At 62.3% G+C, this 56525-nt stretch carries 51 protein-coding genes (2 of these 51 running past the window's edge); 19 read left to right on the top strand and 32 right to left on the bottom strand.

Annotated elements, in window-relative coordinates; all coding sequences use genetic code 11:
- The 3 genes in view from IGS55_RS25055 to IGS55_RS25045 are tightly spaced (at most 45 nt apart) and all read right to left on the bottom strand, a layout consistent with a single transcriptional unit that may run on beyond the window.
- On the bottom strand, positions 1 to 546 hold the 5' portion of the coding sequence (locus tag IGS55_RS25055; protein WP_230518323.1) for a response regulator. It extends 261 nt beyond the left edge of the window; only the first 546 of its 807 coding nucleotides appear in the window; it begins with the start codon at positions 544 to 546; its stop codon lies beyond the left edge, outside the window.
- A gap of 28 nt (positions 547 to 574) precedes the next feature.
- Positions 575 to 2479 carry a PAS domain-containing hybrid sensor histidine kinase/response regulator gene (locus IGS55_RS25050; RefSeq protein WP_230518324.1) on the bottom strand — a complete coding sequence of 635 codons (1905 nt, stop codon included), beginning with the start codon at positions 2477 to 2479 and terminating at the stop codon, positions 575 to 577.
- Positions 2480 to 2524: 45 nt separating this feature from the next.
- Positions 2525 to 3265, bottom strand: a complete 741-nt coding sequence (locus IGS55_RS25045) for a Crp/Fnr family transcriptional regulator (protein WP_230518325.1) — start codon at positions 3263 to 3265, stop codon at positions 2525 to 2527.
- A 238-nt stretch (positions 3266 to 3503) separates the two neighbouring features.
- Here IGS55_RS25045 and IGS55_RS25040 point away from each other — a divergent pair, with 238 nt between their 5' ends.
- Positions 3504 to 5600, top strand: coding sequence for a putative bifunctional diguanylate cyclase/phosphodiesterase (locus IGS55_RS25040; protein WP_230518326.1), 2097 nt, complete (start codon positions 3504 to 3506; stop codon positions 5598 to 5600).
- 7 nt (positions 5601 to 5607) lie between these two features.
- Here IGS55_RS25040 and IGS55_RS25035 read toward each other — a convergent pair whose 3' ends face one another.
- On the bottom strand, positions 5608 to 6660 hold the full coding sequence (locus IGS55_RS25035; protein ID WP_230518327.1) for a porin: 1053 nt from the start codon (positions 6658 to 6660) through the stop codon (positions 5608 to 5610).
- A 491-nt stretch (positions 6661 to 7151) separates the two neighbouring features.
- On the opposite strand from IGS55_RS25035, the gene IGS55_RS25030 reads away from it, so the two are divergent.
- The 4 genes from IGS55_RS25030 to IGS55_RS25015 all read left to right on the top strand — a co-directional run bounded on the left by IGS55_RS25030 (position 7152) and on the right by IGS55_RS25015 (position 13742).
- The gene (locus IGS55_RS25030; RefSeq protein WP_230518328.1) at positions 7152 to 9959 is read left to right on the top strand and encodes a valine--tRNA ligase; all 2808 of its coding nucleotides are present in this window, start codon (positions 7152 to 7154) and stop codon (positions 9957 to 9959) included.
- 112 nt (positions 9960 to 10071) lie between these two features.
- On the top strand, positions 10072 to 10539 hold the full coding sequence (locus IGS55_RS25025) for a DUF2147 domain-containing protein (RefSeq protein WP_230518329.1): 468 nt from the start codon (positions 10072 to 10074) through the stop codon (positions 10537 to 10539).
- A gap of 274 nt (positions 10540 to 10813) precedes the next feature.
- Positions 10814 to 12589: an ice-binding family protein gene (locus IGS55_RS25020; protein WP_230518330.1), complete on the top strand. Its 1776-nt coding sequence runs from the start codon at positions 10814 to 10816 to the stop codon at positions 12587 to 12589.
- A 13-nt stretch (positions 12590 to 12602) separates the two neighbouring features.
- A complete protein-coding gene (locus IGS55_RS25015; RefSeq protein WP_230518331.1) occupies positions 12603 to 13742 on the top strand; it encodes an OmpA family protein in 1140 nt (379 codons plus the stop codon).
- A 52-nt stretch (positions 13743 to 13794) separates the two neighbouring features.
- Here the strand turns inward: IGS55_RS25015 and IGS55_RS25010 are convergent, their stop codons facing one another.
- The 11 genes from IGS55_RS25010 to tyrS form a co-directional block, all read right to left on the bottom strand.
- Positions 13795 to 14262, bottom strand: a complete 468-nt coding sequence (locus IGS55_RS25010; RefSeq protein WP_071079569.1) for a YaiI/YqxD family protein — start codon at positions 14260 to 14262, stop codon at positions 13795 to 13797.
- 23 nt (positions 14263 to 14285) lie between these two features.
- Complete coding sequence (gene ruvB, locus IGS55_RS25005; protein WP_046683444.1) at positions 14286 to 15341, bottom strand: Holliday junction branch migration DNA helicase RuvB; 1056 nt, start codon at positions 15339 to 15341, stop codon at positions 14286 to 14288.
- A 6-nt stretch (positions 15342 to 15347) separates the two neighbouring features.
- Positions 15348 to 15926 (bottom strand): Holliday junction branch migration protein RuvA, encoded by a 579-nt coding sequence (gene ruvA / locus IGS55_RS25000; RefSeq protein WP_070222695.1) that lies wholly within the window; start codon positions 15924 to 15926, stop codon positions 15348 to 15350.
- Between the two features lie 35 nt (positions 15927 to 15961).
- Positions 15962 to 16501, bottom strand: a complete 540-nt coding sequence (ruvC, locus tag IGS55_RS24995; RefSeq protein ID WP_230518332.1) for a crossover junction endodeoxyribonuclease RuvC — start codon at positions 16499 to 16501, stop codon at positions 15962 to 15964.
- A 184-nt stretch (positions 16502 to 16685) separates the two neighbouring features.
- Positions 16686 to 18272 (bottom strand): bifunctional phosphoribosylaminoimidazolecarboxamide formyltransferase/IMP cyclohydrolase, encoded by a 1587-nt coding sequence (gene purH / locus IGS55_RS24990; protein WP_139091735.1) that lies wholly within the window; start codon positions 18270 to 18272, stop codon positions 16686 to 16688.
- Between the two features lie 105 nt (positions 18273 to 18377).
- Entirely contained in the window at positions 18378 to 18611 is a 234-nt protein-coding gene (locus IGS55_RS24985) for a helix-turn-helix domain-containing protein (RefSeq protein WP_008445162.1), read from the bottom strand.
- Positions 18612 to 18802: 191 nt separating this feature from the next.
- Positions 18803 to 19843, bottom strand: a complete 1041-nt coding sequence (gene dusB, locus IGS55_RS24980) for a tRNA dihydrouridine synthase DusB (protein WP_230518333.1) — start codon at positions 19841 to 19843, stop codon at positions 18803 to 18805.
- A 106-nt stretch (positions 19844 to 19949) separates the two neighbouring features.
- Positions 19950 to 20594 carry a histidine phosphatase family protein gene (locus tag IGS55_RS24975; protein ID WP_230518334.1) on the bottom strand — a complete coding sequence of 215 codons (645 nt, stop codon included), beginning with the start codon at positions 20592 to 20594 and terminating at the stop codon, positions 19950 to 19952.
- 3 nt (positions 20595 to 20597) lie between these two features.
- Positions 20598 to 21230: a YbhB/YbcL family Raf kinase inhibitor-like protein gene (locus IGS55_RS24970; protein WP_230518335.1), complete on the bottom strand. Its 633-nt coding sequence runs from the start codon at positions 21228 to 21230 to the stop codon at positions 20598 to 20600.
- A gap of 33 nt (positions 21231 to 21263) precedes the next feature.
- On the bottom strand, positions 21264 to 21710 hold the full coding sequence (gene dtd / locus IGS55_RS24965) for a D-aminoacyl-tRNA deacylase (RefSeq protein WP_230518336.1): 447 nt from the start codon (positions 21708 to 21710) through the stop codon (positions 21264 to 21266).
- Positions 21707 to 22972: a tyrosine--tRNA ligase gene (tyrS, locus tag IGS55_RS24960; protein ID WP_034749219.1), complete on the bottom strand. Its 1266-nt coding sequence runs from the start codon at positions 22970 to 22972 to the stop codon at positions 21707 to 21709. Before tyrS ends, dtd begins: the two co-directional genes overlap by 4 nt.
- A gap of 154 nt (positions 22973 to 23126) precedes the next feature.
- Here tyrS and IGS55_RS24955 point away from each other — a divergent pair, with 154 nt between their 5' ends.
- Both IGS55_RS24955 and IGS55_RS24950 read left to right on the top strand, forming a co-directional pair.
- On the top strand, positions 23127 to 24494 hold the full coding sequence (locus IGS55_RS24955; protein ID WP_034749221.1) for a M23 family metallopeptidase: 1368 nt from the start codon (positions 23127 to 23129) through the stop codon (positions 24492 to 24494).
- A 137-nt stretch (positions 24495 to 24631) separates the two neighbouring features.
- Complete coding sequence (locus IGS55_RS24950; protein ID WP_230518337.1) at positions 24632 to 25726, top strand: anhydro-N-acetylmuramic acid kinase; 1095 nt, start codon at positions 24632 to 24634, stop codon at positions 25724 to 25726.
- Between the two features lie 177 nt (positions 25727 to 25903).
- Here IGS55_RS24950 and erpA read toward each other — a convergent pair whose 3' ends face one another.
- The 5 genes from erpA to rplM all read right to left on the bottom strand — a co-directional run bounded on the left by erpA (position 25904) and on the right by rplM (position 28882).
- Entirely contained in the window at positions 25904 to 26266 is a 363-nt protein-coding gene (gene erpA, locus IGS55_RS24945) for an iron-sulfur cluster insertion protein ErpA (RefSeq protein WP_029496047.1), read from the bottom strand.
- A gap of 98 nt (positions 26267 to 26364) precedes the next feature.
- Positions 26365 to 26754, bottom strand: a complete 390-nt coding sequence (locus IGS55_RS24940; RefSeq protein ID WP_070290243.1) for a bactofilin family protein — start codon at positions 26752 to 26754, stop codon at positions 26365 to 26367.
- Positions 26755 to 26844: 90 nt separating this feature from the next.
- Positions 26845 to 27882 carry an N-acetyl-gamma-glutamyl-phosphate reductase gene (gene argC / locus IGS55_RS24935; protein WP_230518338.1) on the bottom strand — a complete coding sequence of 346 codons (1038 nt, stop codon included), beginning with the start codon at positions 27880 to 27882 and terminating at the stop codon, positions 26845 to 26847.
- Positions 27883 to 28051: 169 nt separating this feature from the next.
- The gene (rpsI, locus tag IGS55_RS24930) at positions 28052 to 28444 is read right to left on the bottom strand and encodes a 30S ribosomal protein S9 (RefSeq protein ID WP_010393285.1); all 393 of its coding nucleotides are present in this window, start codon (positions 28442 to 28444) and stop codon (positions 28052 to 28054) included.
- A gap of 9 nt (positions 28445 to 28453) precedes the next feature.
- Positions 28454 to 28882, bottom strand: coding sequence for a 50S ribosomal protein L13 (gene rplM / locus IGS55_RS24925; protein ID WP_010393282.1), 429 nt, complete (start codon positions 28880 to 28882; stop codon positions 28454 to 28456).
- Between the two features lie 225 nt (positions 28883 to 29107).
- Here rplM and IGS55_RS24920 point away from each other — a divergent pair, with 225 nt between their 5' ends.
- Complete coding sequence (locus IGS55_RS24920; protein ID WP_071079492.1) at positions 29108 to 29530, top strand: OsmC family protein; 423 nt, start codon at positions 29108 to 29110, stop codon at positions 29528 to 29530.
- Between the two features lie 136 nt (positions 29531 to 29666).
- On the opposite strand, the gene coq7 is transcribed toward IGS55_RS24920, so the two are convergent.
- Together coq7 and IGS55_RS24910 are read right to left on the bottom strand one after the other, a co-directional pair.
- Entirely contained in the window at positions 29667 to 30311 is a 645-nt protein-coding gene (gene coq7, locus IGS55_RS24915) for a 2-polyprenyl-3-methyl-6-methoxy-1,4-benzoquinone monooxygenase (RefSeq protein WP_046683453.1), read from the bottom strand.
- An 85-nt stretch (positions 30312 to 30396) separates the two neighbouring features.
- Positions 30397 to 30828 carry a hypothetical protein gene (locus tag IGS55_RS24910; RefSeq protein WP_230518339.1) on the bottom strand — a complete coding sequence of 144 codons (432 nt, stop codon included), beginning with the start codon at positions 30826 to 30828 and terminating at the stop codon, positions 30397 to 30399.
- Positions 30829 to 30975: 147 nt separating this feature from the next.
- Between IGS55_RS24910 and IGS55_RS24905 the strand changes: the two genes are divergently transcribed.
- The 4 genes from IGS55_RS24905 to IGS55_RS24890 all read left to right on the top strand — a co-directional run bounded on the left by IGS55_RS24905 (position 30976) and on the right by IGS55_RS24890 (position 37608).
- Positions 30976 to 31755 (top strand): ABC transporter ATP-binding protein, encoded by a 780-nt coding sequence (locus IGS55_RS24905; protein WP_230518340.1) that lies wholly within the window; start codon positions 30976 to 30978, stop codon positions 31753 to 31755.
- A gap of 3 nt (positions 31756 to 31758) precedes the next feature.
- On the top strand, positions 31759 to 32955 hold the full coding sequence (locus tag IGS55_RS24900) for an ABC transporter permease (protein WP_230518341.1): 1197 nt from the start codon (positions 31759 to 31761) through the stop codon (positions 32953 to 32955).
- A gap of 170 nt (positions 32956 to 33125) precedes the next feature.
- Positions 33126 to 34019, top strand: coding sequence for an ABC transporter ATP-binding protein (locus tag IGS55_RS24895; protein ID WP_046683456.1), 894 nt, complete (start codon positions 33126 to 33128; stop codon positions 34017 to 34019).
- Positions 34020 to 34029: 10 nt separating this feature from the next.
- Positions 34030 to 37608: an ABC transporter permease/M1 family aminopeptidase gene (locus tag IGS55_RS24890; RefSeq protein WP_230518342.1), complete on the top strand. Its 3579-nt coding sequence runs from the start codon at positions 34030 to 34032 to the stop codon at positions 37606 to 37608.
- A 53-nt stretch (positions 37609 to 37661) separates the two neighbouring features.
- On the opposite strand, the gene IGS55_RS24885 is transcribed toward IGS55_RS24890, so the two are convergent.
- From IGS55_RS24885 to IGS55_RS24865, 5 genes are all read right to left on the bottom strand, one after another.
- Complete coding sequence (locus tag IGS55_RS24885; RefSeq protein ID WP_128141263.1) at positions 37662 to 38045, bottom strand: hypothetical protein; 384 nt, start codon at positions 38043 to 38045, stop codon at positions 37662 to 37664.
- A 151-nt stretch (positions 38046 to 38196) separates the two neighbouring features.
- Entirely contained in the window at positions 38197 to 39660 is a 1464-nt protein-coding gene (locus IGS55_RS24880; protein ID WP_230518343.1) for a catalase, read from the bottom strand.
- A gap of 93 nt (positions 39661 to 39753) precedes the next feature.
- Complete coding sequence (locus IGS55_RS24875) at positions 39754 to 40410, bottom strand: DsbA family protein (RefSeq protein ID WP_230518344.1); 657 nt, start codon at positions 40408 to 40410, stop codon at positions 39754 to 39756.
- Between the two features lie 136 nt (positions 40411 to 40546).
- Positions 40547 to 41416 (bottom strand): MBL fold metallo-hydrolase, encoded by an 870-nt coding sequence (locus IGS55_RS24870; protein WP_230518345.1) that lies wholly within the window; start codon positions 41414 to 41416, stop codon positions 40547 to 40549.
- A gap of 88 nt (positions 41417 to 41504) precedes the next feature.
- The gene (locus IGS55_RS24865; RefSeq protein ID WP_230518346.1) at positions 41505 to 42422 is read right to left on the bottom strand and encodes a LysR family transcriptional regulator; all 918 of its coding nucleotides are present in this window, start codon (positions 42420 to 42422) and stop codon (positions 41505 to 41507) included.
- A 99-nt stretch (positions 42423 to 42521) separates the two neighbouring features.
- On the opposite strand from IGS55_RS24865, the gene IGS55_RS24860 reads away from it, so the two are divergent.
- The 4 genes from IGS55_RS24860 to IGS55_RS24845 all read left to right on the top strand — a co-directional run bounded on the left by IGS55_RS24860 (position 42522) and on the right by IGS55_RS24845 (position 47012).
- Entirely contained in the window at positions 42522 to 43211 is a 690-nt protein-coding gene (locus IGS55_RS24860) for a hypothetical protein (RefSeq protein ID WP_230518347.1), read from the top strand.
- Positions 43212 to 43324: 113 nt separating this feature from the next.
- Positions 43325 to 44776: an alkaline phosphatase gene (locus IGS55_RS24855; RefSeq protein ID WP_442908210.1), complete on the top strand. Its 1452-nt coding sequence runs from the start codon at positions 43325 to 43327 to the stop codon at positions 44774 to 44776.
- A 29-nt stretch (positions 44777 to 44805) separates the two neighbouring features.
- On the top strand, positions 44806 to 46218 hold the full coding sequence (locus IGS55_RS24850) for an alkaline phosphatase (RefSeq protein WP_230518348.1): 1413 nt from the start codon (positions 44806 to 44808) through the stop codon (positions 46216 to 46218).
- 74 nt (positions 46219 to 46292) lie between these two features.
- On the top strand, positions 46293 to 47012 hold the full coding sequence (locus IGS55_RS24845) for a hypothetical protein (protein WP_230518349.1): 720 nt from the start codon (positions 46293 to 46295) through the stop codon (positions 47010 to 47012).
- A gap of 77 nt (positions 47013 to 47089) precedes the next feature.
- On the opposite strand, the gene IGS55_RS24840 is transcribed toward IGS55_RS24845, so the two are convergent.
- The 3 genes from IGS55_RS24840 to dprA all read right to left on the bottom strand — a co-directional run bounded on the left by IGS55_RS24840 (position 47090) and on the right by dprA (position 51702).
- A complete protein-coding gene (locus IGS55_RS24840; RefSeq protein WP_034749282.1) occupies positions 47090 to 49756 on the bottom strand; it encodes a DNA topoisomerase III in 2667 nt (888 codons plus the stop codon).
- Positions 49757 to 50039: 283 nt separating this feature from the next.
- Positions 50040 to 50504, bottom strand: a complete 465-nt coding sequence (locus IGS55_RS24835; protein WP_230518350.1) for a DUF494 family protein — start codon at positions 50502 to 50504, stop codon at positions 50040 to 50042.
- Positions 50505 to 50598: 94 nt separating this feature from the next.
- On the bottom strand, positions 50599 to 51702 hold the full coding sequence (dprA, locus tag IGS55_RS24830) for a DNA-processing protein DprA (protein WP_230518351.1): 1104 nt from the start codon (positions 51700 to 51702) through the stop codon (positions 50599 to 50601).
- 307 nt (positions 51703 to 52009) lie between these two features.
- Between dprA and def the strand changes: the two genes are divergently transcribed.
- From def to IGS55_RS24815, 3 genes are all read left to right on the top strand, one after another.
- The gene (def, locus tag IGS55_RS24825) at positions 52010 to 52552 is read left to right on the top strand and encodes a peptide deformylase (RefSeq protein WP_034749294.1); all 543 of its coding nucleotides are present in this window, start codon (positions 52010 to 52012) and stop codon (positions 52550 to 52552) included.
- Positions 52553 to 52648: 96 nt separating this feature from the next.
- The gene (gene fmt / locus IGS55_RS24820; protein ID WP_230518352.1) at positions 52649 to 53605 is read left to right on the top strand and encodes a methionyl-tRNA formyltransferase; all 957 of its coding nucleotides are present in this window, start codon (positions 52649 to 52651) and stop codon (positions 53603 to 53605) included.
- A gap of 30 nt (positions 53606 to 53635) precedes the next feature.
- A complete protein-coding gene (locus tag IGS55_RS24815; protein ID WP_230518353.1) occupies positions 53636 to 54538 on the top strand; it encodes a LysR family transcriptional regulator in 903 nt (300 codons plus the stop codon).
- Here IGS55_RS24815 and IGS55_RS24810 read toward each other — a convergent pair whose 3' ends face one another.
- Both IGS55_RS24810 and IGS55_RS24805 read right to left on the bottom strand, forming a co-directional pair.
- Positions 54539 to 54946, bottom strand: a complete 408-nt coding sequence (locus IGS55_RS24810; protein WP_230518354.1) for a tautomerase family protein — start codon at positions 54944 to 54946, stop codon at positions 54539 to 54541.
- A gap of 159 nt (positions 54947 to 55105) precedes the next feature.
- Positions 55106 to 56525, bottom strand: partial view of an IPT/TIG domain-containing protein gene (locus IGS55_RS24805; RefSeq protein WP_230518355.1) — the 3' portion only. It continues 1058 nt past the right edge of the window; the window shows 1420 of its 2478 coding nt (coding positions 1059-2478); its start codon lies off the right edge, out of view; the stop codon is at positions 55106 to 55108.

The following is a 56525-nucleotide window of genomic DNA, read 5'->3' as shown; positions in this document are numbered from 1 at the left end:
GCGCGTCAGGTTGCCCTGCGCATCCTGTTCCCAGTACCAGTCGGACGACAGTTCCGTGAAACGCTGGAAGCGCGCTTCGCTTTCGCGCAATTCCGCCGTGCGGTCTTCCACCATCTGTTCCAGCGACTTGTTGTATTCGGCCAGCTTCTGGTACAGCAGGCGCACTTCCAGCATGTTGTGGATGCGCGTCTTGACTTCCACCAGGTCGAACGGTTTGCTGACAAAATCCTTGGCGCCCGCCTGCAGCGCGCGCAGCTTGTGGCCGGGCTGGGCCGTGATCACCAGCACGGGCAGATAGCTGCCCGCCTCGATGTCGCGCAAGCCTTCCATGACTTCGAATCCATCCATTTCCGGCATCTGCAAGTCGAGCAGGATCAGGTCGTAGCGGTGCTGCTGGTGCAGCGCACGCACGGCTTGCGGGTCCATGGTGGACGTGATGCGCGTATAGCCGGCATTGCGCAGCACCTGTTCCAGCAGCATGACGTTCGCCTCCTGGTCATCGACGATGAGGATGCTGGCGTTCAGAATCTCGGTGGCTTGAAGCATGGCGGTATTCCTAAAAATAAATGCTGAATTAGCGTACTGCGTGAATGTCGTCGGCCAGGCCGTGCGCGGCCGCATGGTGCAGGGCCACATCGAGCGCATCCATGAATTCGACGACCTTGATCGGCTTGGTCAGGTAGCGGAAGAAGCCCGCTTCCAGGCCCTTCTCGATGTCGCGCGGCACGGCGTTGGCCGACAGGGCCATCACGGGAATATGTTTCGTGAGCGGGTCGTCATGCAGGATGTGCAGGGCGCCAAAGCCGCTGATGCCGGGCAGGTTGATGTCCATCAAGATCACGTCCGGCTGATACGTGCGCGCCAGGTCGATGCCCAGGTGCGCATCGATGGCCGTGAGCAATTTCAAATCGCTGCGGCGGGCGATCAATTGCTCGACCAGCGCCAGGTTGGCGGGATTGTCTTCCACGTACAGCAAGGTGCGCTGGCTTTCCTGCGGCTCCTGCACCTGCGGCAGCGCGTCGCCGTCGCCCAGCACCAGTGCCGGCGCGCTGCTGGCGGCCAGCTCAAACCAGAACGTGGTGCCCACGCCGACCGTGCTGTCGACGCCGATGGTGCCGCCCATCAATTCGACCAATTGCTTGGTGACGACGAGGCCGATACCCGTGCCCTCTTCCGTGCTGTTTTCCTGTCCCAGGCGATTAAATGGCTGGAACAGCTGGGCTACCTGGCCCGCATCGAGTCCGGCGCCGCTGTCGCGCACGCTCACGCGCACACGTTCGCCATGCCGGCTGCATTCGACGCTGACGGCGCCGCCGCCCTGGTTGTACTTGATGGCGTTCGACAGCAGGTTGACCATCACCTGTTTCACGCGCGTGCGGTCCGCATGCACATAGAATGCCTGGCCGCAGCGGGGGAAATGCATGCGGATGCCGCGCTTTTCCGCCTGCGGCGCGATCATCGCCTGGCAATCCTGCAACACGTCAAGCAGCGACATGGCTTCCTGCGACAAGGTGACCTTGCCCGATTCGATCATGGCCAGGTCGAGGATTTCATTGATCAGGCGCAGCAGATACCAGCCACCCTTGAGAATTTGCTCGATCGAGCGCTGCTGCGGCGGGCTCGGCGGCGGCACGTCGGAGGCCATCAGCTGCGCAAAGCCCAGCACGGCATTCAGCGGCGTGCGCAATTCGTGGCTCATGCTCGACAGGAATTCGGACTTGGCGCGGTTGGCCTTTTCCGCCACCTGGCGCGCCTTTTTCAACTCCGCATTGTTGGTCTCGACCAGCGAGCGCGTATACGCCTGCTGCTCCTGCAGGCGCTGGTCCAGCAAGGCCTGTTCCGCTTCGACCTGCTTGCGCGCCGTGTTGTCCGTGCCGATCAGCAGGTAGCCGATGACCTTGCTTTGCGCATCGCGCAAGGCCGTCACGGAGACGATGGCGGGGAAGCGGCTGCCATCCTTGCGGATGTAGGTCAGTTCATAGATGTCTTCGATGCCGCGCGTGGCCTTGAACACGAGCGCTTCCACGCCGGGCGTGATGACGGTATCGAGTTCGGCACTGAGGGCGGCGGCGCGCGCGACGATTTCTTGCGCGTCGGAAATACCGGCCGGCGTCAGTTTGTCGACCACGTCGCTCGCCGCATAACCGAGCATGCGTTCGGCGCCCACGTTGAAAATCTGGATCACGCCCTGCGCATCGGTGGCGATGCACGAGAAATTGGCACTGTTGAAGATCGCATCCTGCAAGGCGCCCGCCTTGAGCAGCTGGCGCGGCAGGCTGGCCGCCAGGGTGCGCCGGTACAGCGCCACGAGCAGCATCAGCAGCAAGAAGACCAGCGCGTCGATGACGCAGGCCGTCTCGAACGGCGCGCGCCAGGCCAGCAGGCCGATGGCCAGCAGCACGATGGCGCTGAACGAAAACGCCAGCGCCATGGGCCAGCGCGACGGTGCGCGCGGGGGAGTGTTTTCAACAGATTGCATGGGGTAGCCCGGGCTGTGACAACGATAAGAGAGAGGATGCGGTGTTCAAAGCGCCTGGCGCTGGCGCACGTCCGACAGCAGGCGCGTGAATTCCTTCTTCACCACGCCATAGCATTCGCACACATGGCCTTCGAGGCCGGCGCGGTCGAGCACGGAGATATGGCCGCGCCGGTAGCTGATGAAGCCCCGCGTCTGCAAACGCCCGGCCGCTTCCGTCACGCCTTCGCGGCGCACGCCCAGCATGTTGGCAATCAACTCCTGTGTCATGGTCAGCTCGCGGTTCGGCAGGCGGTCCATGGTCAGCAGCAGCCAGCGGCACAGCTGCTGTTCCACAGTATGGTGGCGGTTGCACACGGCCGTTTGCGACATCTGCGTGATCAGCGCTTGCGTATAGCGCAGCAGCAAACGCATGACGGGGCCGGCGCGGTCGAACTCCTCCATCAGCAGGTGGGCCTTGAGCCGGTAGCCGACGCCGCCTGTCTGCACGACGGCGCGGCTCGGTGTCGAGTTGCCGCCCATGAACAGCGACACGCCCACGATGCCCTCGTTGCCGACGCCGGCGATCTCGGACGAGCCGCCGTTTTCCAGCAGGTAATGGATGGAAACGATGGCCGTGGTGGGGAAATACACATGCTGCAGCTTGTCACCCGAGTCGTAGATCACGTCGCCCAGCAGCATGGAGACTTGCTCCAGATGGGGAGCCAGGCGCGCGAAATCGGCGTCGAGCATGGCGGAGAGCAGATGGTTTTGATTCGGGTTGTGCAGCTGGGCATGCGGACTCGACATGGGCAGTTTTCCTGGTTTCCAGTCGTCAGCTAGGGAGATAGGTGAAAGACGTCCGAACGAGGGGCGCCATATGCAGCAGCGTAACACAGCGCCTGCACAGTGACCCGAGTATATTTCTTACAGGCATGCTTGTCCGTTCGGTAGCGAACGGACCCCGCAGCGCTTGCCGCCCTACAGTCAGTCACTGCCAGGGCTGCCGGATCATGGATCGGCGCCGGCGCTGCTACCGGACGCCATCATGCAATCATTCTTCAAGCGCATTTCCATTTCCGTTTCCACCTCGGCCCTGATCACCCTGGCGGTCGGGCTGTGCCTGACCGCCCTGTGCTACGCCTCGGCGCGTCAGATCGAAGCGGAAAGCGCTCGGCTGCTGCTGCAGTACCACGCCAGCGGCCACACCTTGGGCGCGGCCATGCTGCCGGCCAAAGGCATGGGCCTGGACGCCAGCCATCGCGGTTCGCTGTATGTGCTGCTGGGCGGACTGCTGTCGAGCCTGCTGGCAACGGCGTATGTATACCAGCTGGTGTCGCGCAATTCCGTGATTGCCCGCATCACGGGCGAACGCACGGCGGCGCTGCAGTTTGCCAATTTGCGCCTGTCCGAGGACATCGCGGCGCGCATGCGCAATGAAAAGTCGCTGCGCTTGCGCGAACGCATCATCGAAGTGTCGGCCAATGCCATCATCCTGTGCAGCGCCGACGCGCCCGGCTACCTGATCGAATACGTCAACCCCGCCTTCGAGCGCATCACCGGCTATGCGGCCGGCGAAGTCATCGGCCAGCGCCTGGAAGACTTGCAGGGGCCCGAGCATGCGCGCCAGGACATGCATGCCATCAGCGCGGCCTTGAGCGAACAGCGCGAAGGCAAGGCCATCGTGCGCAATTTCCGCAAGGACGGCAGCAGCTACTGGAGCGAGCTGTTCGTCGCCCCCGTGCGCGACGATGGCGATGGTCCCGTCAGCCACTTTGTCGTGGCGCAATACGACATCAGCACCGTCATGCGCTTCGAGCAGGAACTGGAATTCCAGTCGCGCCACGATATCCTCACGGGCCTGGCCAACCGTTTATTGCTGCGCGAACGGCTGGAACAGGCGATGGCCGCAGCGCGCCGCAGCACCTTGCCCCTGTGGGTGGTCTTCATCGACCTCGACCGCTTCAAGTTCGTCAACGACACCCTGGGCCACGATGCGGGCGATACGCTGCTGAAACTGATCGCCGACCGCCTGCGCGCCGCCACGCGCGAAGTCGATACCGTGGCGCGCCTGGGCGGCGACGAATTCGTCCTGCTGCTGCCGCAACACACCAACAGCGACCCGGGCCAGCTCATCCTGCAGCGCGTGCTGGACGCCGTGGCCCAGCCGCTGCTGGTGGGCGGCCATGAATTCTTCCTCACATGCAGCATGGGCGTGGCCACGTATCCCGAAGATGGCGACAGCGCGGAAACCCTGATCAAGCATGCCGACATCGCCATGTACCGCGCCAAGGAGCAGGGCCGCAACCACTGGCAAAGCTATGCGCCGGCCATGAATGCCAGCATGCTGGCCCGGCTGAATCTGGAAAGCGAGTTGCGCCATGCGCTCGAGCGTGGCCAGTTCCACCTCGTGTACCAGCCGCAGGTGGAGCTCGACAGCGGCAAGGTGGTGGGCATGGAAGCGCTGCTGCGCTGGCGCCACCCCACCCTGGGCGCCGTCGCGCCCGCCGAATTCATCCACCTGGCCGAGGAAATGGGCTTGATCGTACCCATCGGCGCCTGGGTGCTGCACACGGCGTGCGCGCAAGCGAAGGCCTGGCAACGCGAGGGACTGGGCGGTTTGCGCCTGGCCGTCAATTTATCTGCACGGCAATTCCGGCAAAGCGGCTTGCTGCAATCGGTGCGGGAAATATTGGCCGTGACGGGCCTGGAAGCGCGTTTCCTCGAGCTGGAATTGACGGAAAGCATGATGATGCAGGATGTGGAACAGGCGATCGCCACCATGGGCAAGCTCAAGGCGCTGGGTTTGCAGCTGTCGATCGACGACTTCGGCACCGGCTATTCCAGCCTGGCGCACCTGCGCCGCTTCCCCATCGACGTACTGAAGATCGACAAGTCCTTCGTCAGCGACCTTACACACAGCGACGACGACGCGGCCATCGTGCAAGCCATCATCGCGCTGGCGCACAGCCTGCGCCTGGACGTCATCGCCGAAGGCGTGGAAACGGTCCAGCAGCTGGCCTTTCTACGCCAGCACGGCTGCAACCAGATGCAGGGCTATCTGTTCAGCCGTCCGCTGGCCGCACCCGCCTTTGAAGAATTATTACGCCAAGGCAGCATGCTGCCTGCCCTGGCGATGGTTTGAGCAGGCGTTAAAACGCGTGGCGCAGGCCGACGTTGAAGGCGCGGTTGCCCGTGCCCACTTCCGTGGCATTGCCCACCATGTAGGCGGCGTCGTTGCGGTTGCGGATATGCGCGTAGGCAAGATACACCTTGCTGCGCTTGGACAAGGCATACGTGGCGCCGATGGCCAGTTGCCGCGCATCGCGGTTGGCGCTATCGCGGTCATCCTTGTGGACGTACGAGGCCAGCAAGGTCGTCGCACCCAGCGGCACGGAGACGCCGACGATGGCGTCGCGGCTGTCCGTGGACTGGGCCGGCGCCTGCGCCGCGCCATACGGGTTTTCCGCAAAGAACATGGTGCTGCCGTCGCCCGTGTTGCGGCCATAGCCGGCAAACGCCGTGGCCACGCCGAAATTGTAGTTGCCGGCCAAAATCGTGTTGTTCACATCGGCCTTGCCCGGTTCGCCGGCACGGCTCTGGCGCGCCAGGCGCAGGGTCAAGGGGCCGTTGACATAGCCGAGGGCCAGGCCCAGCGAGCGCTGGTCGGCCGCCACACCCGTATGTTCGCCAAAGCCGTACATGACGGTGGCCGTGACGCCGCGCATTTCAGGCGAGGTGTAGCGCACGGTATTGTCGATGCGCGTGGCCGAATAGCCGGCCAGGTTGGTCGCCGCGCCGGCAAAGCCGCCTTCGAACGGGTCGGCAACATCCGTCAGCGCCTGGCTTTGCAGGTTGTACTGGCGCCCCACGGTCAGCATGCCCAGCGGGCTGTCGATGCCGACAAAAGCCTGGCGGCCGAACAATTGCCCCGCCTGGTCGGAGCGCCCCGTATCGCTCTGCACGCCCGCTTCCAGGGTGAACACGGCTTGCCAGCCATTGCCCAGCGATTCCGTGCCGCGCAAACCCAGGCGCGAGCCGGCCGATATGCCGCTGGTGAGCTTGCTGACGCCGCCTTCCTGCACCAGGCCGGCGTCCATCAAGCCATACATGGTGACTGAAGACGGATCAACTGACGACTGGGCGTGGGCGGCAGGCAAGGCGCCCAGGGTGGCGAGTGCCATCGTGATCGAGATTTTTTTCATGCTGGTTTCCTTGTAAAAGCAAAACCGGGAAAGCGCGCGGCCATGGCGCGGCCACAGGCGCAAAGGCGCGCTGCGGGAGTGCCGTATCGAAAGACGACGGGCCAGATAACAACATTCCTGGCTAAACTGTGGCGGCGCGGCCGGCAAACGGTGGCGCGCGGTATTCCGCCGTGAATGGTGCACCGCTGGCGGTGCGCGTGGCTCAGGCGCCCAGCCCGCAGGGGACGCTCTGAAAGTGGCTGGCATCGCAGATGCGCTGGCCGTGTGACGCGGACGAGAGTTGGATAAAACTGCGTCTGCTGGCGCCGTCCGCAAAGATAGGGCAGGAGGCGCCGAGGCCGGCATTATAACATCGGCAGCCCTTTCATCCCCGTTCTGTTGCGGGAAAACGGCCCGCAAAGCCGCCAAAACACTGAAAAAGGCGGGTTGCCACGCTGCAGGCGATGCCGTGTCATCTATAATGGTTCCTTTTGCCAATCACACGCCAAATCATGGAATTAGCCAAGTCTTTCGAGCCCGCCGACATTGAACAATTCTGGCGCACCGAGTGGGAACAGCGCGGTTACTTTACCGCCACCCTCGATGCCGGAAAACCTTCCTTCAGCATCCAGTTGCCGCCGCCGAACGTCACCGGCACCCTGCACATGGGCCATGCGTTCAACCAGACCATCATGGATGGCCTGACCCGCTACCACCGCATGCTGGGCCACAACACGGCCTGGATTCCCGGCACCGACCACGCGGGCATCGCCACGCAAATCGTCGTGCAGCGCCAGCTGGACGCGCAAAAGATTTCGCGCCATGACCTGGGCCGCGAGAAATTCGTGGAAAAAGTGTGGGAATGGAAAGAAAAATCGGGTTCCATCATCACCGGCCAGATGCGCCGCCTGGGCGCCTCGGCCGACTGGCAGCGCGAATACTTCACGATGGACGAACCGCGCTCGAAAGTCGTCACCGACGTCTTCGTGCGCCTGTTCGAGCAAGGCCTGATCTACCGCGGCAAGCGCCTCGTCAACTGGGACCCCGTGCTGGGCACGGCGGTGTCCGACCTGGAAGTGGTGTCCGAGGAAGAAGATGGCTCCATGTGGTACATCAAGTACCCGCTGGCCGATGGCAGCGGCTTCCTGACGGTGGCCACCACCCGTCCTGAAACCATGCTGGGCGACGTGGCCGTGGCCGTCGATCCGACGGACGAGCGCTACCTGCCGCTGGTAGGCAAGATGCTCAAACTGCCATTGACCGAGCGCGAGATCCCCGTCATCGCCGACGAATACGTCGACAAGGAATTCGGCACGGGCTGCGTCAAGATCACCCCTGCGCACGACATGAACGATTACGCCGTGGGCCAGCGCCACAAACTGGCGCAGATCGTCATTTTGACCCTGGACGCGAAGATCACGGACGACGCGCCGGAAGCCTACCGCGGCATGGACCGCTTTGCCGCGCGCAAGCAGATCGTCGCCGACCTCGACGCGCAAGGCTTGCTCGAGCAAGTCAAGCCGCACAAACTGATGGTGCCGCGCGGCGACCGCACGGGCGTCGTCATCGAACCGATGCTGACGGACCAGTGGTTTGTCGCCATGAGCAAGCCGGCCCCGGAAGGCACCTTCTTCCCGGGCAAATCGATCGCCGAGACGGCGCTGGACAAGGTCGCCAATGGCGAAATCAAGTTCGTGCCGGAAAACTGGAGCACCACCTACAACCAGTGGCTCAACAACATCCAGGACTGGTGCATCTCGCGCCAGCTGTGGTGGGGCCATCAAATCCCGGCATGGTACGACGACAAGGGCAATATCTTCGTTGCCAAGACGGAAGCGGAGGCACAAGCCAAGGCGCAGGCGGCCGGCAGCACGGGCCCTTTGAAGCGCGATGACGATGTGCTCGACACGTGGTTCTCGTCCGCCCTGGTGCCGTTCTCGACCATGGGTTGGCCGGAAGAAACGCCGGACATGAAGGCCTTCCTGCCATCGTCCGTGCTGGTGACCGGTTTCGACATCATCTTCTTCTGGGTCGCGCGCATGGTCATGATGACGGCGCACTTCACGGGCAAGGTGCCGTTTGAAACCGTCTACGTGCATGGCCTCGTGCGCGATTCGACGGGGCAGAAAATGTCCAAGTCGAAAGGCAACACGCTGGACCCGATCGACCTGATCGACGGCATCGACCTGGAAGGCTTGATCGTCAAGCGCACGACGGGCCTGATGAACCCGCGCGACGCGGAAAAGATCACCAAGGCCACGCGCAAGGAATTCCCGGAAGGCATTTCGGCCTACGGCACGGACGCCGTGCGCTTTACCATGGCCAGCTATGCCTCGCTGGGCCGCAACATCAACTTCGACCTGGGCCGCTGCGAAGGCTACCGCAACTTCTGCAACAAGATGTGGAACGCCACCCGTTTCGTCATGATGAATACGGAAGGCAAGGACTGCACGCCTAACGACGCCGACCTGTCGCAAGCGGACAAGTGGATCATCTCGCTGCTGCAAAAGGCGGAACTGGACGTGGCCAAGGGCTTTGAAGACTTCCGTTTCGACAATATCGCCGCCACCATCTACAAATTCGTTTGGGATGAGTATTGCGACTGGTACCTGGAAGTCGCGAAAGTCCAAGTGCAACAGGGCACGGAAGGCCAGCAGCGCGCCACCCGCCACACCCTGCTGCGCGTGCTGGAAGTGGTGCTGCGTCTGGCCCATCCGATCATTCCGTTCGTCACGGAAGCGCTGTGGCAGACGGTGGCGCCTTTGGCTGGCAAAACGCTCAAAGCTGAAGGTGATTCCATCATGATGCAGCCGTATCCGATCGCTAACACCGACAAGATCGACGAATCGGCCGAAGCGTGGATGCAGCAGCTGAAAGCCTTGACGGATGCGACGCGCAACCTGCGCGGCGAAATGCAGATCTCGCCTTCCGTGCGCGTGCCGCTGATCGTCGAAGCGGGCAATGCCAGCGAGAAAGAAGCGCTGGCATCGTATGCGCCATACATCCAGTCGCTGGGCAAGCTGGCCGACGTGCAGATCGTCGATGCGCTGCCGGACTCGCCTGCGGCCGTCGCCATCGTCGGCACCACCAAGCTGATGCTGAAAGTGGAAATCGACGTGGCTGCCGAACGCGAGCGCCTGGGCAAGGAAATCGCCCGCATCGAAGCGGAAATCGCCAAAGTCAACAGCAAATTGGGCAATGAAAGCTTCGTCGCGCGTGCCCCGGCCGCCATCGTTGCACAAGAAAACGAGCGCTTGCTCAGTTTTTCGGCGACAATTGAAAAACTGCGCGAACAGTTTGCTAAACTAGCCAGCGCATAAGGCAAGTTTGGAAGGATTGCGCGGCGTCATCCGTGACGCCGCGCAGCACTGCTGGTCTTGCCTTGGTATATAACTGTTCGTGACACGATCAAAAAACCAATGGAGACTAGCGATGCATAAAGTATTCACAGCAAGCATTCAAGCAAGCGTACTGGTGGCCGCCCTGGCCATCGCCGGCAGCGCCACGGCGCGCGACGGCAACTTTACCCCCGTCGGCACATGGAAAACCATCGACGACGCCAGCGGCAAGCCGAAATCCCTCGTCGTCATCACGGAAAACAATGGCGTCTTGCAAGGCAAGATCGAAAAACTGTTCCGTGCCCCGAATGAAGATCAAAATCCCAAGTGCGACAAGTGCACGGGCGCCAACAAGGACCAGCCCATCGTCGGCCTGGTGATCCTGTCCGGCCTGAAATATGACGGCAAGGAATGGACGGGCGGCGAAATCATGGACCCGGCCAATGGCAAGACCTACAAGAGCAAGGCCGAACTGATTGAAGGCGGCACCAAGCTGCAAGTGCGCGGCTATGTCGGCGTGCCGATGTTTGGCCGCTCGCAGACGTGGGTGCGTGAAGAGTAAAGTCCCCCTGCCCTGATGAAGCCGGCCTTGGCGCCGGCTTTTTTTGCGTCTATTTTCCGCACACGGCCGTTGTTTTCCAGGCCGAATTGCGTTTTTTTTGACCCTGTCTCCGAACGCCAGGGGCCTATGCGCGCCACCGAACATACTTGAAGTTTCCTAAATGAAATAGTGCATGCCTGTGACGCCATCGCCCTGTAGCGAAAGGCGGCATGGCTCTGCCGGATGACCTCATCCGCGGATGACCGGCAATGACTGCCATGCACAAAGGAATTATATGAATCTCTTCAAGCGATATCTGAACCCGCTGATCGTCTCGGCAGGTCTACTGGCCATGGCCGCCTTGGCTGGCTGCGGCGGCGGCGACCAGGGACGCGATCCCATCCTCGGCTTGCCTGCCGCCACCTTGTCCAGCCTGGCGGTCACGCCAGCCACGGCCACGGTCGCCATCGGTGCGGGCCAGCAATTCACGGCCATCGCCACGTATAGCGATGGCTCCTCGCAAGACGTCAGCGCCAAGTCGGCCTGGACGTCGGCCACACCGGCCAGCGCGACAGTCAATGCCGCCACAGGCTTGAGCACCGGCATCGCTGCCGGCAGCAGCAGCATCAGCGCCGCGTTTGGCGGCAAGAGCGCAGCGGCACAGTTGACCGTCTCGCCCGCCACCTTGAATGCGATCGCCATCACGCCGCTCACGCCATCGATCGCCATCGGCGCAACGCAGCAATTCACGGTGACAGGCAGCTTCAGCGACGGCACCACGCGCGACGTCACGGCCGTATCGGCCTTTGCTTCGGCCAGCCCTACCACGGCCAGCATCGCCGCTGGTGGCTTGGCGCTGGGCAAGGTTGCCGGCACGACGCAGATCACGGCCACCACGGGCGCGCTCACGGCCAGCACCGTGCTGACCGTCACGCCAGCGACCTTGCTGGCTATCGCCGTCACGCCGCAAAATCCCATCGTGCCCGTCGCCGCGACGCGCCAGCTGGCCGTCCTTGCCACGTATTCGGATGGCAGCAGCGTTGACGTCACGTCCGGCAGCGGCTTCGTTTCCGCCACGCCAGCCTCGGCCACCGTCGCCAACGGCGGCCTCGTCACCGGCGTTGCCTTTGGCACCAGCGTCATGAACGCCAGCTTCAACGGCAAGACGGCCAGCACCACCGTCACCGTACCTGCCATTACCCTGGTCAGCATCGCCGTCACGCCGGCCACCGCCAGCATCGTTGTCGGTGGCACGCAGCAATTCATTGCCACCGCAACGTATTCGGACAGCTCGAACGCCATCATCACCAACAGCGCCGCCTGGACATCGGGCACCGTAGCCAACGCGAGCGTGCTGAACACGGGTGTCGCCACCGGCATCGCCGCCGGCACCAGCAGCATCACGGCCACGGCCGGCGGCCAGTCGGGCAGCGCGCTGCTGACCGTCACGACCGTTGCCATCCCGCCCGTCCTCAACCCGATCATCCTGGGCCGCGCCGCATCGTTCGGCGTGCTGGCCGGCACCTCGATCACGAATAATTCGGGCGGCACGACCCTGATCACGGGCGATGTCGGTTCGCCTTCGCAAACGGTCGACCCGACCCAGGCGGCAGGTTTTACCAACTACAAGTCGGGTGCCATCCTGGACGGCGCGATGACGGATTTGCAAGCGGCCATCACGGACGGCAACAGCCGCAGCTGCGACGTCAGCTTTGCCGGCGGCATCGACCTCGGCGGCCAGACCTTCGGCCCCGGCGTGTATTGCTATGCGGGCGCCATCAGCATCACGGGTACCCTGACACTGAACGGTCCTGGCGTGTACATCTTCCGCACGGCGCTGACCTTGAACTCGACCGTCAACTCGGTAGTTGCCCTGAACAATGGCGCCACGGCCGACAACGTCACCTGGTTGCCCGTCGGCCCGACCACCCTGGCCGCGAACAGCGTCTTCAAGGGCAATATCCTGGGCCAGTCGGCCGCCATCACGGTGGGCGACAATACGACCCTGCTCAACGGCCGCGTGCTGACGGCCGCCGCCGTTACCCTGCGCAACAACCAGATCACCAAATAACCGGGACATGACCATGACTATCGCACACACACTGGGCGCCCTGAGCGTCATGACCGGGGCTTTGCTGGCGGCGCAAGCGGCGCAGGCGCAGGACAACACCTTCATCAACCCGGACTGGGCCAACAGCGCCTGGTACATCGGCGCGGGCGTGGGCCAGTCGCGCGCCACCATCGACGAGCCGCGCTTGCGCGCCAGCCTGGCCGCCAACGGCGAAACCGTCACCGGTTTTACCAAGGACCAGCGCGACACCGGCTATAAATTGTTTGTCGGCCGCCAGCTGAACCAGTATTTCGCCGTGGAAGGCGGTTACTTTGACCTGGGCAAGTTCGATTTCCGGTCCACCACCAGCGGCAACGGCGTACTGAACGGACAAGCGGCCTTTCGCGGCGTGAACCTGGACTTGCTGGGCCAGCTGCCGCTGTCGCAGCGCCTGTTCTTGCTGGGCCGTGTCGGCATGCATTACACCAAGACCAACACGGAATTCAGCGGCAACCGCCTGCTGGGTTCGACCAATACCCATGCCAGCGAGCGCAAGCTCAACGCCAAGGTGGGTCTGGGCCTCGAATACAAGTTCAGCGAAGCGCTGGCCCTGCGCGGCGAAGTCGAACGCTATCGCTTGAACGACGCCGTCGGCAACCGCGGCGATGCGGACCTGTATTCCGTCAGCCTCGTGTATAAACTGGGCCGCCCGGCCAGCGCCACGCCTGCTTACCAGCCGGCGCCAGAAGTCGCCCCTGTCGTCGCGATGCCGGCACCCGTCATCGTGGCCCCACCGGCGCCAGCACCTGTGTCGGAAAAAGTGTCGTTTGCCTCCGAAGCGCTGTTTGATTTCGATCAATCGGCGCTCAAGCCACAAGGCAAGGCCGCGCTGGACCAGCTGCTCGGTCAATTGACGGGCATGGACCTGGAAGTGATCGTCACGGTCGGCCATACGGATGCCGTCGGCCCTGACACCTACAACCAGAAGCTCTCCTTGCGCCGCGCCGAAGCCGTCAAGGCTTACCTGGTGGCGCAAGGCGTGGAAACGAGCCGCGTCTACACGGAAGGCAAGGGAGAAACGCAGCCCGTGGCCGACAACACCAGTGCCGCCGGCCGCGCCAAGAACCGCCGCGTGACGGTGGAAGTGGTGGGTACGAAAAAAGTCATGCGTTAAGTTTCACACGCACAAAAAAACCGGCTTGCGCCGGTTTTTTTTCGTCCGCGAATTACTGCGCCGGGGCCGGCTTGCGGTGATGCTTGCTCAAATGCCTGTCCAGGCTATTGGCGAACTGCTGCCGGTCGGACTGGCTGAAGGCGGCCGGGCCGCCCGTGTCCACGCCGCCGCTGCGCAATTCCTCCATGAAGGCGCGCATCGTCAGTTGCTGGGCGATATTGTCCTTCGTGTAGAACTCGCCGCGCGGGTTCAGCGCGAAACCGCCCTTGGCCAAGACGTCGGCCGCCAGCGGGATGTCGCCCGTGATGACGAGGTCGCCGGGATTCAACAGCCGCACGATTTCCTGGTCGGCCACGTCGGCGCCGGACGGCACTTGCACGGTGCGGATGAAACGCGACGGCGGCACGCGCAAGCCCTGGTTGGCGACCAGGGTGAGCGGCAACTCCAGGCGGTCGGCCACGCGGTACAAAATTTCCTTGATGACGACGGGACAGGCGTCGGCGTCGATCCAGATCTGCATGCCCGGCATACCGGCTTCCGCCATCACAGTTCCCACGCTTCGCCGCCCGGGCCCATGCGCGGCGCGCTGACGCCGAAGTGCAAATAGGCGGCCGGCGTGGCGACACGGCCACGGGGCGTGCGCTGCAGGAAACCTTGCTGTATCAGATACGGCTCCAGCACGTCTTCGATGGTATCGGCCGCTTCGCCGATGGCCGCCGCCAGGTTGCCGATGCCGACGGGGCCGCCGCCGAACTTGAACAGCACGGCTTCGAGCAGCTTGCGGTCCATCACGTCGAAGCCGGCGGAATCGACGTCCAGCATGGCCAGCGCGCGGTCGGCCACCACCTTGGTGATTTCGCCATTGCTTTTGACTTCCGCGAAATCGCGCACGCGGCGCAGCAAGCGGTTGGCGATGCGGGGCGTGCCGCGGGCGCGCTGGGCGATTTCAATTGCGCCTTCCGGGTCGATCGGGGCTTTCAGCAAGGCGGCGCTGCGCGTGACGATCTTCGTCAATTCGCCCGTGTTGTAGAACTCGAGGCGCGCGACGATGCCGAAGCGGTCCCGCAGCGGATTCGTCAGCATGCCGGCGCGCGTGGTGGCGCCGACCAGGGTAAACGGTTGCAGATCGAGTTTCACGGAACGGGCGGCCGGGCCTTCGCCGATCATGATATCGATTTGATAATCCTCAAGCGCCGGATATAAAATTTCCTCGACGACCGGCGACAGGCGGTGGATTTCATCGATGAACAGGACATCGTTCGCTTCCAGGTTCGTCAAAATCGCCGCCAGGTCGCCCGGGCGCTCGAGCACGGGGCCCGAGGTCTGGCGCAGATTGACGCCCATTTCGCGCGCGATGATGTGCGCCAGGGTCGTCTTGCCCAGGCCCGGCGGGCCGAACAGCAAGGTATGGTCAAGCGCTTCCTTGCGCTGGCGCGCGGCCGTGATGAAGATTTCCAGCTGGTCGCGGATCTTTTCCTGCCCGACATACTCGTCGAGCTGCTTGGGGCGCAAGGCCCGTTCGATCGCCTCCTCGTTGTGCGAGATGGGCGCCGCGTCGATGATGCGCTGTTCCGTGAAGCTGTCGGTCTGGATACTCATGCCCTATCAGCCTTTCGACAGCGCTTTCAGCGCCAGTTTGATGCCGTCCGACACGCCGCTGCCGGCCGGCACGTTCTTCACGGCGGCCAGCGCTTCCTTGTCCGAATAACCGAGCGCGACCAGGGCATTCAAAATGTCCGATTGCGCGTCCGGCGCCGCATGCGCGCCGCCGGCGCCGATATCGGCTCCCAGCTTGCCCTTCAATTCCAGCAACAGGCGCTCGGCCGTCTTCTTGCCGATGCCCGGCACTTTCACGAGGCGGCCGGAATCCTGCAGGGTAATGGCCTGGGCCAGATCGGCAATCGTCATGCCAGAAAGAATCGACAGCGCCATGCGCGCGCCCACGCCCGTGATCTTGATCAACTGGCGGAACACGGCCCGCTCGGCCGCATTGCCGAAGCCAAACAGCAAATGCGCATCTTCGCGGATGGCCTGGTGCGTGAACAGCACGACTTTTTCGCCCACGTGGGGCAAGTTGTAAAAGGTGCTCATCGGCACGTCGACTTCATAGCCGACGCCCTGGCAATCGACCAGCAATTGTGGCGGATTCTTTTCAAGCAAAATACCGGAGAGACGGCCTATCATCGCGTGTTCCTAATGTTAAATTTCAGAGTGATGCTTTATCCGACGAGGCGGCCGCGCTTCATGCGCAAGCCCTGCAGTTGTGGCGCCAGCGCGCCTATCATGGCCAGCGCGTCGATGCTGTTGGCGTGGCAAATGGCCACGCCCAGCGCGTCGGCCGCATCCGTGCCCGGCAAGCCGGGCAGTGACAGCAGCCGCGACACCATTTCCTGCACCTGCTCCTTGGCCGCCTTGCCGTGGCCCGTGACAGCCTGTTTCACTTGCAGCGCCGTGTATTCGGCCACCGACAAGTCCGCATGCACGAGCGCGCAAATGGCCGCGCCGCGCGCCTGGCCCAGCAGCAAGGTCGATTGGGGATTGACGTTGACAAACACTTTTTCGATGGCCGCGCAATCGGGCCGGTAAGTGCCGACGATTTCGCCCACGCCCTGCAGGATGACCTTTAGGCGCGGCGGCAATTCCCCTTCGGACCCCGTCTTGACGGTCCCCGACGCGATATAGCGCAGCTTGTTGCCGTGTTTTTCAATGACCCCAAAGCCGGTCGTGCGCAGGCCAGGATCGATGCCAAGAATAATCATCGCCAGATTCTATAATGAATACGGCAGGCACCGGTGAATAACCGGTGCCTGCCGCTGAGTACTTTATCGAGTAGCTGTAGGTCGGATTAGCGGGGCCGAAGGCCGCGCGTAATCCAACAAACGCGGCTGGCGACGCATGTCGGATTACGCGTACCGCTAATCCGACCTACTCTCTCTATCGATATCAATGACGGAAGTGACGCGTGCCCGTGTACAGCATGACCACGCCGCGCTCGTCCGCCGCATCGATCACTTCCTGGTCGCGCATCGAGCCGCCCGGGTGGATGACGCAGGTCGCGCCCGCATCGACGACGACGTCGAGGCCGTCGCGGAACGGGAAGAAGGCGTCCGACGCCACGACGGAACCGGTCAGCGACAGGCCGGCGTTTTGCGCCTTGATCGAGGCGATGCGGGCCGAATCGATACGGCTCATCTGGCCAGCCCCCACGCCCAGGGTCATGTTATTGCCGCAGAAGACGATGGCGTTCGACTTGACGAATTTCGCCACTTTCCAGGCGAACATCAGGTCGGCCAGTTGCTGCGGCGTTGGCTGCAGTTTGCTGACCACGCGCAAGTCGCCGATACCGACGTTTTTCGCATCCGGCGATTGCACCAGCAGACCGCCACCGACGCGCTTGAAGTCCATGGCGTGCACGCCGCTGCCCAGCGGGATTTCCAGCATGCGCACGTTTTGCTTGCTCGACAGAATCTGTTTCGCTTCGGCGGAGAACGACGGGGCGATCAGCACTTCCACGAACAGCTTGGCGATCTCGCCGGCGGTGGCGCCGTCGAGTTCCGTGTTGAAGGCGATGATGCCGCCAAATGCCGAGGTCGGGTCCGTCTGCAGGGCACGCGCGTATGCTTCCGCCGCATTCTTGCCCAAGGCCACGCCGCATGGGTTCGCATGCTTGACGATGACGCAGGCGGCACTTTGCTCGAAGCCGCCCATGCTCTTCACGCATTCCCAAGCCGCATCGGCATCGGCGATGTTGTTGTACGACAATTCCTTGCCTTGCAGCTGGCGATAATTGGCCAGCGCGCCATCGGTGGTGACGAGGTCGCGGTAAAAGGCGGCGCTCTGGTGCGGGTTTTCACCGTAGCGCATGTCTTGCACTTTTTCAAAGGCCACGTTCAGGATTTGCGGATAGGCGCCGCGCTCGGCGTGCACTTTCGTCGGGCCCAGGCTCGTCAGGTAGTTGGTGATGGCGCCATCGTATTGCGCCGTGTGCGCAAAGACTTTTTTCGCCAGCATGAACTTGGTGTCGTAGCTGACGTCGCCTGCCTTGCCATCGGCCGCACGCATTTCCGCCAGCACCACGTCGTAGTCGGTCGGATCGCAGATGACAACCACGTCCTTGTGGTTCTTGGCCGCCGAACGCAGCATGGTCGGGCCGCCGATATCGATGTTTTCGATCGCGTCTTCCAGCGTGCAATCGGCCTTGGCGACCGTGCCCTGGAACGGGTACAGGTTGACCACCACCATGTCGATGGTCGGCATGTCGTGCTCGACCAGTTTCGACATGTGCTCAGGGAAATCGCGGCGCGCCAGGATACCGCCGTGCACTTTCGGGTGCAGGGTTTTCACACGGCCATCGAGCATCTCCGGGAAACCCGTGTAATCGGCCACTTCCGTGACAGGAACACCGTTGTCTGCCAGCAATTTGGCGGTGCCGCCCGTGGACAGGAGGTTGACGCCGAGGGCGGACAGGGCGCGGGCGAATTCGAGAACGCCGGTCTTGTCGGAAACGGAGAGGAGAGCTTGTTTGATCATGGCTGTGGCTAGGTGGTTAAGTGTTCTTGGCGAATGGCACAGTTCAGTCTTCAGGCGAAGACTGCTGCGGCGGATTCAAATCTTGGCGTCACTTGCATGCCGGCATTACAGCAAACCGTGCTCCTGCAATTTCTTGCGCAGGGTATTGCGGTTGATGCCCAGCATCTGCGCGGCGTGCGACTGGTTGCCATCGGCGCGTGTCATCACGACTTCCAGGATGGGCTTTTCCACGGTCAACACGACCATGTCGTAGATATTCGATGCTTGCTGTTCGCCCAGGTCATTGAAGTAATCTTCTAGACTTTTCTGTACGACTTCCTGAATGCTTTCTTTGCTCATTTGTATGCTTCAACCGGCTGAACACCTGGCCATCCGGTGCCGCGTCGCTCATGCGGTCCGCGTGCTGCCCTCTTGCCTTGATGTTGTAATTAATATTGCATGACGCTCTGTATAGGCGCTCGCCCTTGTACTTCTTATCACTCGTACTGATCACTATTACTTATAACTTATATAACTGCCTTGCTATCTGTTCATGCTGCCGTGGCCGCTTCTATCAAGCCACTTTCACTGGATTCGGCGAGGCGGTATTGTAACCGTTCGCCAAATTTCCATTGCGACTCAAAAAATTGATCGACGGCCAGCAATTGCGCATCCGTCGACTCCAGCAAGTTCATTTGCTGGCGGAACGCTTCGCCGCCTTCCAGGTCCTTCACATACCAGCCGATGTGCTTGCGCGCCGTGCGTACGCCGAGAAATTCACCGTAAAATGCGTAATGGGCGCGCAAGTGCTCGTCCATCAGGGTGCGCACTTCATCCACGTACGGCGCCGGCAGCAAGGTGCCGGTGCGCAGGAAATGGTCGATTTCGCGGCAAATCCACGGCCGGCCCTGCGCCGCGCGGCCGATCATGACGGCATCGGCGCCCGTTTGATCGAGCACAAAGCGGGCCTTTTCCGGACTGGTAATGTCGCCATTGGCCACCACGGGGATGCTCACCGATGCTTTCACGGCGGCAATGGTTTCATATTCGGCATCGCCCTTGTAGCCATCGGCACGCGTGCGGCCGTGCAAGGTCAGCATCTGGATGCCGGCTTGCTCGGCGATGCGGGCGATGGTCAGGGCATTCTTGTTGGAACGGTTCCAGCCCGTGCGAAATTTCAGGGTGACGGGCACGTCGACGGCGTTGACGACGGCGTGCAATATCTTTTCGACCAGGCTTTCATCTTGCAACAGGGCCGAACCGCACCAGCTGTTGCACACCTTTTTCACAGGGCAACCCATGTTGATGTCGATGATCTGCGCGCCCCGGTCCACGTTGAACTTGGCGCAATCGGCCAGGTCTTGCGGATCGGCGCCGGCGATCTGCACGGCTTTCGGCTCCATTTCGCCTTCATGGTCCGTGCGGCGCGCGCTTTTTTCCGTCGCCCACAGGCGCGGATTCGACGCCGCCATCTCCGACACGGCGTAGCCGGCACCCAACTGCTTGCACAACTGGCGGAAAGGCCGATCCGTCACGCCGGCCATGGGAGCGACGAAAACGTTATTGCGCAGAATGTGAGGGCCGATTTGCACTGAGGAACCTGAAATGGACGGAGGAACCTGCTATTTTAACCGATTCCCTGCCTATTTAATAAGCACTATTTTTTAGCTCAGTGCGTCAGAGTGGCGATGGGGCCGCTTAGCCCAGCTCGTCCATCGCGGGTGCGCTCAGGTGCTCGATATTTCCCCAGTGCACTAAATGCAGCTTGCCGTCGGCGTAAGAAAAACGATTGACGCTGGCATTCTTGACCTGGAAGTCGCGCGGACTGTCGAGCGTCATGCCGACCGCCTCGCGGTAAGCGCACTCGAGAACGCCGCCGTGGGCCACGATGGCGATCGTCTGGCCGTCATGCTGCTGCGCCCAGCGGGCGATGGCGCCGTTTGCGCGCGCATAGAACTGGCGGAAACTTTCGGCCTGGCGCTCGCCAGACGGCATCACGGCGTCGATCTGGCGCGATTGCCATTGCGCATACTCGTGCGGATAGCGCGCGGCGATGTCCGCATACAGCAAGCCCTCAAAGGCGCCATAGCAGCGCTCGCGCAGCAAGGTATCCGTCTGCACGGGCAGCTTGTTCACGTCGGCCACGGCTTGCGCCGTCTGCTGCGCGCGCTGCAGATCGCTGGCGATGATGGCGGCCAGCGGTTCGTCCGCCAGCGCCTGCCCCAGCGCGGCCGCTTGCCCCAGGCCCGCCTCGTTCAAGGCGATGTCGATATGGCCCTGCAGGCGGCGGCCCGCATTCCAGGCCGTCTCGCCATGGCGTATCAATAAAATCGTGGTGCTCATGCGTTATTTCTTCAGAGTAAGTGCCAACTCGGGATTGAGCGAATAGGCGACGACGAGCTGGGCTTCGTCGAGGATGTGGCCGTACAGGGCGGCATAGGCTTGCTGTCCCGTGAAACGCTCAGGCAAAGCCAGCTGCGGCACGTCGAGCGCGTACAGGCGGAAAATATAGTGGTGGATGCGCTCGTCGTTCCACGGCGGGCACGGGCCATCATAGCCGTAGTAATCGCCGGCCATGGCGGCATCGCCGGCAAACCAGCCCGTGTAGTCGTTGATGCCCTGGCGCAGCCCAGTAGCGGCCGCCTTGCCGCGCGGCGTGATGCCGCTGGAAAATTCACCGGCGGCAATAACCCGCATGGCCGGCGGCAAGTCGAGCAAGCTCCAGTGATAAAAGTCGCCGCGCAGCGCCGTCAGCGGCAGGGCCTGGTCATCGCGGTTGGCCAGGCTGGCGTCTTGTGGCGCATCGGGGTCGATGCAGAACAGGGCCAGCGACTCGGTGCCGTTGGGCACATCGTCCCAGGCAAGATGGGGATTGCGGTTGCCGGCGAGGCGCACGCGGCTGGCCGGATCGATCTCGGCAAAAGCATTGTCGGCCGGCATCAGGCCGCCATCACGAAACGTCTCGCTCCACAATTTCATCGCTTGCTCCTCTTTATAGTTATTGTTTGACGCTTATTTAGCGTTCACCTGCAGCCAGAATGTGACGGGGCCGTCATTGGTGAGCGACACCTGCATGTCGGCGCCGAACTGCCCCGTTTGCACGCCTGCATGGCGGCTGCGCGCCTGGTCCACGAAATGCGAGAACAGGCGCAAGCCATCCTGCGGCGCGGCGGCCGGCGTAAACGACGGGCGCGTGCCGGACTTGGTGTCGGCCGCCAGGGTGAACTGCGGCACCAGCAGCAAGCCGCCTGCCACGTCCGTCACGCTGCGGTTCATCTTGCCCGCCTCGTCGGCAAACACGCGGTAGCCGAGCAACTTGGTCAGCAAGGCGTCCGCCTCCTTCTCCGTATCGCCCCGCTCGGCACACACGAGTACCATCAGCCCGGCGTCGATGGCGCCGACGGTGGCGCCATCGACATCCACCTTGGCCTGCGTAACTCTCTGCAGCAGCGCGATCATGCCGTCAAGGTGACGCGCGCAAAGCTGCGCTTGCCAACTTGCAACACGAACTGACCGGCTTCCACTTGCAAGCCCTTGTCGCTGATGACGGTGCCGTCGATGCGCACGCCGCCTTGGTCGATCTTGCGCATGGCTTCCGACGTGGATGGGCACAGACCGGCTTGCTTGAGCAATTGCGGGATGCCCAGCGGTGCGCCGGCCAGGCTCACTTCCGGGATATCGTCGGGGATGCCGCCCTTCGAGCGGTTGACGAAGTCGGCCAGCGCATCTTCGGCCGCCTGCTGCGAGTGGAAGCGGGCGACGATCTCTTGCGCCAGCGCAACCTTGGCGTCACGCGGGTTGCGGCCTTCCTCGACTTCGCGCTTCAGCTGGGCCAGTTCGGCGATCGAGCGCCACGACAGCAGCTCGTAGTAGCGCCACATCATGACGTCGGAAATGCTCATCAGCTTGGCGAACATGGTGTTGCCCGGTTCCGTGATGCCGATGTAGTTATTCTTCGACTTGGACATTTTTTCCACGCCGTCCAAACCTTCCAGCAGCGGCATGGTCAAAATACACTGCTGCTCCTGTCCGTACTGCTTTTGCAGCTCGCGGCCCACCAGCAGGTTGAACTTCTGGTCCGTGCCGCCCAGTTCCAGGTCCGATTTCAGGGCCACCGAATCGTAACCTTGCATCAGCGGGTACAGGAATTCATGGACGGAAATAGGAATGCCGCCCTGGAAGCGCTTGGTGAAATCGTCGCGCTCGATCATGCGCGCCACCGTGTAGTGGGAAGCAAGCTGGATGATGCCGCGCGCGCCCAGCGGATCGCACCACTCGGAGTTATAGCGAATTTCAGTCTTGCTGGCGTCCAGCACTAAAGATGCTTGCGCGAAATACGTCATCGCGTTAATCTCGATCTGTTCCTTGGTCAGCGGCGGGCGCGTGACGTTGCGGCCCGAAGGGTCGCCGATCATGGACGTGAAGTCGCCAATGAGGAAAATGACTTGATGGCCGAGGTTTTGCAGCTGGCGCATCTTGTTCAGGACGACAGTGTGGCCCAGATGCAGGTCGGGTGCGGTCGGGTCCAGGCCCAGTTTGATGCGCAGCGGAACACCGGTTTTCTCGGAGCGTGCTAATTTTTGCGCAAATTCGCTTTCGATCAATAGTTCGTCGACGCCACGCTTGGTAATCGCGAGGGCTTCTTGTACTCTGTCAGACAGCGGAAGCGCGGTCTGAGCGGCGTTAGCCTTTGTAGGCGATGCGGTGGTGTTGATTTCCATAAAATTTGACTGTAGATCTCAAAATGGTAGTAGGTTTGCGGAGTTTGTTATAATGCTCGATCCCATCAATCTTGCCGTATGAAAACGAATCAAAATAACAATAACAAAGAGCGCTAGCTCAGGTCACGTTCAAGGGCAAATTTTAACTGATTGCATGAACCCTATACATAAAATCACAGGCTCACGCTTGTACACACAGCTGACGACGACCCGCAAGGCACGCATTATTGGTGCGTCCGCGGTGCTGCTCGCCGTGGCCGCCTTCGGCGCGGTCGCTGTGTCGCCCATGGCGCCCGACGCATCGGACTTGCCGGTCACGTCCATCGCCCAGAACCTGGAAATGCCTGATCTCGCCTCGCAAATTTCCGCGATGGAACAGGTAGACCAGAATTTCACCCACGAAGAAAAAGTCCGCGCTGGCGATACCCTCGCCACCCTGCTGACCCGTCTCGGCGTGGATGATCAGGCGGCCGCCAATTTCATTAAAACCGACAAGATCGCGCGCGGCGTGATGTTGCTGAAATCGGGCAAGCGCGTGCAAGCGCAAACGACCGAAAACGGCGACCTCAACTGGATGCGCGCCACCCTCGTCGACGGCACGGATAAATCGGTCAAGAACATCCTGATCACCCGCAAGGGCGACAAGTTCGTGGCCACGGAAGTGGCAGCCCAGCTGGAACGCCGCGTTGAAATGCACGCGCGCAAGATTACTTCCACCCTGTTCGCCGCCACCGACTCCAGCCTGGACGGCACCCGCCTGCCAGACTCGATTTCCGCGCAAATCGTGGAAATGTTCTCCACCAATATCGACTTCCGCTCCGACCTGAAACGCGGCGACTCGTTCAATGTTGTCTACGAAACGTTCTGGCAAGATGGCGAATTTGTCCGAGCGGGCCGCATCCTGGCCGGTGAATTCACCAACCGCGGCACGACTTACCAGTCCGTTTGGTTCGAAGACCCAGCCAGCAAGCAAGGCGGCGGTTACTACAGCTTCGACGGCAAGTCCCTCAAAAAAGCCTTCCTGAAATCCCCCCTCGAATTCTCCCGCATCTCGTCCGGCTTCTCCATGCGCGTGCACCCGATTTCCGGCAACTGGAAAGCGCACAAGGGCATCGATTTCGCCGCAGCAACGGGTACGCCTATCCGCGCCTCGGGCGACGGCGTGGTCGATTCCGTCGGCAGCCAAAATGGCTATGGCAATGTTGTTGTGCTGAAACACTGGGCCAACTACAGCACCGCCTACGCCCACATGAGCCGCTTCGCTTCGGGCCTGAAAAAAGGTCAAAAAGTCAGCCAGGGCGATGTGATCGGCTACGTCGGCACCACCGGCTGGTCCACGGGCGCCCATTTGCACTATGAATTCCGCGTCGGCGGCGTGGCACAAGATCCAAGCAAGCTGAACGTACAAGCCCAGGCGCCATTGACGGCCGCCGAGCTGAGCCGCTTCCGCATGGTATCGGCCGACATGATGCACCGCTTCACCCTGCTGCGTCCGAACGACACGGCACTGGCTTCGCGCTAAGCAACACTGCCTTCGGGCAATATATAAAGGCACCGCCCATGCAGATGGCCGGTGCCTTTGTTTTTTCCCGCGCGCTTTTGCGTGCGGCACAAATGCGGCACAATGCACCCCATCACTTACGCACTCAAGGAAAACCCATGCTGTATATCGGCCTGATGTCTGGCACCAGCCTCGATGGCGTTGACGGCGCGCTGGTCGACTTTTCCGACGATGGCGGCACACGCAGCCTGGGCGACGCCTACATTCCCTTTCCCGCCAGCCTGCGCGACGACCTGATGGCCTTGCAAAGTACCGGCCAGAATGAAATCGAACGCGAAGCGCTGGCGGCCAATCAACTCGTGCGCCATTACGCCGACTGCGTCGCTATGCTCCTGAACAATGCGGGCATCGGCCCGGACGCCATCGCCGCCATCGGCGCGCATGGCCAGACCATCCGCCACCGCCCCGAGCTGGGTTTTACGCGCCAGTTGAACAACCCGGCCCTGCTGGCCGAACTGACGGGCATCGACGTCATCGCCGACTTGCGCAGCCGCGACGTGGCGGCCGGCGGCCAGGGCGCGCCGCTGGTGCCCGCCTTCCACCAGGCGATTTTCAATGTGCCCGGCCACACGCGCGTGCTGGCCAATATCGGCGGCATCAGCAATATCAGCGTGCTGCGCGCGGACGGCACGGTGACGGGCTACGACACGGGCCCCGGCAATGCGCTGATGGATGGCTGGGCCCTGCGGCACCTAGGCCAGCCCTACGACGCCAACGGCGCCTGGGCAGCGACAGGCCAGGTCATTCCCGCCCTGCTGGCAGACTTGCTCAATGAACCGTATTTTGACTTGCCGGCGCCGAAAAGCACGGGCCGCGACCTGTTCCATGCCGACTGGTTACGGGACAAGCTGAGCAACTATCCGCAAGCCAATCCTGCCGACGTGCAGACGACCTTGACCCAGCTGACGGCGGCCAGCCTGGCGCACGCCATCGCGCGCGACGGGGCGCAGGCGGAAACGGTATACGTGTGTGGCGGCGGCGCGCAGAACGCCAGCCTGATGGCGGCGCTGGCCCGTGCATTACCGGGCATGCAGGTGGAATCGACGACAGCGCTGGGCGTGGCGCCCAGCCAGGTCGAGGCGCTGGCCTTTGCCTGGCTGGCCTGGCGCTTTACGCAGCGCAAGCCAGGCAACTTGCCGGCCGTGACGGGAGCGCAGGGGCTGAGGGTACTGGGCGCGCTGTATCCACGCTGAGAGAGAAGGAGTGCTTCAGAAACACAAATAGCGGATCATCGATCCGCTATTTTGATGCTGTACCGGCAAACCGGCGCGCCTGAAAAACGTTCAGGGCAAGGCGCATTGCCGAAGACAGTACGAATAGTACGGCGAGGCAATGCAACGCCGCCATGGGCGTTTTCTCAGGTGCGCTGCTTATACCGAGAAAGACGAACCGCAACCGCAGGTAGAAGTAGCGGTAGGATTCTTGATCACGAACTGTGCGCCTTCCAGATCATCCTTGTAGTCGATTTCCGCACCGACCAGGTACTGGTAGCTCATGGAATCGATCAACAGCTGGACGCCGTTCTTGACCATGGTGGTGTCATCTTCGTTGACGATTTCGTCGAAGGTGAAGCCATACTGGAAACCGGAGCAGCCGCCGCCCTGCACGAAGACGCGCAATTTCAGGTCGGGATTGCCTTCTTCTTCGATCAGCTGCGCGACTTTTTCAGCGGCGCTATCGGTAAAGATAATAGGGGAAGGGATCACATCTTGCATTTCAGCGACGGCATTCATATCAGGCACTCCTACTAGAAAACATTAAGTCATTATAGACTGTTGGCGCAAGTCGCGCTCAGGGCGCCCTCGCCGTCAACCAGCACTGTTGTTCTGGGTCACATTTCCGATACGGCCAGGTGCAGCACGGGGTCGGCGCTGTCGTGGCGGCTGAGCTTGCCCTGCACCAATGCGCCGCTGTGCATTTCCAGCACCTTGTAATAGACCTCTCCTACAATGCGGGCTTTTGGCTGGATTTCAAGCATTTCGGACACATACACGGGGCCATTGATCTCACCGCTGACGACCAGACTCGAGCAGCGCACTTCGCCATCGATGCGCCCTGCCTCGCCCAGCACTATGTGCGTGGGCTCGCCCGCCTCGCCCGTGACGTTGCCGCGCACATGGCCATCGATGCGCAAGCCGCCGCAAAACAGCAAGTCGCCCTCGATCCGCGTGGAAGCGCCGATCAAGGTGTCGATGGGATTTTTCGCGTTGCGCTCGAACATGAACGTCATCCTGTCGGGGTAGGTGGCAGTCCAATTTATCACAGGTCCGGCAAAAAGGCGCCGGACCCGCGCAAGCACGGTCGCCGATCGTTACGGCATCACGGCGATGTGTTGCAAACCGGCCGTTTCTTTCAAGCCAAACATCAAGTTCATGCACTGCACGGCCTGGCCCGATGCGCCCTTGACCAGGTTGTCCTGCACCACCAGCACGATGACGGTATTGCCGCCTTCGGGACGGTGCAAGGCCAGGCGCAGCATGTTCGAGCCACGCGTGGAGCGGGTTTCCGGGTGCGAGCCGAATGGCATCACGTCGACGAAAGGCTCGTCCTTGTATTGCCCTTCGAACAAGGCTTGCAATTCTTCATTGCTGACATCCTTGTTCAGCTGCGCGTACAGGGTCGAATGCATGCCGCGGATCATCGGCACCAGGTGCGGCGTGAAGGTCAGCGCCACTTTCTCGTCCGTGAAACGCTGCAGTTGCGCCGTCGTTTCCGGCAGGTGGCGGTGGCCGGCCACGCCATAGGCCTTGAAACTGTCGCTGCTTTCCGAGAACAGGATGCCGATTTCCGCCTTGCGGCCGGCGCCGGACACGCCCGACTTGCAGTCGGCGATCAAGCCGCCCGCATTGACCAGGCCAGCTTTCAGCAGCGGGTAAAAGCCCAGCTGCATGGTGGTCGGGTAGCAACCGGGGTTGGCGATCAGCTTGGCTTGCTTGATGTCTTCGCGGTTCAATTCCGGCAAGCCGTACACGGCTTGCTCGATCAATTCAGGGGCCGTATGGGGAATCTTGTACCACTGCTCGAACTTGGCCTGGTCTTTCAGGCGGAAGTCGGCGGCCAGGTCGATGACTTTCACGCCGGCGGCCAGCAGGGCTGGTGCTTGCGCCATGGCAACGCCATGCGGCGTGGCAAAGAAGACCACGTCGCACTGTTCCAGGTTGGCCTTGTCCGGCGAGGAAAACGCCAGTTTGACATGGCCGCGCAGGGAAGGATACATGTCAGCAACGGGCAAGCCATCTTCCTTGCGCGAGGTAATCGCCGTCAACTCGACATCTGGATGGGTAGCGAGCAAGCGCAGCAATTCCACGCCCGTGTATCCAGTGCCGCCGACGATGCCAACTTTGATCATGTTCTTTCCTTGTGTATAGATTGCATAAAGATGAGGGAAAACGCTACCCACGGGGGTTTTCCGCGTATTTTACAGCGCAACGCAGAGTCACGCTGAAATGCAAAAAAGCCGCGGGACCAAAGTCCAGCGGCTTTTCGACCAGCACCCAAAAGGTGCTGTAGCGTAGAAATTAACGCTTCGAGAATTGCTTTGCGCGACGTGCTTTGCGCAGACCAACTTTTTTACGCTCGACTTCACGTGCATCGCGGGTAACGAAGCCGGCTTTCGCCAGTTCCGGTTTCAACGCTGCATCGTAGTCGATCAGAGCGCGGGTGATGCCGTGACGAACTGCACCAGCCTGGCCCGACTCACCGCCGCCATGGACGTTGACTTTGATGTCGAAACGCTCGACATTGCCGGTCAGTTCCAGTGGTTGACGGATGACCATCAGACCCGTTTCGCGCGAAAAGTATTCGTTTGCTGGTTTGCCGTTAACAACGATCAAGCCTGTGCCAACTTTGATAAAAACCCGAGCCACTGCACTTTTGCGACGGCCGGTTCCATAATTGTAATTACCGATCATGTCAGTTCCTTAGAGAACAAGTGCTTTAGGTTGCTGAGCAGCGTGCGGATGGGAACCTTCCGCGTACACTTTCAGCTTCTTGATCATTGCGTAGCCGAGCGGGCCTTTAGGCAGCATGCCTTTGACCGCTTTCTCAAGCGCGCGACCTGGAAAACGCTGTTGCATTTTCTGGAAGTTGGTTTCGTAGATGCCGCCTGGATAGCCAGAGTGACGGTAGTAAATTTTCTCAGTAGCTTTGGTACCGGTCACACGCAGTTTGCCTGCGTTGATGACGACGATAAAGTCGCCGGTATCGACGTGAGGAGTAAATTCTGGTTTGTGTTTGCCGCGCAGTCGGAGTGCCACTTCGCTGGCAACACGTCCGAGGACTTTGTCCGTCGCGTCAACCACGAACCAATCGCGCTGGACTTCATGTCCTTTAGCGGAAAATGTTTTCATGTTGACTTCCTAATAGATTACACGCTCAAATGGTGGTTCCGCCGATGTTGCTATGCGGACTCTGCCTTATTTACTTTTCCTGAGCGAACGGAAAGCCGACAAGTATAAGCGGCTTTGCCTTGCCGCGTCAAGCCGCAATCGAGGCCGGCTGCGGCCCGGCGGCCGGCACCTGGATAGGCATTCCTCTATTACAATACAAAACGCTTACAATTTTCGGAGAGTACGATGGAATGCAAAGTCAGCTGGAATGGCCCGTCGGGCATGAGTTTTCGGGCCGAAACGGGTTCCGGCCACCTGGTGACCATGGATGGCGCGCCCGATGGCGGCGGCCACAACCTGGCGCCACGCCCCATGGAAATGGTCTTGCTGGGCACGGGCGGCTGCACCGCCTATGACGTGGTGCTGATCCTGAAACGGGGCCGCGAAGCCGTCAGTGGCTGCGAAGTGACCCTGAAGGCCGAGCGCGCCGACACCGATCCGAAAGTCTTTACCAAGATCCACTTCCACTTCACCGTGCGGGGCAAGGCCCTGAAACCGACGGCTGTGGAACGTGCGGTTACCTTATCGCATGACAAATATTGCTCGGCATCGATCATGCTGGCGAAAACGGCGGAAATCACTCACTCGTTCGAAATCATCGAGGAGTAGGTCGGATTAGCGGGGCCGCCGAGGCGCGTGAGCGCGTAATCCGACGACACCGCCGGCGCCAACAATGTTGTCGGATTACGGCCTGCGGCCTCGGCGGCCCCGCCTAATCCGACCTACGCCGACCTACGCAGCAGTATCAGATGTAATACGCGGTTTTTGTCATCACTTTGCCCATCAACCCCATCAGCGCCTTCACGGGCGCCGGGGTGTCGATGGCGCCCAGCCGCTGGGCGGCGGCGCCATGTTCCACTTCGTCGATGGCCATTTGCTTGACGATGGCGCGCGACTTGGCGTCCTGCGGCGGCAGCTCTTCCAGGTGGCTGGCCAGGTGCGCTTCCACCTGGCGTTCCGTTTCCACCACAAAACCCAGGCTGCGGCCGTCGCCCATGCGTGCGGCGATGGTGCCCAGCGCAAACGAACCCGCATACCACAGGGGATTGAGCAGGCTCAGACGCGAGCCCAGCTCCGTCAGGCGCTGCGCCGTCCAGGCCAGGTGGTCTTCCTCTTCGCGTCCCGCTTCGTCGAACTGGGCGCGGATGGCCGGGCTGTGCGCATAGCGCGCCTGCGAGTTGTACAGGGCTTGCGCGCACACTTCGCCCACATGGTTGACGCGCATCAAGCCGGCGCTGTGGCGCTGTTCGGCCGGGCTCAGTTCCGCATCGGGCGCATGCGCGGCCGGCGTGGGGCGCGAGGCCGAGGCCACGCCCGCCATGACGCGCAGGGCCTTGTCGGCGCCAACAATCAAACGATCCAGGGGGTCAAAATGGCGGTTTGCGGTCATCGTGGCTATTCATGTCAGGGAAAACATGAATTATAGGACGATAGCGGCCGGCCGTCCCCACGCCGCGCGCAGGGGGATCGGGGCTTTATTGACTTGTGCGCGCTTTTTCCTGCTCGATCCAGTCCACCACGGGGCCGACGGCGTCCAGGCCGGACAGGCTTTTCGCCACGCCCAGGTTCAGTGAGATCAGGAAGGAAATGCTGTCGACGGGAATGTCCGGGCAGTGCTGGGCAAACGCGGCAAGGAAACGCTCCGATTGCAGCACGCGCAAGACTTTCTCGCCGCTCATGAATTGCAGCACACTGGCGATGCTGTGCCCGCCACCTATCGAGTGGTAGATAAAACGGTTGTACGTCGCGTCGATCTGCTTGAAGTCGAGGGTTTCCTCCGTCATCAGGCCGGCCAGGTAGTACAGCCCCAGGCTGACGCGGAAAAAACCGATGGCTTCGGCACTGGTCATGCCGGCGCGGGCCACGGCCAGTACCTTGTCCTGCATTGCCTGATCGATCGTTTGCATTGCGCTCTCCCGCGCCGTCCGCGGCGCCCACCGGGCCAGCTTGCATGAAGATGCTGTTTTTTTCAATAGACCAAACGATATTTCCACCTTGCAAGTTACAATTTTTGCATGCTACTCTCGTTGTTCACCATTGAATGGATGATGCACATGATTGAGGTCAAACACCTGGCAAAACGTTTCCGCATGCCGCCCCACAAGGGCAAGGGCGTGCACGTCAGCGATCCGCGCGAACACGAGGGCTGGTTCCACGCCGTGCGCGACGTCAGTTTCAGCTGCGCCCCGGGCGAAGTGCTGGGCCTGCTGGGGCCGAATGGCGCCGGCAAGACGACCACCCTGCGCCTGCTGTCGACGGCCTTGCAGGCGGACGCGGGCAGCGCCCTCGTCAACGGCGTCGATGTCTTGCAGCAACCGCTGGTGGCGCGCCAGAGCATCGGTTTCCTGTCCGGTTCGACGGGCTTGTACGGCCGCCTGACGGCGCGCGAGAACGTGGAATACTTTGGCCGCCTGCATGGCATGCCGGCCGACAAGCTGAAACGCCGCTGCGACGAGCTGTTTGCCCTGCTGCAAATGGAAGAATACGGCGGCAAACGGGCCGATCAGCTGTCGACGGGCATGAAACAGAAGTGCGCGATCGCCCGCACCGTCGTGCACGAGCCGCAGGTGGTGATCCTCGACGAGCCGACGACGGGCCTCGACGTGATGTCGGCCAAGATCCTGCTCGACTTCATCGCCAGCTACAAGGCACTGCGCGTGCCGCTGATCTTTTCCACGCACCATCTGCACGAGGTGGAAAAGCTGTGCGACCGCGTCTGCATCATCAACCGCGGCACCACCGCCTTCAATGGCACGGTCAAGGAACTGCGCCACCTGGGCGGCAGCGCGGACTTGTACGACGCCTTTGTCAGCGTCATCAACCAGGGAGCCTGAGCCATGTGGACCATTTATCTGAAAGAGTTGCTGGAACTCACGCGCGACCGCAAGACGCTGATCTTCACCATCCTCATCCCCATCTTTGCCATGCCGCTGATCTTTGGCGGCTTCGCTTATGTTTCAAGCAATATGTTCAAGAACGCGAAAACGGCGGAAATGCGCTACGCGCTGTTCGGCAAGGACCATTCACCGGGCTTGAGCGCGCGTTTTGCGCAGCAGCACAACCTGCGCGAAGTGCCGCTGGCCAGCGAGGGCGACATCCGCCGTGCCATCGGCGACGACAGCATCAAGTTTGCCGTCGTCATCCCGCCCCGGTTTGAAGAAACGCTGCAGCAACAGCAGCAAGCCAAGGTCACCCTGCATTACAACAGCGCCAGCACGGTCGACGTGACCCAGCAGCGGGTGCGCGAGATCGTCGAGGCCTACAACGCCAGCCTGCGCGAAAACGCGCTGTCTGCCCTGAACCTGAGCCCGGCCCAGCTGGCCTTTGCCCTGCACCCCATCGTGCTCGACAAGCAATCGACGGCCAACGAGCGCGAGCAGATGGGCGCCATCGTCGGCGGCATGCTGCCGTATCTGCTGCTGATGGTGTGCCTGACGGCGGCCATGTATCCGGCCATCGACCTGGGCGCGGGCGAAAAGGAACGGGGCACCCTGGAAACCCTGCTGCTGGCGCCCGTGCCGCGCAGCGCCGTCGTGGTGGCCAAGTTCCTCGTGCTGTTTACCGTCGGCATGACCTCGGCCGTGCTGATGGTGGGCAGCATGGGCGCCCTGCTGGCCATCTTCGGCAGTTCGCTCGAAGGCAACATGGCCGTCATGGTGCGCAGCATCGGCTTGCCCGACCTGGCCATGGTGACCCTGATGCTGGTGCCGACGGCTGCCATCTTCGCCTCGCTGCTGCTGTCGATCTCGATCTACGCGAAAAGCTACAAGGAAGCGGCCGGCATGATCACACCGCTGATGCTGTTCGTCATCCTGCCCACGGTGGCGGCCATGCTGCCCGGCGTCGAGCTGAACTGGATGTGGGCCATGGTGCCGCTGACGAATGTGTCGCTGGCCATGAAGGAACTGGTCAAGGGCACCATGGATTACCGCATGTTCGGCGTGATCCTGGCCTCGACCACGGTGATCGCGGGCGCGCTGCTGGCCCTGTGCCGCTGGTGGTTCAATCGCGAATCGGTCCTCTTCCGGAATTAAACTTGCGCCCATGCTTGCGGCGGGGCGCCATCCACCCCGCTCAACTGCACTCTGGGCACGCGAAAATGCCGTGTATCGCATGCAACTGCCCAGTACGTCTTAAATTCAATACAATGCCAGCATAGAGTAGCCCTGTCGCATCGGGCAGCAACGCATGAGTTAGGAGTTGTATGGAATTGCAGATCCGCAAATTGTCGAAGACCTACGCGAATGGCGTAGTGGCGCTGGACAATGTTTCGCTGACGATACCGCCAGGCATGTTCGGCTTGCTGGGCCCGAACGGCGCCGGCAAGTCGACCCTGATGCGCACCCTGGCCACCTTGCAGGAATGCGATTCCGGCTCGATCTTCTTCGGCGACTACGACGTGCTCGACGACAAGGACGAGATCCGCCGCATGCTCGGTTACCTGCCGCAAGACTTCGGCCTGTACCCGAAAGTGACGGCCTACGAGCTGCTCGACCACTTCGCCATGTTAAAAGGCTTGTCGCAGCGGGCGCGCCGGCGCGAAGTCGTCGACGGGCTGTTGCAGCAAACCAATCTGTTCGACGTGCGCCACCAGCGCCTGGGCGGCTTTTCCGGCGGCATGCGCCAGCGTTTCGGTATCGCGCAAGCCCTGCTGGGCGACCCGAAGCTGATCATCGTCGACGAGCCGACGGCAGGCCTCGACCCGCAGGAGCGCGTGCGCTTCCACAACTTGCTGTCCGACATCGGCGAAGACAAGACGGTGATCCTGTCGACCCACATCGTGTCCGATGTGGCCGACCTGTGCGCCAACATGGCCATCATCAACAAAGGCCATTTGCTGCTGTGCGGCAAGACCCAGGAACTGATCGACGAAGTCAGCTGCAAGATCTGGGCGCGCTTTGTCGACAAGAAAGAGCTGGCCAGCTTCCAGCAGCGCCACGCCGTCATTTCCACGCGTTTGCTGTCGGGCCGTACCCTGATCCACGTCTACAGCGACGACGACCCGGGCGACGGCTTCGAGGAAGCCATCGGCGACCTGGAAGACCTGTATTTCGCCACCATTGCCGGGCGCCACCGCGTCGCCCCGCAGTGCGACTGAGGGGACGGCCATGTTTGCCATCGCCCGCTTTGAAGCGCGACAGCGGCTCAAGCTGCTGTCCACCTGGGTGTATTTCGCCATGTTCCTGGCGCTGGCCATGCTGTGGATGGCGGCCGCCGGCGGCGTCTTCAAGGAAGCGAGCATCAGTTTCGGCGGCAAGTTCCTGATCAACGCGCCGCGCTCGCTGGCGTTCACGTGCAGCCTGCTCGGCTGTTTCGGCGCCGTGGTGGTGGCCGCCATGATGGGCCGCTCGGTGCAGCAGGATTTCGAATACGGCATGCAGCATTTCTTCTTCAGCGCGCCGATCAAGAAATACCAGTACGTATTCGGCCGCTTCCTCGGCGCCTATCTGGTGCTGGCCGTGGTGTTTTCCAGCATCGTCATCGGTGCTTGGCTGGGCGCCTGGCTGCCCGGCATCGACCCGGAACGGCTGGGGCCGCAACGGGCGCTCGCCTACCTGATGCCGTATGTATTTACCCTGCTGCCCAACCTGTTCATCTTCGGCGCCATCTTCTTCGTCATCGCGGCACTCACGCGGCGCATGCTGCCCGTGTACATCAGCTCGGTAGTCATGCTGATCGGCTACCTGGTGGCGCCGTCGCTGGCGCGCGACCTCGACTACAAGACCCTGGCCGCCCTGATCGACCCCTTCGGCACGACGGCGCTGATACGACTGACGGAATACTGGCCGAACGCGGAGCGCAACACGCGCCTGGTGACCCTGGAAGGCGTATACCTGCTGAACCGCGCCATCTGGTCCGGCTTCGCCCTCGTGGCCCTGCTGCTCGGCTACTGGCGCTTCCAGTTCCACGCGACGACGGACGCGGGCGCCACCCGGCGCCGCAGCGAGGGCGAGGCGCCGCAGCGCCTGTCGAACGCCTCGCTGTCCACGCAGGAAACGCCCGACTTCGCGCAGCGCAACCTGGGCGCCCTGCTTCTCAAGATGAGCTGGCTGAACCTGCGCGAAACCATCAAGAACATCTATTTTGTCGTCATCGTGCTGGCCGGCGTGCTGACCATGTATGCGGGCGCGCTGGACATGGGTTCCATGTACGGCACGAATACCTATCCTGTGACGGAAAAGGTGCTGGACATGGTCAGCGCCTCGTTCGCCCTGTTCATGCTGATCATTACCACCTTCTACGCGGGCGAGCTGGTGTGGCGCGAACGGGAAGCGGGCACGTATCAGATGCTCGACGCCCTGCCCGTGCCGAACTGGCTGCCCCTGCTGTCGAAGCTGCTGGCGCTGGTCGGCCTGCAAGCCTTGCTGAGCCTGGTCATCATGCTGTGCGGCATGTCGATCCAGGTCTTCAAGGGCTATTACCGCCTCGACCCCGGCCTGTACGTGGAATCGCTGTTCCTGTCGCACCTGCCCTACTATGCGCTGGTCGCCGTGCTGGCCATCTTCGTGCAGGTGCTGATCAATCAGAAATACCTCGCGTATTTCGCCATGATTCTGTACCACATCGCCAGCATCAGCTTTTCCTCGCTGGGTCTGGGCGACCCGCTGCTGCTGTACGGCAGCACGCCGGAAGTCGTGTATTCGGCCATGAACGGCGCCGGCCACTTTGTGTTGCGCGAGCGCTGGTACTTGCTGTACTGGAGCGGCGCGGCCGTCATGCTGACGGTGCTGTCGCTGCTGTTCTGGCCCCGCGGCGCGCAGGACAGCTGGCGCATCCGCCTGCGCCTGGCGCGCCACGGTCTGACGCATGGCGTGCTGGCCAGCTTTGCCGGCGGCGCCCTGATCTTCGTCGGCGCCGGCGGCGTGCTGTTTTACGTGTTCCACGTGGCCAACGATTACCAGTCCGAATTTTCCCGCGATGCGGACCGCGCCAGCATCGAGCGCCAGTACCGCAAGTTCGCCGCCACGCCGCAGCCGAGAATCACCGACGTGAAACTCGACGTGGCCATCTACCCGGCGCAGCGCAGCCTCATCGTCACGGGCCGCTATCTGCTGCAAAACAAGACCAGCCTGCCGATCAGCCACATTTTTGTGCAGCAAGACCCGACCGCCACCATGCGCCTGCGTTTTGACGCGCGCGTGCATCCCGGCCTCGATGACGGCAAGCTGGGCTTTTACAGCTACCGCCTGGCCGCGCCGCTGGCGCCGGGTGCCACCCTGGGCCTCGATTTCGACATCCGCTATGCGCCGCGCGGCATCTTCGGCCTGGGCCAGGACACGCCCGTGGTGGCCAACGGCACCTTCTTCACGAATGCCGTGCTGCCGCACATCGGTTACCAGCCGCAGCAGGAATTGACGGACCCGCGCGACCGCAAGAAACACGGCTTGCCCGCGCGCGAACGGGCCTTGCCGCGCGACGATGCGAAGGGCTTGGCCGACAACTACATCAGCAACGACGCCGACCGCATCCACTTCGATGCCACCGTCAGCACCGTCGACGGCCAGACGGCCATCGCGCCGGGCATGCTGGACAACGACTGGATCGCCAAGGGCCGCCATTACTTCCATTACACGATGGACCAGCCGATCCTGAATTTCTACGCGTTCCAGTCGGCCCGCTACGCCGTCAAGCACGAGCGCTGGCAAGACGTGGCCATCGATGTGTATTACCATCCTGGCCATGAATACAACCTCGATCGTTTCGTGCGCGGCAGCAAGGAAGCGCTCGAGTACTACACGAAAAACTTCGGCCCCTACCAGCACAAGATCCTGCGCATCGTCGAGTTCCCCCGCTACGCCACGTTCGCGCAATCGTTCCCGAACACGATTCCGTACTCGGAAGGCCTCGGTTTCATCGCCAAGGTAGACGACAAGAACCCGAAGGACATCGACTATCCGTTCTACGTCACGGCGCATGAGGTGGCGCACCAGTGGTGGGCGCATCAATTGGTGGGCGGCAATACACGGGGCGCCACCGTGCTCAGCGAAACCCTGGCCGAATATTCGGCCCTGATGGTGATGAAGAAAACCGTGGGCCCGGCCAAGATGCGCCGCTTCCTGCGCTATGACCTGAATCAATACCTGATGGGGCGCAGCGAAGAGCGCAAGAAAGAATTGCCGCTGGCAGAGAATGAAAACCAGGCCTACATCCACTACCACAAGGGCAGCTTGGCCATGTACTTGCTGCAAGATATCATCGGTGAAGACAAGGTCAACGGCGTGCTGCGCGACCTGCTCAAGACCTATGGCCGGAAAGGCCCGCCGTATGCGAGCGTGACTGCCCTGATTGCCGGCTTGCGTCAGGTCACGCCGCCCGAACAGGCTTATCTGATCGACGACCTGTTCGAGAAAATCGTACTGTTCGACAACCGCGCCCTGTCAGCCACGGCCACCAAACGCGGCGACAGCAAGTACGCCGTCACCCTCAAGGTACAGGCGGAAAAATTGACGGCCGGCGAACAGGGAGAGGAACACGACGCGCCGCTGCACGACTGGATCGAGATCGGCGTCGACGACGCGAATGGCCATCCGCTGCTGCGCGAACGCCTGCGCATGACGGCCCGTCAGGCGAGCTACACCGTCATCGTCGGCAGCCGCCCCGGCAAGGCGGGCATCGATCCCGACAACAAGCTGATCGACCGCAAGCCGGACGACAATATGGTCACCGTCGAGCTCGAAGAGCCGTGACGAACAATGGCCGCCCGTGCATTCAGGGCGGCCACTTCGGTATCACAGGGGAGTCAGGCTGCGGCGGAGCGCGTCACCAGACTCAGGCTGATGCCCATTTCCGTCAGGTGCTGCATGTCGGCCAGCGACAGGTCGAGCGGCGCATCGACCGTGTCGTCGCCGTTCAGCTCCAGTTGCAGCTCGGCTACGATGCGCGGCATCGTGAATGTGACGCCACGCGAGCGGCACTCGGCCAGGTAGCTGCGTATACGCGAGGGCAACACTTGCGCTTTGGGCGCCTGCGCGATCAGCACTTCGAAGCCGGAATCGAGATGCACGCGATTCGCGCCCTTCGCCTCGCCCTTGCGCCATTGTCGTTCCGGATCGGTGGGCAAGACTTCGAGGATGGATTTGAGCGTGGGGTCGTCCCCATGCACCGACAGCTTCGCGATATTCATATTGCAAGACTTTCTAGTCAGATCAGACCGACAAGTCTACGCATGGACGGCAAATATGTCCACAAGGCAATATTTGCAATAGTTGATATCCAGCTCTAATTTGCGCTGCATCAACAACAGGCGGAACAGCATTGTTCCGCCTGCCACACGCTTACAGCGCCACGCCGCGCGCCTGCAAGGCGGCCCGCACGCCGGCGCCGTAGGCGGCATCGGCCCGGTCGAAGTGACCGAGTTGACGCTGCAAGGTTTCCGGCCGCACCAGACTCAAGGGACCAGCCAGGTTGTCGAACAGGTTTTGCTTCGCCTGCGCGGACATCAGGCGGAACAGATTGCCGGCTTGCGTAAAGTCATCCTCCACGCCGCGCCCATCGTAGCGCGCCGCGCCGCCATCGAGCGCCAGCGCCGGCTCGCCATGGCCCAGCCCTTGCGGCTGCATGCCTGCCGCCGCCACGTTCGCGTAATTCTGTGCCGCGCCGCCATTATGGATCGCCATGCCGCCATCGCGCTGCTGGTTGTGGAAGGGGCAGCGGGCCGCATTCACGGGCAGATGCTGGTGGTTCGTGCCGACGCGGTACAGCTGGGCGTCGTGGTAGGCGAACAGCCGGCCTTGCAGCATCTTGTCCGGCGAGTAGCCCATGCCCGGCACGGCGTTGGCCGGCGAAAACGCGGCCTGCTCGACTTCCGCATGGTAATTGTCCGGGTTGCGGTTCAGCTCGAAAATACCGACCGGCAGCAGCGGGAAGTCCGCGTGCGGCCACACTTTCGTCAGGTCGAACGGGTTCCAGCCCGTGCGTTGTTCCCATGCATCGAGTTGCTCCTGCGTCGCCACCTGCAGCTTGACTTCCCACTGGGGAAAATCGCCGCGTGCGATGGCGCCGAACAGGTCGCGCTGCGCGTAGTCGGGATCGGCGCCGGCCAGGCGGCCCGCTTCCGCGGCTGGCAGATTCCTGATGCCCTGGCGCGTCTTGAAGTGCCATTTCACGTACACGCGCTGGCCGTCGGCATTGATCAGGCTATACGTGTGGCTGCCGAAGCCATCCATGTGGCGGTAACCGTCCGGCGTGCCCCGGTCCGAGAACAGCATGGTGACCTGGTGCAAGCTTTCCGGTGCATGGCTCCAGAAGTCGAACATCATCTCGGCCGATTTCAAATTGCTTTGCGGATCGCGCTTTTGCGTGTGGACGAAGTCGGGGAACTTGATCGGGTCCTTGATGAAGAACATCGGCGTGTTGTTGCCAACCAAATCCCAGTTGCCTTCTTCCGTGTAGAAACGTACGGCGAAACCGCGCGGGTCGCGTTCCGTGTCCGCACTGCCGCGTTCGCCACCGACCGTGGAAAAGCGCGCGAAGGTGGCCGTCTGCTTGCCCACTTCGGCAAACAGCTTGGCCTTGGTGTAGCGCGAAATGTCGTGCGTGACGGTAAAGGTGCCGTAGGCGCCCGAACCTTTGGCGTGCACGACGCGCTCGGGGATGCGCTCGCGGTTGAAATGCTGGAGTTTTTCGATCAGGTGGAAGTCTTGCAGCAGCAGCGGGCCGCGGGGGCCGGCGCTGATGGAATTCTGGTTGTCGGCGACGGGAATGCCCGAGGCGGTACTGAATGGCGGCTGTTGGCTCATGGCTGCTTTTCCTTCGTTGTTGACTAATGGAACCAGTGTAACGAGGTCAACAACAAAGGAAAAGCTAATTGATTTTATCGAATCGATAGTTATTTACAATGCACAACCGTGAGCATCGCACACGCCACCGAGTTGCGCCTGCAATTTCGCCGGCTGGCCAAGGAAGCCGCCGATATCGATCACGGACAGCTTGCCGCTGCCATCGTCGAGCACGAACGTGGGAAAGCCCTGCCCGCCCACTTGGGCCAGCAAGGCGCGGCTGGCGTCGATATGCCGCTGCGTGGCGGCGCCCGCCTGCCCCGCATATTCGGCTTGGAAGGCCGCCCCATCCATGCCCAGCTCTTGCGCCAAGGCCACGAGCACGGGCAGGTCGGCGATGCGCAAGCCGTCCACGTAATGGGCACGCTGCACGCGCTGCAGCATCTCCAAGCCCTTGCCGGCCAAGGCTTCAGCCGCCAGAATGGCCGTGATCGGCGGTTCGGAATCCATCATGGCCGTCGTATCGTTCAGCAAGCCGTTGATGTATGCGTCGCCGAAGGGCTGGCCAGACATTTGCTCGATGCGCCGGTCATGCGGCAGCACATAGCCGCGCCATGCGGGCGTGATCTGACGGCGATTGCTGCCCGTCATCATGCCGCCGCCGTGGAACGCCACCGTCAGGCCGGGCACGGCGCGCGCCGCCTCGACCAGCGGCGCGGCGCCGTAGCACCAGCCGCACAGCGGGTCGAAAATATAGTGCAGTGTGGGCATGACTCTATCCTTTATAAAACTGAAACAGATGGCTTGCAAAAACCGTAGCGAGCGGCGCTAGTTCTGGCAGAGAAGCGCCACTGCGCTAGATCACAGTGAGCATCGCAGGCCGGAAATCGCGTCGCGCAGTAGGTTTTTACCATTTCATTTCGCCTTTGGCCACTTTGGCGCTAGTCTCCAGGGCGCCATCGAGGCCCAGCTTCGGATAGCGCATTTTCATCGCCTCGATCAGGGCGGCCGAATTGGCGGCCTTGGCCGTTTCCTCTTCAAACGTCACCAGGTAGTCGCGCGTAAAACCGATGCTGTCCGGCGTCAGGGGCGAACCGACCTTGAAGTGGCCGGGCACGACGGTGACGGGTTTCAGGGCGGCGATGCCATCGAGGGTCTTGAGCCAGTCCTGGCGCGATTGCGCGCTTTGCGTATCGGCCGTCCACACGTGCAAATTGCCAAACAGCACCACGCCGCCGACGACGGCCTTGATCGAGGGAATCCACACATAGGTGCGCGCTGGGGTCGGGCCGGCGATGTCCAGCGACTGGCCTTCCAGGGCGATGCGCTTGCCCGTCAACGCTTCCGGAATGACGATGCTTTTCGGTGCGTTGTCCTTCAAAATCTGGCCCCAGTAGGCGACCTTGGCGTCAGCCTTACGGCGGATCTCGGCGACCGTTTCAGGCGTGGCGACGATTTTCGCCTGCGGGAAAGCGGCCTTGATCACGTCAAGGCCAAAATAGAAATCGGGATCGCTGTGGCTGATGTACACGGTCGTCAGTTTCTTGCCGCTGGCGCGGATCTTCTCCACCAGCTTTTGCGCTTCGGCACGCGAAAACTGCGCATCGATCAGCACGGCGTCATGCTTGCCCGCGACCAGCACGGAAGCGACGGGGAAGATGGCCTCTTCGCCCGGGTTGAATACTTCCAGGGTCAGGGGAGCGCTGGCGGCGGCCGAGGCGGCGCCGGCGGCAAACACGGTGGAAACAAGAACGCTGCTGATGGTTTTGGAGAACATGATCTGCCTTCACAAGATGATTGGGATGACTGCATCTTACGTTGCTCAATCCGGTAGAAAAACCCGTTAAAGCGCAATAGTTTATTGCTCAATTCGGACGAATTGACAACTGCCGCGCCAAGGCGTGCAGCCACTCCCCCGCCAGCGTGCCATCCCACACAAGCAGGATTTGTTCGCTGCAATCGACGCTGCCGGCCAGTTCGACCTGCAACAAATCGTGCGCACGCACGGCGAAGTCGGGCAGGTAGGCCAGCGCCCGGCCGGACTGCACATAGCCCATCAGCAACTGCACATCGTCGCTCCAGTAGCGGATGGTGCGCCCGGCCACGCCGCGCCAGCCATCGGCATGGCGGCCACGCTCCTCGCCGCACAGCAGGGAATGCGTCGGGCTGGCGAACGCGTGCGGCAAGACGTCCTGCATGCCGCAGCGCACGGAGGCGCAGGCTGCCGGCACGCCGCGCGCCAGCACATGGCCGCGCCCGGCCGCCAGCAGCATGCGCATGCTGCCCAGCGCCGTGCTGTGCCAGGTGGCGGGCCAGTCGGCGCCGCGCCGGGCGATGGCGTCCTGCGTTACCAGTGCCGCATGGCAATCGCCACGCGCCAGGGCCGCCAGCGCCGCATCCTCGAAAGCCGGTTGCAAACGCACACTGGCCTGCGGATAGGCGTCCAGCGCCGCCGCCAGAGTGTCCGCGTGGCGCCACAGTAGCAGGGCGGGGCCGGCGATGCGGCCATCGATGGCGCCCCGCTCACCCATCACGTCCAGGCGCGCCTGTTCGGCCAGCGCCAGCAAGGTGCGCGCACGCTCGAGCAGCAAACGGCCGCTATCGTTGAGCAGCAATTGCTTGCCGCTCCGGTCAAACAGGGGCGCGCCCATGTCCCCCTCAAGGCGGCGCAAGGCTTTCGACACGGCCGACGGCGTCAGGTGCAATTCCAATGCCGCCGCGCCCAGGGTTGGCTGGCGCGCGGCGCTGCAAAACACGCGCAGGTCGGCAAGGCTCATGTTCATGATGATTTCCAAACAGGACACAAAAAGTGAAAAATGGTTGCTGTACTGTCCATGATACCGCCCCTATCATCGTTGCATTCCAACTCATCGATGAAACCCATGCTGCGCACCCTCTTCCTTTCTCTGTTCCTGCTCACCTCCAGCCTCGCCCACGCCGCGCCCCTGACCTGGGGCCTGCACGGCATGGTGCTGTTTGGCGGCAAGCAAGGGCTGTATGCCTCGCACCTGCCGATGTTCCATGCGCCGCACGATTACCAGGTGGTGCTGCAAGTGCGGCTGGCCGACCCCGTCCTCGATGCGCGGCTGCGCCGGCAGCTCGATGGCCATACGGCGCTATGGACCCTCGAACCGGAACACTTCGAGCTGGCGCGCTTGCTGCCGGCCGCGCCGCTGCCGATGCGCCAGTTCCAGGCGGCGGTGGTGCGCGGACACTTCGAGAAGGATGGAAAAGCCGAACCCGGCTACGGCGCTGCCGCCACCATCGTCGAGCGCGTCCTGCTGATGCGCCAGCTGTCGCCGGCCCCCGCCACGCACGCCAGCGCGCGCTACCTGCAGGTGGGCGACGGCACGCAGCGCTTCCTCGTCAAGCGTATCGACAGCCGCCCCGATTACGAGCATATCGCCGCATGGACCAGTCCCCAGGATGCGCCGCACGGCGACGTCGTCGTGGCGAAAACCGGCGTGCAGGAAACTCCTGCCGCCAGCTTGCAAGCAGCCTTGCGCGCACAACTGGGAAAAACGGCCCGCTTGCGCGGCACGGTGTACTTTTCCACCGAGGACGTGCGCTAAAACAACACGCCGGGCGGACGCGCATTCACGTGTCAAATGTGTCGCAGCGTCATGATGGCGTCACATTGGATTGTTATCTTGCCAGCTCTTTCAAACCTAGCCGGATGAACCACATGACACGCAGAAAAATTTCCGTCGCTGGCTGCAGCGTCGCCATCACCCTGATGCTGGCCGCCTGCGGCAGCGATGCAAAAAAAGAAGAGGTAGTGGCTGAGGCCCCGCCGAAAAACGTCATCTTCTTCCTCGGCGATGGCATGGGCCTGACCACCATGACGGCCGCGCGCATCTATTCGGTCGGCGAAGAAGGTTCGCTGACCATGGACACCCTGCCGGAAACGGCCTTTGTGAAAACGTTCTCGAACGACGCGCAAGTGACCGACAGCGCGCCATCGATGGCCGCCTACATGACCGGCGTCAAGATGAACAATGAAGTCATCTCGATGTCGGCCAACACGGTCGCCATCGATCCGGGCACGGATGCGAACGGCAACAAGCTGGTCAACAAATGCGGCACCGGCAACGGCACACCCGCCACCACCTTGCTGGAACTGGCCAAGGCCAAGGGCTTTGCCGCCGGCGTCGTCAGCACGGCGCGCGTGACGCACGCCACGCCGGCAGCGACTTATTCCCACATCTGCCACCGCGACCTGGAAAACGATATCGCCGCGGCCCTGGTGCCGGGCGGCACGGGCTACAACAGCGCGCTGGGCACAGCCGGCCTGGACGTCGTCCTCGGTGGCGGCGCGCAATTCTTCAAGCCGTTCAAGGATGGCGGCAAGCGTTCCGATGGCCGCGACCTGCTGGCCGAGCTGAAAGCGAAAAGCTACACGGTCGCCAACACCGCCACCGACTTCAAGGCCGTCGATGCGGCCAAGACGGAGCGCCTGTTCGGCGTGTTCACGTCCAGCCACATGAGCTACGACCTGGACCGCGATGCGGCCAAGGAACCTAGCCTGGCGGAAATGACCACGAAGGCCATGGACGTGCTGGCCAAGAACAAGAAGGGTTATTTCCTGATGGTCGAAGGCGGCCGCATCGACCATGCGCTGCACGAAACGACGGCCAAGAAAGCGCTGCAAGACACGGTCGCGTTCGACAACGCCATCAAGGCCGCCATCGACAAAGCCAAGCTCACCGATCCGACCCTGGCCAATACCCTGATCGTCGTCACGGCCGACCATGACCACACCCTGGTGCTGAACGGCTACGCCAAGCGCACGGGCAAGACGGCGGCCGGCAACCCTGGCGTGCTGGGCGTGGTGAAGAACTATGTGACCGGCGCGGTCGAGAAAGACCTCGATGGCGCACCGTATTCGATCATCGGCTTCGGCAATGGCGAAAACCGCACCCAGTCGAGCCGCGCCGCCATGGCCAGCCTCGATGAAACCGTCACCAGCGCCAACAATTACCACCAGGAGGCGGTAATCCGCACAGCGGCCGGCAATGAAACCCACGGCGGCACCGACGTCTTCCTGGGCGCCATCGGCAAGGGTTCGGAAACCTTCCTGGGCACCATCGACAACACCAAAGTATTCGGCCTGGTCAAGACGGCCGGCGGTCTGTAATCCCCAAGAGACAAGAATTGGACAAGCTCATGAAACCCGCATTGAAATCCGCACTGAAACTCTCCTTGCTGACCACGTTCGTGGCCGCCAGCGTTGCCAACGGCGCCTACGCCGCCGACGCCAAGAACGTCATCTTCTTCCTCGGCGACGGCATGGGCCCGTCCGTCGTGACGGCGTCGCGCATCTACAAATACGGCGAAGACGGCAGCCTGGCGATGGACACGCTGGAGCGCACGGCGCGCATCAAGACGTTCTCGAACGATGCGCAAACGACGGACAGCGCACCATCGATGGCCGCCTACATGACCGGCGTCAAGATGAACAATGAAGTCATCTCGATGGCGCAGGAGACGATCGCCAAGGAACCGGGCCGCGACGCCAATGGTAACCTGGGCGTGGACAATTGCCCGGCCGGCGGCAAGAGCGTGCCGACCATCCTGGAACTGGCGAAAGCCAAGGGCAAGGCCGTGGGCGCCATCACCACCACGGAACTGACGCACGCCACGCCGGCGACGACGTTCTCGCACATCTGCAACCGCAATGCGCAATACGCGATCGCCGCGCAAGCGACGCCAGGCGGCGCGGGCTACAACGCGGCCCTGGGCGATGGCGTGGACGTGCTGATGGGTGGCGGCCGCAACCACTTCACCCCTTGGTCGACCAGCAACAAATATGGCCGCGCCGATGGCCGCAATCTGCTGACGGAATTTGCCGCCAAAGGCTACACCGTAGCCGCGACGAAAGCGGAAATGGCGGCTGCGCCAAGCGGCAAGAAATTCATCGGCCTGTACAGCACCCGCAGCCACCTGGAATATGAACTGGACCGCACGGCCACGCCGCCGCTGGGCGAAGGCGCGACCCAGCCTAGCCTGTCGGAAATGACCCTCAAGGCCATCGACTTGCTGTCGAAAAACACGAACGGCTACTTCCTGATGGTCGAAGGCGGCCGCATCGATCACGCCTTGCACGGCATCAACGCCAAGCGCGCGCTGACGGACACCATCGCCTTCGACGACGCCATCAAGGCCGCCATCGCGAAGATCAAGGAAACCGATCCGAAGCTGGAAAATACCCTGATCGTCGTCACGGCCGACCATGACCACACGCTGGCCTTCAACGGCTATGGCAAGCGCGGCAACAATATCCTCGACATCAACCGCGGCTACAAGGATAACCAGCCGAGCAAGGATGCCGATGGCAATACCTACACCACCCTGGTATTCGGCAATGGCCCGAACCGCCCTGCCCTGCGCAGCAACGTCGACAGCGCCACGGCCCTGAAAGACAACTACCTGCAAGAAACAGGCGTGCGCCTGGCCAGCGAAACCCACGGCGGCGGCGACGTCAAGCTGCTGGCCACGGGTGCCGGCGCCAAGTCCTTCAAGGGCACGCTGGACAACACCAAGGTGTTTGACTTGCTGAAGGCAGCGTTCGGCTTCTGATCCACATCAACACGGTAACCCCACCGGGGCGGATGGCGTAGGCCCTCCGCCCCTCTGCACGTAAAGGCACCACCATGAAATCGTCCCTGATCGCCGTCCTCCTCGCCGCCGGCTTTGCCGCCGACGCGCAAGCCGCTCCTCCTTCGGCTCCTGCCGACCTGGACCTGGGCATTACCTATTACAGCCGCGTGCTGACGCCGGAAGGCGTGACGCGCGAGAGCCGCTACGAAGAAAAGATGCTGCGCCGCCCCGGCCACGTGTGGGTCGAGCGCGTGCTGGCGCCGTTGACGGACGCGCATGCGGGCCACAAGCATGGCGAAAACACCAAGGTGGCCCTGAAGGCCACGCAGCATGAACACAAGCACTTCAATCCCGTGCTGATACCGCGCCACGTGATGCTGGAAAAAAATACCGTGCGCGTGGAATACGTCGATGCGCACGACAAGATCGTCGTCGCCATTCCCAAGGCCGAATACGAAAACGTCAATTTCGACGGTTCCTGGGAAAACAGCTTCTATCTGCTGGACCCGAAACTGGTGGCCGCCATGCCCCTGTCGAAACAGGCATCGAACGTGACGGGCGCGCGCTGGCGCGAAGTGGAAAAGAATGGCGTGTTCCAGCGCATCCTGTGGGACGAGCAAAAGCAGATTCCCCTGATTATCGAAAGCGGCGACCGCGCAAACACTTTCTATCGCCGGGTCGACGTCAAGCTGCAGCCGACCGTCAGCAAGGCGCAGCCGTGGGCGAATCTGCAGAACTACGCGCAGCGCGAGTATTCCGACTACCTCGACTAAGCGTCAGACTAACGCCAAGAAAATCGGGACGTAAAAAAGCCAGGGACATCCCTGGCTTTTGTTTGGCCGGCGTCCGATTACTCGGCCGCTGCAGCTTTCTTCGCCGGCGCCTTTTTGGCCGCCGGCTTTTTCACGGCCGCAGCTTTCTTGGCCGGCGCCTTTTTCACGGCTGCCGCTTTCTTGACGGCCGTTTTCTTCGCTGGCGCCGCGCCTTCTTCGCCTTCGACCTCGGCGGCTGCCGCCTTCGTCTTGGCACCCGGCTTGGCCTTGCGCTCTTCAAACTCGAAGCTCACCTTGCCATCCTTGCCGCGCACGAGGAAAGCCTTGAACGGACGGCGCGTGCGCTGGGAAACAAAGCCCGGCAACAGATCCGTCTTGCCATCGTTAAGCAGTTTTGCCATTTGTTCCGGCAAGATTTCCTGCTGCAAGATGATGCGGCCGCTGCGGAAGTCGCACGTCTTCGGCTTGGCGACGCTGTGTTCGCACACATAGGCCAGGCCCATTTCATACACGCCGGCGTTGCACTTGGGGCACGGTCCCACGGGCGTCTGGCCCGTGAAATCGACGCCTTCGCCATCTTCGCTCTCGTCGTTCTGGCCGAAATCGAATTCCAGCTTGAAGTTCTTGATCTCTTCATCGCGCACGATGCGCAGGATGGCGGCGAACGGACGGCCCATCTTCGAGCGGAAGCCTTGCAGCGGGCCGATGGTGCGGTCCTTCAGCAATTGTTCCACTTCGGCAATTTCGAACTGGCGCGAACCCGGTGTCTTGCTCATCGAGAATTCGCACTTGGTGCAGGCGAAACGGCGGTAGTTTTCCTTCACCACGCCGCCGCAATTCGGGCATGGCGTTTCCAGGGTGGCGTAATCACCGGGAATCGTATCGTTGTCGTATTCCTTGGCGCGCTTGACGATGATTTGCGTCATCTGCGCGATTTCGCGCATGAATTCTTCACGCGAAATCTTGCCTTTTTCCATCTGCGACAGCTTGTATTCCCACTCGCCCGTCAGCTCCGGCGCCGTCAATTCGTTGACGCCCAGGCCTTTCAACAAGGTCATCAGCTGCGACGCCTTGGCCGTTGGAATCAGTTCGCGGCCTTCGCGGATCAGGTAGCGCTCCGTCAGCAAGCCCTCGATGGTGGCCGCGCGCGTCGCTGGCGTGCCGAGGCCCTTGCCGGCCATCGCATCGCGCAGCTCGTCGTCGTCGATCAGCTTGCCGGCGCCTTCCATGGCCGACAGCAACGTGGCCTCGGTGAAGCGCGCAGGCGGTTTCGTCACCAGGCCGTTGGCGCTGACGCTTTCCGTCTGCACTTTCTCGCCCTTGGCGACGGGCACCAGATTGCCGTTGCCATTGCTTTCCTTGTCGGCGTCCGTCGACGCTTCCTTGCCGTAGATGGCCAGCCAGCCCGGATTGGTCATGACCTTGCCTTCAGTCTTGAACTGATGGCCGGACACTTCCGTGTAGCGCGTGGTGACCTGGAATTCCGCAGGCGGGAAGAACACGGCCATGAAACGGCGCGTGACGAGGTCGTACAGCTTCTGTTCCGGCTCGGACAAATTCTTCGGCGCGATCGTCGTCGGGATGATCGCGAAGTGATCCGAGATCTTCGTGTTGTCGAAGATGCGCTTGTTCGGCTTGACCCAGCCCTTGTCGATGATCTGCTTGGCGAACTGGTGGTAGTTGCTGTTTTCCTTGACCGTTTCCAGCGCCTGCAGCACGGTCGGCATGTAGTCTTCCGGCAGGTGGCGCGAATCGGTACGCGGATACGTCAAGACCTTGTGCTTTTCGTACAGCGCCTGGGCCAGGCCCAGCGTGTTCTTGGCGGAGAAGCCGAAACGCGAGTTCGCTTCGCGCTGCAAACTGGTCAGGTCGAACAGGCCAGGCGCCATCGAGGTGGTCGGTTTCGACTCTTCCGTGACGATGCCTTGGCGGCCGCGGCAGGCGGTGGCGATCGAGTCGGCAGCCGTCTTGCTCCACAGGCGCTCGGCGCGTTTCTCGGGATCGTTCTCGTCCTTCTTGAACTTCGTGTCGAGCCAGCGGCCTTCATAGATACCGGCCGCGCAGACGAATTCGGCGCGCACTTCCCAGAAGTCGCGCGGCACGAATTTCTTGATCTTGTCTTCGCGTTCGACGACGATGGACAAGGTCGGCGTCTGCACGCGGCCCACGGTCGTCAGGTAGAAGCCGCCTTCTTTCGAATTGAAGGCCGTCATGGCGCGCGTGCCGTTGATGCCGATCAGCCAGTCCGCTTCCGAACGGCAGCGGGCCGCGTCCGCCAGCGGCAGCATTTCCTCGTCGCTGCGCAGGTGCGAGAAACCGTCGCGGATGGCGCCCGGCGTCATCGACTGCAGCCACAAACGCTTGACCGGTTGCTTGGCTTTCGCGTTTTGCGCGATCAGGCGGAAAATCAGCTCGCCTTCGCGCCCCGCATCGCATGCGTTGATGAGGGTGGTGACGTCTTTGCGTTTGATCAGCTTGTTTAATACTTTGAGGCGCGCTTCCGTCTTGGCGATCGGGTTCAGCGCGAAATACGGTGGAATCATCGGCAAGTGCGCGAAACTCCATTTTCCGCGCTTCACGTCGAATTCTTCCGGTACGGCGATCTCCAGCAAGTGGCCGACCGCCGACGACAGGACGTATTCATCCGATTCAAAGTACTCATCGTGCTTGGTGAAGCCGCCAAGCGTCTTCGCGATATCGTTCGCGACAGAAGGCTTCTCGGCGATGATGAGGGTTTTTGTCATATTTTTTAGTCTCGAAAAATGCTCTAGGATAGTTTCAGCATGCGCATCATACAGTGCATTGCCAGACGCCGACGCTTTTGTCTGCGCAAGGCACAGTGACTTATGGTCTTGTCAAGCGGCCAATGATAAGCGCCTATTGAAGAATTCGGCAAGTTATCTGCAAGCAAGAATGCGCAGGCGCAAACACAATGGACTGGCGTGCGCGCTGGAGCAACACATAGTAAAGGGGATGGCGCGGCGGCGGCGCCAGGGTCGGACAGACAGCGAAGAATATGGTTATATATTAGTGCAATAAGCGCGGCGGGAGGTCTTCATCGTCGACGAACAGGTCGTCGAACATCAGGGCATCCGGTTCCTTGCCCTGGCTCCACAGCAGCATCAGCACGATGACTTTCAGCTTGCCCAGCGAAACGGGTGCCTCGTCGAGCGCCAGCGCCCGTTCGATGACGATTTCGCGCTGCAGTGGCGAAAGCACCTTGGCGCTTTCCAGGAACTGGATGAAACCGATGGCGGCCGTGCCCAGCACGTCGCTTTCCTGCTGCACATAGAAGCGCGTGCCCGTGCAACTGGCCGTCAGGGTCTGTTCGACGCCGGCCATGGCGTTCAAGTCCGTCAGCCACACGAGCGCTTCGGAAATCTCCACGTCGTCGAAACCGACGGCCGACAGTTTGCGCGCCAGGACTGCCGGCTCGGGGCAGGCATCGGGGCGATAGTAAGTCTCGTAGAGGTACACCAGGATATCGAACATGGCTCTACTCTAGCAGCTAAGCTCGCTAAGACACAAGGGTGCGCACAGACAAAGCGCGCCCGTGCGGCAAGCCCGCCACACAAGTGACAAGCTGTCATTTGCAGCGTTGAAACAGTCCTCCCGGCAGGCGTTCGACCCGGCCCGCCAGCTCCAGCGCCAGCAATTCGCCCATCAGCGCGCCCATGGCCAGGCCGCTGCGCGCGGCCAGGGTATCGGCATCGAGGGGATCGTGGCCCAGCGCGGCCAGCAGCGGCGGCTCGTCTTCCGGCGCTGGCCGCGCGCTGGGGATGCCGCCCAGCCACTGCAGCTCTTGCAGCACGTCATCGGCCGACTCGACCAGCTTGGCGCCCTGCTTGATCAGCGCATGGCAGCCCTTGGCCAGGGTTGCATGGATGGAACCGGGCAAGGCATACACGTCGCGCCCCTGCTCGCCGGCCAGGCGCGCCGTGATCAATGAGCCCGACTGGGCCGCCGCTTCGATCACCAGCACGCCGCGCGCCAGGCCGCTGATCAGGCGGTTGCGGCGCGGAAAGTTACCGGGCATGGCCGGCAGCCCCAGCGCGTATTCGCTGACGATGCAGCCCTGTTCGGCAATTCTTTGAGCCAGATCAAGGTTGCGTCGTGGATACACCAGATCGGCGCCCGTGCCGATCACGGCGACGGTGGCGCCTTCGCCGCGCAAGCCACCCTCGTGCGCGTGCGTGTCGATACCCAGCGCCAGCCCGGAAATGATGGTCAAGCCTGCCATACTGAGGGCTTGCGCGAAGGCGGCCGCATTCTGCATGCCTTGCGCGCTGGCATTGCGGCTGCCGATGATGGCCACGCCGGGACGCGACAGCAGTTCCGCCCGTCCCCGCACATACAACAAGAGCGGCGGATCGGCGATTTCCAGCAGCGGCGGCGGATACGCGGCGTCGGCCAGGGTCAGCACGGCATTGCCGGGCCGCTCCAGCCACTGCAGGGTCAGCGCGAGCTGGCTGTTGGCCACCGGCTTGGGCGGCTGCACGATGGCGCGCGCCACGCTGGCCGGCACCACCTCGCGCAAGGCCTCGAACGGTGTGGCAAAGATTTGCGGCGGCAGGCCGAAGCGGGCCAGCAAGGCACGCGCCGCCACCGGCCCCACGCCGGGCAGGTGCTGCAGGCGCAGCCAGCCCGCCAGTTCCGTGGCCGTGTCCGCCGCCGTTGCAATTGCATGCATGACAACCTCGTTGTGTACTGTGCCATCCCATGCTAGCGCCATGGCACGGACGCGATACCGACGCGCGCAACAATGCGTGCAATGGCCGTGCAAAACGGCCCGTCATTCACAGGGAAATGGGTGTCTGTGATAAAATTTCCCTTTGCAGCAAACTAATCGACGCACTGGCAAACGCATCTGCCGCGCCGCTGCGCCATACGCGCCCAACCGTAGCGTACTCAAAAATAAAATAGCCGTGCCATCGTCCGCATGGCCCAGGCATGAATAATCCGGCGCACCGGCGCCCACCTTAACCAGTCGAATCCGTATGTCCATATTAAATATCCTGCGTTACCCCGATCCTCGCCTGCACACGATCGCCAAGCCCGTCACCGAATTTGACGCGCGCCTGCAAACCCTGATCGACGACATGGCAGAAACCATGTACGACGCGCCTGGCGTCGGCCTGGCCGCGTCGCAAGTGGACGAACACATCCAAATGATGGTGATCGACACCACCGAAGAGAAAAACCAGCTGCAAGTCTTCATCAACCCGGAAATCACTTGGGCCAGCGAAGAAAAGCAGGTCTACGACGAAGGCTGCCTGTCCGTGCCTGGCGTCTACGATGGCGTCGAGCGCCCGGCCCGCATCAAGGTGCGCGCCCTGGACCGCCACGGCAAGCAGTACGAGCTGGAAGCCGATGGCTTGCTGGCCGTCTGCATCCAGCATGAGATGGATCACTTGCTGGGCAAGGTATTCGTCGAATACCTGTCGCCGCTCAAGCGCAACCGCATCAAGACCAAGATGATCAAGGAAATCCGTGGTCTCGAGCGCGAAGCGAGCTTGCGTGCGCAGAACCGCCGTTTCTAAGCCACAGCTGATAGACTAAGCAGCAACTGTAGTCGTCTTACCACGCCAGCCTGGCGCCTTCGGCGCGGGCCTGCGCACCTCACGTCAAGGAACCATATGAAAGTGATCTTCGCAGGCACGCCTGAATTCGCCGCCACGGCCCTGAAAGACTTGCATGAAGCGGGCTTTGAGATTCCGCTGGTGCTGACCCAGCCTGACCGCCCTGCCGGACGCGGCATGCAACTGCACGCCTCGGCCGTCAAGCAGTATGCGCAGCAGCACGGCATCGAGGTGCTGCAACCGTTGTCCCTGCGCATGGACAGCATGGACCCGCAACGCGCCGCCGAAGCGAAAGCGGCCCACGAGCGCCTGCTGGCTACCGACTACGACGTGATGGTGGTGGCGGCCTACGGCTTGATCTTGCCGCGCAGCACCCTCGACATCAAACCCTGCATCAATATCCACGGTTCCCTGCTGCCGCGCTGGCGCGGTGCCGCACCGATCCACCGCGCCATCGAAGCGGGTGACGATGAAACGGGCGTGACCATCATGCAGATGGAAGAAGGCCTCGATACGGGTCCCATGCTGGCTATCGAGCGCACGCCCATCGAAGCGGGCGACTCCACCGCCACCTTGCACGACAAGCTGGCCACCCTCGGCGGCAAGATGATCGTCGAAACCCTGCGCAAGATGCAGCAGCAGCCGCTCGAAGCCGTGCCGCAGCCGGAAGCGGGCGTCACCTACGCGGCAAAGATCGCCAAGGAAGAAGCGGCGCTCGATTTCAGCCTGCCGGCGCTGGAACTGGGCCTGAAAATCCGCGCCTTCAATCCGTTTCCCGGCGCCTGCGGCCAGGTCGATGGCGTCACCATCAAGATCTGGGCCGCCGAGGTAATCGAAGCGGACAGCAAGGAAGCGCCAGGCCAGGTACTGGCGGCCGATGCCCAGCACGGCATCGTCGTGGCCTGCGGCAATGGTTCCTTGCGTCTGACCGAACTACAGAAACCGGGCGGCAAGCGCCTGCCCGCGGCCGAGTTCATCAAGGGCTTCCCCCTCGAAGGCAAACGCTTCGTTTAATTACGCAATCGATACCGGCGGCACGCGCCCATGGACCAGCTGACCGCCCTGCGCGCCCTGCGCCGCGTCGTGGAGCTGGGCAGCTTCACGGCCGCCGGCGCCGCGCTGGGCATATCCCACTCCATCGTCTCGCGCCAGGTGCGCCAGCTGGAAAGCCAGCTGGGCGCCCAGTTGCTCAACCGCACGACGCGCCGCTTCGCCCTGACGGCCGCCGGCCAGGAATACTACCTGGCCAGCCGCGACATCCTTGACGCCCTCGATGCGGCCGACCGCGCCGTCGCCATGCATCAGGCACAGCCGTCCGGCAGCCTGCGCATCAATGCGCCGATGGCTTTCGGCACCCTGGAACTGGCTACCTGGCTGCCCGATTTCAGCCGCCAGTACCCGCACATCCACATCGACCTGGTCTGCAATGACCGCATCGTCGACCTGATCGACGATGGCTTCGATGTGGCGCTGCGCCTGGCGCGCGGCTTGCCCGACTCCACCCTGGTGGCGCGCCAGCTGGCCAGCAGCCGCACAGTGGCCGTCGCCTCGCCCGCCTACCTGGCCCGCCATGGCCATCCGGCCACGCCGCAAGACCTGGCCCAGCACAATTGCCTGATGTATACCGCCGGCGAGAAGCCGGCGGAATGGTCGTTCACCGATGGTGACGGCGCCACACACAAGGTGGCCGTACGCGGCAGCCTGCAAGCCAATACGAGCGTGGCCTTGCGCGAAGCGGCCGTGGGCGGCATGGGGATTGCCGGCGCCGCCGGCTTCATCGTGCGCGACGCGCTGCGCAGCGGCCAGCTGGTGGAAGTCTTGCCCGGCTACACCTTGCGCCCACGCACCTTGTACGCGCTGTATCCGCACAGCCGCCAGCTGTCGCCCAAGGTCAGGGTCTTCGTCGATTTTGCCGTGCAACACTATCAAAATCGCCGCTGGGATTGATCAGGCCGGCTGCAGCGCCTTGCGCACGGCGCGGAACTGCTGCGTCAAGCCGCCGTAGCCCCAGGCCGCCTGGCGCGCGTCGTGCACGTGGATGTAGCTGACCTCATGCAAGGCGCCGAGATGCTCGTGCATGGCGGCGAACACGGCGGCGATATACGCGGCCTTTTCCGCCGCCGTATTCGTTTCATCGCTGATCAGGATATCGAGGAAAAAGCTGGCCTTGCCCTGCGCCTGCAACGAGGGCCCGCCGACAAACCAGTGCGCCGCGTCAAGATGGCTGATCGCCACCGACGTCAGCTCGGGCGCCTTGTGCAGCAGTTGCGCCGTCAATTGGCTCAGGGTGGCGGCGATGGCGGCCGACTGGCGCGCATCGGGTGGCGTGGATAAACGCAGATTCAGGATGGGCATGGGATGCTCCGCAAGTGGATGAAGCCCCATTCTAGGCAGGCGGGAGATAAAACGGCAGCCCTCGCCAGGCACAGGATCTGTGCAGTTTATGCACCAATGCCTGCGCGCATAAAAAAAGGGCTTGCCGCGGCAAGCCCCTGTAGCATCCAGCGTTGCCGCTTAGCGGCGCTGCACCTTCATCAGGCGCGCGCCCACGGACGACGACAGGCTGACCTCGAAGCGGCCACCGGCCGGCAAGGCGCTGACGTCGACGCTGGCTTTGCCACCCGTCAAGTCACTGGCGACCACCGTCTTGCGGCCATCGGCGGCCACGTGCAGCACGGCGGCGTACGGTTCCGCCTCGGCATTCCATGCCAGCGCCAGCTTGCCGCCGCTTTGTACCGCATCGAACGTGGCATCGTTGGCAGCGGCCTTGCTGCGGCGCGCCGGGCGCTCCAGCTTGGCCAAAGCCTTGCCATTTGCCAACACTTGCACATCGCTGATGTCGCCCGGATTGGCGAAGCTGACGCGGAAATGGCTCATGGCGTTGCCGCCATGGTCGGCCAGGGAGACGCCATCGAAGGGCAAGTCGATAGTCTGTCCCAACGCCGTCAACACGCGCAAGGTATAAGCATGGCCGCTGCCGCTGGCCGCTGCGCCCACACGCGTGGACGAGGCAACGGCTGGGCGCAAGGCCACGCCGTTTGGCGTAATGCGGCCGGAAATCGTCAGATAGCCATTCTCGGCCACGGACATGCTGGCGGCCAGCACATTGCTGCCCGTAACCTGCGTGCTGCGTTTCTCCAGGAATTGCTGCACGCGCACATAGCTGTAGTCGGAAAACCAGGCGCCGCTGCAATAGCTCATCACGTCTTTCATCGGCGTGCTGCCATAGACTGCCTTGCTCAACTGGCCAATGCTGCCCGCATAGCTGCTGTTGTACAACGGTTGCGGGCCCAGGTCGCCATTCGCATACGGGTAGTCGGTGGCCGCGTTGGCTGGACCGCCGCAGGCAACGTGCTGCAGCGAGTGGTTGTGGCCCAGCTCATGCACAAGCGTGGTCAGCCATTCAGGCCAGCTATTGCCGAATGGATCGACGGAGGCAATGCTGTTGAACTTGGCATCCAGGCCGATGGCCGACGTGAAGTCGTTGCTGCTGCCAGCGACGTTGATGTAGGCAAGGCCGGCGGCACGCGTGGAGGACATTCTCGGCACAAAACCATAATAATAAGCACCGCGGTCTTCCAGCGCGCGCTGGTTTTCCAGCTTGCCCAGAGTATCGCTCCACCAGCTGTCGGCCGTGCTGCTGCCAGGCATGCTCAGCGCCGCGCGCGTGGTGATGCTGATATTTTCCGCCGCATACGGATACACGCGCAGCAGCGCGGCACGGATCACCTCGGCGTCAGGCAGTTGCGCCACGCCATCATCGGTGCTCAAGGGCACGAGCACCAGGCGGATCCTGGCCAGGCTGGCCACCACGGGCGCCGCTTCCTGGCTCACTTGCACGCCGTCATTGCCCACGGCCGTCACGCGCACGCGCACGCCGGGCAAGATCCAGCCGGAAGGCAGGACGGCACTGAAATTGCCGTTGAAACTGTAG

It is taken from the genome of Janthinobacterium sp. EB271-G4-3-2, from assembly GCF_020858035.1.
GTDB classification, from domain to species: domain Bacteria; phylum Pseudomonadota; class Gammaproteobacteria; order Burkholderiales; family Burkholderiaceae_D; genus Janthinobacterium; species Janthinobacterium aestuarii.
This window is presented reverse-complemented; position numbering and strand designations above follow the sequence as displayed.

What these genes read in the sequence shown, in the direction of transcription:
- IGS55_RS25050 (WP_230518324.1), bottom strand. Translation starts at nt 2,479, where the DNA reads ATGCAATCTGTTGAAAACACTCCCCCGCGCGCACCGTCGCGCTGGCCC.
- IGS55_RS25045 (WP_230518325.1), bottom strand. Translation starts at nt 3,265, where the DNA reads ATGTCGAGTCCGCATGCCCAGCTGCACAACCCGAATCAAAACCATCTG.
- IGS55_RS25040 (WP_230518326.1), top strand. Translation starts at nt 3,504, where the DNA reads ATGCAATCATTCTTCAAGCGCATTTCCATTTCCGTTTCCACCTCGGCC.
- IGS55_RS25035 (WP_230518327.1), bottom strand. Translation starts at nt 6,660, where the DNA reads ATGAAAAAAATCTCGATCACGATGGCACTCGCCACCCTGGGCGCCTTG.
- IGS55_RS25030 (WP_230518328.1), top strand. Translation starts at nt 7,152, where the DNA reads ATGGAATTAGCCAAGTCTTTCGAGCCCGCCGACATTGAACAATTCTGG.
- IGS55_RS25025 (WP_230518329.1), top strand. Translation starts at nt 10,072, where the DNA reads ATGCATAAAGTATTCACAGCAAGCATTCAAGCAAGCGTACTGGTGGCC.
- IGS55_RS25020 (WP_230518330.1), top strand. Translation starts at nt 10,814, where the DNA reads ATGAATCTCTTCAAGCGATATCTGAACCCGCTGATCGTCTCGGCAGGT.
- IGS55_RS25015 (WP_230518331.1), top strand. Translation starts at nt 12,603, where the DNA reads ATGACTATCGCACACACACTGGGCGCCCTGAGCGTCATGACCGGGGCT.
- IGS55_RS25010 (WP_071079569.1), bottom strand. Translation starts at nt 14,262, where the DNA reads ATGCAGATCTGGATCGACGCCGACGCCTGTCCCGTCGTCATCAAGGAA.
- ruvB (WP_046683444.1), bottom strand. Translation starts at nt 15,341, where the DNA reads ATGAGTATCCAGACCGACAGCTTCACGGAACAGCGCATCATCGACGCG.
- ruvA (WP_070222695.1), bottom strand. Translation starts at nt 15,926, where the DNA reads ATGATAGGCCGTCTCTCCGGTATTTTGCTTGAAAAGAATCCGCCACAA.
- ruvC (WP_230518332.1), bottom strand. Translation starts at nt 16,501, where the DNA reads ATGATTATTCTTGGCATCGATCCTGGCCTGCGCACGACCGGCTTTGGG.
- purH (WP_139091735.1), bottom strand. Translation starts at nt 18,272, where the DNA reads ATGATCAAACAAGCTCTCCTCTCCGTTTCCGACAAGACCGGCGTTCTC.
- IGS55_RS24985 (WP_008445162.1), bottom strand. Translation starts at nt 18,611, where the DNA reads ATGAGCAAAGAAAGCATTCAGGAAGTCGTACAGAAAAGTCTAGAAGAT.
- IGS55_RS24975 (WP_230518334.1), bottom strand. Translation starts at nt 20,594, where the DNA reads ATGAGCACCACGATTTTATTGATACGCCATGGCGAGACGGCCTGGAAT.
- IGS55_RS24970 (WP_230518335.1), bottom strand. Translation starts at nt 21,230, where the DNA reads ATGAAATTGTGGAGCGAGACGTTTCGTGATGGCGGCCTGATGCCGGCC.
- dtd (WP_230518336.1), bottom strand. Translation starts at nt 21,710, where the DNA reads ATGATCGCGCTGCTGCAGAGAGTTACGCAGGCCAAGGTGGATGTCGAT.
- tyrS (WP_034749219.1), bottom strand. Translation starts at nt 22,972, where the DNA reads ATGGAAATCAACACCACCGCATCGCCTACAAAGGCTAACGCCGCTCAG.
- IGS55_RS24955 (WP_034749221.1), top strand. Translation starts at nt 23,127, where the DNA reads ATGAACCCTATACATAAAATCACAGGCTCACGCTTGTACACACAGCTG.
- IGS55_RS24950 (WP_230518337.1), top strand. Translation starts at nt 24,632, where the DNA reads ATGCTGTATATCGGCCTGATGTCTGGCACCAGCCTCGATGGCGTTGAC.
- erpA (WP_029496047.1), bottom strand. Translation starts at nt 26,266, where the DNA reads ATGAATGCCGTCGCTGAAATGCAAGATGTGATCCCTTCCCCTATTATC.
- IGS55_RS24940 (WP_070290243.1), bottom strand. Translation starts at nt 26,754, where the DNA reads ATGTTCGAGCGCAACGCGAAAAATCCCATCGACACCTTGATCGGCGCT.
- argC (WP_230518338.1), bottom strand. Translation starts at nt 27,882, where the DNA reads ATGATCAAAGTTGGCATCGTCGGCGGCACTGGATACACGGGCGTGGAA.
- rpsI (WP_010393285.1), bottom strand. Translation starts at nt 28,444, where the DNA reads ATGATCGGTAATTACAATTATGGAACCGGCCGTCGCAAAAGTGCAGTG.
- rplM (WP_010393282.1), bottom strand. Translation starts at nt 28,882, where the DNA reads ATGAAAACATTTTCCGCTAAAGGACATGAAGTCCAGCGCGATTGGTTC.
- IGS55_RS24920 (WP_071079492.1), top strand. Translation starts at nt 29,108, where the DNA reads ATGGAATGCAAAGTCAGCTGGAATGGCCCGTCGGGCATGAGTTTTCGG.
- coq7 (WP_046683453.1), bottom strand. Translation starts at nt 30,311, where the DNA reads ATGACCGCAAACCGCCATTTTGACCCCCTGGATCGTTTGATTGTTGGC.
- IGS55_RS24910 (WP_230518339.1), bottom strand. Translation starts at nt 30,828, where the DNA reads ATGCAAACGATCGATCAGGCAATGCAGGACAAGGTACTGGCCGTGGCC.
- IGS55_RS24905 (WP_230518340.1), top strand. Translation starts at nt 30,976, where the DNA reads ATGATTGAGGTCAAACACCTGGCAAAACGTTTCCGCATGCCGCCCCAC.
- IGS55_RS24900 (WP_230518341.1), top strand. Translation starts at nt 31,759, where the DNA reads ATGTGGACCATTTATCTGAAAGAGTTGCTGGAACTCACGCGCGACCGC.
- IGS55_RS24895 (WP_046683456.1), top strand. Translation starts at nt 33,126, where the DNA reads ATGGAATTGCAGATCCGCAAATTGTCGAAGACCTACGCGAATGGCGTA.
- IGS55_RS24890 (WP_230518342.1), top strand. Translation starts at nt 34,030, where the DNA reads ATGTTTGCCATCGCCCGCTTTGAAGCGCGACAGCGGCTCAAGCTGCTG.
- IGS55_RS24885 (WP_128141263.1), bottom strand. Translation starts at nt 38,045, where the DNA reads ATGAATATCGCGAAGCTGTCGGTGCATGGGGACGACCCCACGCTCAAA.
- IGS55_RS24880 (WP_230518343.1), bottom strand. Translation starts at nt 39,660, where the DNA reads ATGAGCCAACAGCCGCCATTCAGTACCGCCTCGGGCATTCCCGTCGCC.
- IGS55_RS24875 (WP_230518344.1), bottom strand. Translation starts at nt 40,410, where the DNA reads ATGCCCACACTGCACTATATTTTCGACCCGCTGTGCGGCTGGTGCTAC.
- IGS55_RS24870 (WP_230518345.1), bottom strand. Translation starts at nt 41,416, where the DNA reads ATGTTCTCCAAAACCATCAGCAGCGTTCTTGTTTCCACCGTGTTTGCC.
- IGS55_RS24865 (WP_230518346.1), bottom strand. Translation starts at nt 42,422, where the DNA reads ATGAACATGAGCCTTGCCGACCTGCGCGTGTTTTGCAGCGCCGCGCGC.
- IGS55_RS24860 (WP_230518347.1), top strand. Translation starts at nt 42,522, where the DNA reads ATGCTGCGCACCCTCTTCCTTTCTCTGTTCCTGCTCACCTCCAGCCTC.
- IGS55_RS24855 (WP_442908210.1), top strand. Translation starts at nt 43,325, where the DNA reads ATGACACGCAGAAAAATTTCCGTCGCTGGCTGCAGCGTCGCCATCACC.
- IGS55_RS24850 (WP_230518348.1), top strand. Translation starts at nt 44,806, where the DNA reads ATGAAACCCGCATTGAAATCCGCACTGAAACTCTCCTTGCTGACCACG.
- IGS55_RS24845 (WP_230518349.1), top strand. Translation starts at nt 46,293, where the DNA reads ATGAAATCGTCCCTGATCGCCGTCCTCCTCGCCGCCGGCTTTGCCGCC.
- IGS55_RS24840 (WP_034749282.1), bottom strand. Translation starts at nt 49,756, where the DNA reads ATGACAAAAACCCTCATCATCGCCGAGAAGCCTTCTGTCGCGAACGAT.
- IGS55_RS24835 (WP_230518350.1), bottom strand. Translation starts at nt 50,504, where the DNA reads ATGTTCGATATCCTGGTGTACCTCTACGAGACTTACTATCGCCCCGAT.
- dprA (WP_230518351.1), bottom strand. Translation starts at nt 51,702, where the DNA reads ATGCATGCAATTGCAACGGCGGCGGACACGGCCACGGAACTGGCGGGC.
- def (WP_034749294.1), top strand. Translation starts at nt 52,010, where the DNA reads ATGTCCATATTAAATATCCTGCGTTACCCCGATCCTCGCCTGCACACG.
- fmt (WP_230518352.1), top strand. Translation starts at nt 52,649, where the DNA reads ATGAAAGTGATCTTCGCAGGCACGCCTGAATTCGCCGCCACGGCCCTG.
- IGS55_RS24815 (WP_230518353.1), top strand. Translation starts at nt 53,636, where the DNA reads ATGGACCAGCTGACCGCCCTGCGCGCCCTGCGCCGCGTCGTGGAGCTG.
- IGS55_RS24810 (WP_230518354.1), bottom strand. Translation starts at nt 54,946, where the DNA reads ATGCCCATCCTGAATCTGCGTTTATCCACGCCACCCGATGCGCGCCAG.